Genomic DNA, 55,914 nt, shown 5'->3' on the forward strand with positions numbered 1-55,914 from the left:
GACTATTACAGCAAGACCGTATTCGAATGGGTCACCGACAAGCTCGGCGCCCAAGGCACCGTGTGTGCGGGCGGGCGCTACGACGGCCTGGTCGATGCCCGCCTGGCATGCTCGGCATCGGCATCGGCGGTACCGCCGAAAAGGCCGCGGTGATGGCCAAGGAAGTGTTGATGGAATCCATCGACATCCATGAACTGAAAGCCCGTGGCCCGCAGAACCGCATCGAAGAGATCCGCCTGGAGCTGTTCGAGAAGGTCAACCAGCTGGGCATCGGCGCCCAGGGCCTGGGCGGCCTGACCACCGTGCTCGACGTCAAGATCATGGACTACCCGACCCACGCCGCCTCGCTGCCGGTGTGCATGATCCCCAACTGCGCCGCTACCCGTCACGCCCACTTCGTGCTCGACGGTTCCGGCCCTGCCGAGCTGGAAGCGCCATCGCTGGACGCCTACCCGGAAATCGTCTGGGAAGCTGGCCCAAGCGCGCGCCGCGTCAACCTCGACGACATCACCCCGGAAGAAGTCGCCAGCTGGAAGCCGGGCGAGACCGTCCTGCTCAACGGCAAGATGCTCACCGGCCGCGACGCCGCGCACAAGCGCATGGTCGAGATGCTCAACCGTGGCGAAGAGCTGCCGGTCGACCTCAAAGGCCGCTTCATCTACTACGTCGGCCCGGTCGACCCGGTCGGTGACGAAGTGGTAGGCCCAGCCGGCCCGACCACCGCAACCCGCATGGACAAGTTCACCCGCCAGATCCTCGAGCAGACTGGCCTGCTGGGCGCGATCGAGCAAGTCCGAGCGTGGCCCGACCGCCATCGAGGCGATCAAGGACAACAAGGCCGTGTACCTGATGGCCGTCGGCGGCGCTGCCTACCTGGTGGCCCAGGCGATTCGCAAGTCCAAGGTGCTGGCCTTCGCCGAGCTGGGCATGGAAGCGATCTACGAGTTCGAGGTCAAGGACATGCCGGTGACCGTTGCGGTCGACAGCCAAGGTGAGTCGGTGCACATCACAGGTCCCGCGCTGTGGCAGAGCAAGATTGCTGAAAGCCTGGCTGTTGAAGTGAAGTAAGACTGTAACTACAGCGGTGCCTCCCTTGCGGGGCGCCGCTGTTTTCAGTCCAGTCGTTCGAACTGCTCCGGCCAGTCCCGCCGGGTGAACACCTGCCCTTCCCGCCTCACGTTAATCACCGCCTGCAGATCCAGCTCCGCCACCAGCCACTGGCTGCGCAGCGGGCTCAACTGCGCACTCAACGCCAGCACCCCATCCCCCGGCATGCCGTGATCCGGCGGCACGAACAGCCCTGCCCGGCCGGTATTCTCGTCCAGCGCCTGCGACCAAGGTGCAAGCCCCACCGTCGGGCTCTGCAACACCGCCACCTGGTTCTCCAGCGCGCGCGCCTGGACGCCGATGCGCACCCGGTGATAGCCCGCTTCGGTGTCGGTACAACTGGGCGCGAGAATCAGGTCGGCCCCCTGCTCGGCCAGACGCCGAGCGAGCATCGGGAACTCATTGTCGTAGCAAATCAGAATGCCCAGGCGCCCCAGGGACGTGTCGAACACCTTCAGCCCCTGGCCCGCCGCAATACCCCACTGCTCACGCTCGAAGCGGGTCATCATCAGTTTGTCCTGGTACCCCAACAGGCCTTGCGGGCCGAACAGCCAAGCGCGATTTCGATACAGCCCATCGGGGTCGAGCACCGGTACGCTGCCGGGTTGCAAGTACACGCCCAGGCGCCGGGCAATGCCTTCGCACAGCGCCAGCCAAGGTGCCAACAGGGGCTGGATACCGGCAATAGAGCCTTTCAGGTCGCTACGTTGCGCCGCCGGTAACTGGCCGCTGAGCACCAACCCGGCATATTCAGGCAACAGCAGCAACTGCGCCCCGGCCTCTGCGGCCTCGACACACAAGCCCTCCAGATGCGTGGCATAGGCCTCCCAGCTTTCATGCAATTCTATGGCGTACTGGCAGGCAGCGAGGCGGATCATGGCAGCAGCTCCTTGAGCCAGAACGACAGCGTCTTGGGTGACGCCTGCTGCTCGTCCAGGTCGCGCCAGCTGTAGGAAGTACGCAGCGAAGGCTGGTGCATGAAGCCACGGTTGCGCCAGAAACCGTGCAACGGCTTGTAGTCCACCGGCCTGCGGGGATGACCGCTGGGCCGCTCCACCGCGCAGAACGCACAGTAGTGAAACGCGCCCAGCGTGTGCGCATAGGCCTCGCGCTCGATGAAGAAGCGCACGCCAAGCCCCTGCCCTCGGTAGGCCGGCAACAGCACCGACTCGCCGAAGTAGTAGACCTTGCGCGGGTTGCGGCCCTGATCGAGGAAGGGTTGCTGGAACTCGGCGGTTTCATCGGCCAGCGGCAAGCCAGTGGAAGCGCCGACCACCTGGCCGTCATCCAGGGCCAGCACCACCAGGCTACGCTCGGCGCGCACATAGGTGGACAAGTAGTCGGCTTCGTACTCTGCCGTGCCGTCGTAAAGGTAGGGAAACTCGCGAAACACCGTCAGGCGCAGGCGAGCGAGGTCATCGATGTAAGGCGCGATGGCAGCGCCGTGCAGCAGGCGTATTTCCATGCGGGGCGGTCGTTTTGTCGATGTGGATGACGCCCTCGGCTAAGTCGGGCTCCTGGGGAAACCCTATCATCCGGCCATCGCCACGCCCTTTCCCGTACACGACAGGAACATTGCCATGACCGCTACCGAACTGGTGCACGCCTACTACGCCGCTTTCAATGCAGGCGACATGCCGACCTTTCTTGCCCTGCTCAGCGAAGACGTGATCCACGACATCAACCAGGGCGAGCGGCAGATGGGCAAGGCAGCGTTCGCCGGCTTCATGGACAAGATGAACCGCTGCTACCGCGAGCGTTTGGCGGATATCGTGGTGATGCAGAATGCCGATGGCAGCCGGGCGGCGGCAGAATTCACCGTGCACGGCGCGTACCTGGCCGACGACGAAGGCCTGCCGCCGGCCCAGGGGCAGACCTATGTGTTGTCGGCTGGGGCGTTCTTCTATATCCACTGTGGGAAAATCGCCCGGGTGACCAACTACTACAACCTCAATGACTGGGTCGAGCAGGTGGGCTGAGGCTACCCGCGCCACATCAGGCAATCCTCGTCCCCAGCACCTTCAAAAACGCCGCCAACCACGCCGGATGCGCCGGCCAGGCCGGAGCCGTGACCAGGTTGCCATCCACATGGGCCTGGTCGATGGCGATATCCACGAAGGTACCGCCAGCCAGCTTCACCTCCGGCGCACACGCCGGGTAGGCACTGCACTCACGCCCCTCCAACACCCCCGCCGCCGCCAGCAACTGCGCCCCATGGCACACTGCCGCAATCGGTTTGCCGGCCATGTTGAATGCACAGACCAGTTCCAACACCCGCTCATCCAGACGCAGGTATTCAGGCGCCCGCCCGCCAGGAATCAGCAGCGCGTCATAGCTCTCGGCACGTACCCGGGCGAAGTCGTAGTTCAGGGCGAAGTTATGACCCGGCTTTTCGCTGTAGGTCTGCTCGCCCTCGAAGTCGTGGATGGCGGTGCGCACCGTCTGCCCTGCTACTTTCTCGGGGCACACCGCATGCACCGTGTGGCCGACCATACCCAGCGCCTGAAACGGCACCATGGCTTCGTAGTCTTCGACGAAATCACCCACCAGCATGAGAATCTTCTTGGCCGTCATCGCATCCACTCCTTCGTTTGCAGGGAAACAAACCTGCACGATAGTTCGCTTTGACGATGTGCGCCGCGCCCTCAGTCGCGCCGGTCGAGCAGGTTCACCACCAGGCGGTCGAGCCAGCCCCACACCCGCTGTTTGACCCGCCGCCACAGCGGGCGCGCGTGCCAGTGGTCGAGGTCGACTTCTTCGCTGAGGGCGAAATCACGCTCGAAACTGGCCCGCACGGCGGCGGTCAAGGGCGGGTCGATGGCCTCGACATTGGCCTCGAGGTTGAAGCGCAAGTTCCAGTGGTCGAAGTTGCACGAGCCGATGCTGACCCAGTCGTCCACCAGCGCCATTTTCAGGTGCAGGAAACACGGCTGGTATTCGAAGATCCGCACCCCTGCGCGCAGCAGCCGGGGGTAGTAGCGATGCCCGGCGTAGCGCACTGACGGGTGGTCGGTGCGTGGGCCGGTGAGCAACAGGCGCACGTCCAGGCCCTTCTGTGCGGCGCGGCGCAGCGAGCGGCGTACGCTCCAGGTCGGTAGGAAGTACGGCGTGGCCAGCCAGATACGCTGTTGCCCGCTGTTCAAGGCACGCACCAGCGCGTGCAGGATGTCGCGGTGCTGGCGCGCATCGGCATAGGCCACCCGGCCCAGGCCCTGCCCTGGCACGGGCACCCTGGGCAGGCGTGGCAGGCCAAAGCCCTCCGGCGGGCGCCAGGCGGTACGTCGATGGTTGGCGTGCCATTGGCGGTCGAACAGCAATTGCCAGTCGGTAACGACCGGCCCCTCCATGCGCACCATCACTTCATGCCACTCGCTGCTGGCCTCGCCCGGCGTCCAGAATTCGTCGGTCACCCCGGTGCCGCCCACCGCCGCCCAGCGCTCATCCACCAGCAGCAGCTTGCGGTGGTCGCGGTACAGGTTGCGCAAGCCGCACCGCCAGCGCAGGCGGTTGTACCAGCGCAACTGTACGCCAGCGGCCTGCAAGCGTTGGCGCAGGGGGCTGGTAAAGGCCAGCGAGCCATAGTCATCGAACAGGCAGCGCACCCGCACACCACGCCGCGCCGCCGACTCCAGCGCCTCGACCACCGCCTCGGCACAGGCCCCGGCCTCCACCAGGTACAGTTCGAGGTCGACCTGGTACTCGGCGCGCACGATCGCCAGCAGCATGCGTGGGAAAAACTCGGGGCCATCGACCATCAGCTCGAACTGGTTGCCATCCCGCCAGGGGAAGACCGGCCCCGGCATGTCAGCGGGCGGTGAAGATCAGCACCGCGCTTACCGGCACCGACGGGTTGATCGACTTGAGCCCGGCAAATTTGCGCAGGCTTTCCAACCCCGGCAGCAGGCCGTAGTCCTCGGCGCGCAGCAGCAGGGGCTCGAGGGTCACCACCTGGAAGCGGCGCTCGTCCAGGCGCGTGGCCAGCAGCAGCGCATTGAAGTTGTGCGATTGGCCATGCAGGGTCAGGGTCAACGGCAGGCGCAACTCCAGCTGGGCGCCATTGGCCAGGTCATTGATCGGCCGCAGGTCGAGCTGGGCCTGCACCGTGGCATTGGGAAAGCGCGACACCTCGAACAGGTCTTCGCGCATGCGCTCGTCACGCAGGGGAATACCGCTGCTGATCGACTCCATCTCGATGCTCAGGCTGGCCGCGCCCTTGCGGTCGACCTTGCCGTGCAGCACCAGGAAACGGTGCAACTCGGCGGTGTCGCCGTTCTTGCCGGTAATGAACGACAAGCGTGAAGACTCGCCATCGAGGTGCCAGTTGGCATGAGCAGGTAGGCACAGGGCCAGCAGCAGGGCGGGGAGCAAACGCAACAGCATGGGTGGGAAACCTCGACAAACAAGGCCGTCAACCTTACCCCTCGCGCCTTCACGGCAGCAAGCGACAGCCCTCGCGCTGGCCCTGCCAGGCCGCCTGGCTGCGCTGCCCCAGGCCTTCGGCCAGCACTGTACGCGCGGCGCTGTCCTCTTCCAGCAAGCTCAGCGGCAGGTACTGGCGCACGTAGCTTCGGCAGTAAGCCACATCGAAGCCCATGACGAAGCGGCACGAGCAATACTCCTTGGCCGAGTAGGCCGGGAGAATGCCTGGGAAGTCGCCCAAGGCCTGGCGTTCTTGCCAGGCCCAAGCCAGCAGTACTACCAGCAACACCAGCAATGCACGCTTCATGCGCCCTCCTTGTCCAGCACCGCCAGCACGCGCTTGAGCAGTTCGTCGTGACGGTAGCTGCCATCGCGGTCATCGCCGTAGCGCACGATCACCAGCTTGCGGGAAGGTACGACGTACAGCGCCTGGCCCCAGTGGCCGAGCGCAGCGAAGGTGTCGGTAGGCGCGCTCGGCCAAGGCGTTGCCTGGCCTGGCAATGGCTGGTTGAGCCACCAATGGCCACCGGGGTTGGCCTCGCCCAGCATACCCTTGGCGGCAGTGAACAAGGTGCGGTTGAAGCGCACCCAGTCTGGCGTCAGCAGCTGGCGCTCGCGCCAGCGCCCGTCGCGCGCCATCAACAGGCCAATGCGCGCCAGGTCGCGGGCGCTCAGGTAGAGGTAGGAAGAGCCGACATAGGTGCCCGCGCCGTCGCGCTCCCAGGTTGCACTTCCGATGCCCAGCGGCTCGAACAGGGCCTGCCAGGGGTAGTCGGCATAGCGGCCAGGCTCGAGCATGCCGCGCAGGGCGGCGGCCAGCAGGTTGCTGTCGCCGCTGGAATAGGCGAAGCGACTGCCCGGTGCCGCCTCGGCAGGCATGGCGGCGGTGAACGCGGCCATGTCCTGGCGGCCACGGGTATAGAGCATCGCCACCACCGACGACTTCAGCGGCGCGTATTCGTAGTCTTCCTGCCAGGCCAGGCCGCTGGCCCAATTCAGCAGGTCCAGCAGGGTGAGCCGCGGGTGCGCCTGCAAGGGCGGGTAGTAGCGTGCTGCCGCATCCATCGGCTGGAAGCGACCCTCGGCCTGGGCCACGCCCAGCAGCGTGGCCAGCACGCTCTTGCTGATCGACCAGGTCAGGTGCGGGGTGTCGGCGCGGGTCGGGGCGGTGTAGCGCTCATGCACGATGCGCCCGTCGCGCACGATCAGCAGCGCATCGCTGCGCACGCCATGGCGCTCGGCTTCGTCACGCGCCGGGAAGGCGTAGTCGTCGACGGCCTGCCAGTCATAATGGGCCGGGTCGTGCTGCCAGTCAGGCACAGGCCAGTCCTCGGCGAATGCCGAGCACGCCACCAGCCCCAGGATGCCCAACAGCCCCACCCGCAGCTTACCCATTGCCACCCCTCGCCTTGCGAATCGGCCGAGCCTGCCAGGGTTTCATGACAATCCAGCGGCAGCCCAGGCCTTGGCCAGGCGCTTTTCCCGCGCGACGGTGGCCAATGCAAGCAGGCCTTGGTCACGCTGCCACAAGCTTGCCCAGGGCTCTGGGCCATTGGCCAGGGCGCTGTCGATATCACCACGCAGGCTATCGAACTGGGCGAACAGGCCGCCCAGCAGCAGGTGGCAGGCCACGCTGTCGGCGCACTGCCGGCTGCCTTCAGCGCACCCGGCGAGCAGTCCGACCAGGCGCAGTTGCAGCGCCTGCGGCCAGGCGCATGCCTGGCCTACGCCGTACAGCCAGGCCGCCAGGGCGGCGAGCACGTACAGGTCTTCGAGGGAGCGGAACGGTTTGACGTAGGCATCCCAGCCATCGCCAGCCAGCAGTTCGCAGGCCGCGTTGTGCAACGCCAGGCGGGCATGGCCGACCTCGGGCATCAGCGGCAGGGTCGGCAGCGCCTCCAGGGTGACACCAGGCTCGCCGGGGTAGACCACCGCCAGGCTCAGGCGTGGGGGTTCGCCGGGCGCTTCGCAGCGCGCCGCCACCAGCAGCCACTCAGCTTCAAGGCCCGCCGTGACGAAGCCCTTGCTGCCGGTCAGGCGCAAACCATCGAGGCGGGTTTGCATATCGGCCGGGCGCACGCTCCGCCGCTCGGTGGCGCACAGCGCCCCCAGGCCCGCTGGCGCGCTGGGCCAGAGCACGCGCAAGGCCGCCTGGTAACCGACCAGGAAGGCCAGCCCGGGCGTTGCCATGGCTCGCCCGCCCAGCACCGCCAGTTCGAACGGGTTGACCACGCCCAGGTGCTCGAGCACGGCGGCGTGGGTTTGCCCAAGGCTGGCCGCCAGCGGCAGGCGCAATGGGTCGTTGAGTCGTTGCAACCAGGGCATCGAAAACTCCTCGCAGGGGGTGTCACGCAAGCATCACCAAAGATTCATGGAGGTGACACCGGGGCTACCTAGGCTGACTTTGCACAACAAAGCCGACCGGCCGCAACCCTCATATGGCTGGCTTATGGAGACTCGTAATGACTCGGATCGCTCGCTCTGGCGACAACAGCACTGAACGCCGTCTGCAAGCCGAACGCCTGGTCGGCGCTGCGGCCCTGCAGGAAGCACAGGCCCTGCGCTACAAAGTGTTCAGCGCAGAATTCAAGGCCAAGCTCAAAGGCGCCGAACTGGGCCTGGACATGGATGACTACGACGTACACTGCCGCCACATTGGCGTACGCGACCTGAACACCGGCGAGCTGGTAGCCACCACCCGCCTGCTCGACCACCAGGCTGCCAGCAGCCTGGGCCGTTTCTACAGCGAAGAAGAATTCAGCCTGCACGGGCTGCTGCAACTCGAAGGCCCGATCCTGGAACTGGGCCGCACCTGCGTAGCCCCGGCCTACCGCAATGGCGGCACCATCGCCGTGCTGTGGGGCGAGCTTGCCGAAGTGCTCAACGAAGGCCGCTACAGCTACCTGATGGGCTGCGCCAGCATCCCCATGCAGGACGGCGGGGTACAGGCCCACGCCATCATGCATCGCTTGCGCGATCGCTACCTGTGCACCGAGCACCTGCGCGCCGAACCGAAGAACCCGCTGCCGAGCATGCCATTGCCAGGCAACGTCATCGCCGAAATGCCACCGCTGCTCAAGGCCTACATGCGCCTGGGCGCGAAGATCTGCGGTGAGCCATGCTGGGACGAAGACTTCCAGGTGGCCGACGTGTTCATCCTGCTCAAGCGCGACGACCTCTGCCCGCGCTACGCCCGCCACTTCAAGGCGGCGGTCTGATGCTGCGGCTGCGGGCCAGCGCCCGCCTCCTGCGCCTGCTGCTGGTGCTGTGCCTGGGCCTGGCGATGGCCAGCTTTATCGCCCTCGGTGAACGTGTCGGCCTGCGCACCTCCAGCGAACGCCGCCAGCGTTGGACCTGCCTGTTCATGAAGCGCCTGGTCGCCGCCCTGCCCTTCGAGGTGCAGGTGGTGGGTGAACTGCCGCGCCAACCGATGCTGTGGGTCAGCAACCATGTGTCGTGGACCGACATTCCGCTGCTGGGCATGCTCACCCCGCTGTCGTTCCTGTCCAAGGCCGAAGTGCGCCAGTGGCCGGTGGCCGGCTGGCTGGCGGAAAAGGCCGGCACGCTGTTCATCCGCCGGGGCGGTGGCGACAGCCAGCGCCTGCGCGAGCAGATCAGCACGCAGCTCGGCCAGCAACGGCCGCTGCTGATCTTCCCGGAAGGCACCACCACCGATGGCCGCAGCCTGCGCACCTTCCATGGTCGCCTGCTGGCAGGTGCCATCGACCAGGGCATCGCGGTGCAACCGGTGGCGATCGAATACCTGCGCGATGGGCAACACGACCCGATCGCTCCCTTCATCGGCGATGACGACCTGGTGTCGCACCTGATGCGCCTGTTCGCCCATCCGCGTGGCCAGGTGCGCCTGCACCTGCTGTCGCCCATCGCCAGCCAAGGCAAGGAGCGCGCGGTGCTGGCCCTGCAGGCGCAGCAAGCCGTTCATCTGACACTGTTCGGCGAAATACAACCGACTGCTGTCACACGTATTCACGCCAAAGCCGCCTAGTAAACGCGTCGCAGCCAGCGCTGCGACGCCCGGCGATTCTGCCAAAAGTTGTACAAGAAACTTTGTGTGTAGAACTTTTGTATAGCCGCTCCAGTCCGAGCTTCAAACGCAGAACTGGAGCTGCCATGAATGACGCTGTCATCCGTGTCGCTGAAATAGGGCCTGGCCGCGACGCGCGCCATCCACTCGCGACACGCTTCAACGACCTCACCGCCCTGCTGCTGCAACCGGCCTTCGACGCCGTGTTGCTCGAGGCGAGCCCCGAGGAAAACCGTCGGCTGCTGCATGCGCTGCGCAGCCATCCTCACTACGGGCTCAGCCTGATCCACTGCCGCGACCCGCAGGACGCAGAGATCCAGGCGTTGTCCGATGGCCCCGCCGAGGATTGGCAGACCCTCGAACGCCAATGCCTGCTGCACCGCGAACGCCTGGCAGTGTTCAACAACGGCCGCGCGCCGCAAACCCCGCAGGCCCACCTGCTGGCCTATTTGTGGTTGCGCGGTCCCGGCCGCCTGCGCGCCCTGCGCCACCCGACGCACCCACAGCACTACGACTTCCCGCTGGTGCGCTGCCTGGCTGGCGAAGCCACCAACAGCCTGGCACTGGTGCGCGACCTGGCCCAGCGCGGGCTTCTGGAAAGCACCGCGCTCATCGACCGCATTCGCCTGTGCCGCCGCTGCGGCAGCGGCCAGCTCAACTACGTCGACGTGTGCACCGAATGCAACAGCCTGGACATCCGCCGCCAGGCCTCGCTGCACTGCTTCACCTGCGGACACATCGGCCGCCAGGCGCAATTTCTCAAGGACGGCGCGCTGGTCTGCCCCAACTGCGTGACCCGCTTGCGGCACATCGGCAGCGACTACGACCGGCCACTGGAAAACTACACCTGCAACCAGTGCCAGGCGTTCTTCATCGACGCCGACATCGAGGCGCGCTGCCTGGATTGCGGCGAAGCGCACAGCCCCGAGCAACTGCACGTGCGCGAAATTCGCGACTACCAGCTCTCCGAAGCCGGCATGCTCGCCGCGCGCCAGGGCCTTGAGCGCGACAGCGAGCCGCTGTTCGGCGCCCTGGCGATGGTCGGCGCCACCACCTTCCGCACCTTGCTCGACTGGCAGCTTGAGCTGATCGAGCGCCACAAGGCGCCGCGCTTCGCCCTGCTCGGCCTGCGCTTCCACAACCTCGGCGAAGTGCTCGAGCGCCTCGGCCCGCAACGCGGCCACGCCTTGCTCGACGCGCTGATCGAACGCATCCAGGTGGCCATCCGCGACACCGACCGCTGCACCCGCACCAGCGAAGAACAGCTGTGGCTGCTGCTGATGTACACCGACGGCCAGGGCCTGGAGCGAGTGGTCGAGCGCCTGAACCGCATCAGCGAACTGTTCGTCGGCGAGGAGCTGAAGGACATCCGCCTGGCCACCGTGGGCTGCGTCGCCCCCGAAGGGTTGTTCGAGAAAGAAACCGCCGAGCTGTTGATGGCACGCCTGGCGGGGGAACTGCAATGAATGCACTGATCGAACACTGGATGACCTGGATAGCGGAAATCCAGGGCCCGAACGGCCATTGGCGGCTGTTCCTGATGGTCTTCCCGTACTTCCTGCTGCTGGAAGTACCGCTGAACCTGCTGGTACTGCTGGGCACCTTGCGCTGGTTCGCGCGCAAACGCACAGAGGTGCCACAGCATCAGCCCTGGGCGCCACGGGTGTCGTGCATCATCACCTGCTACAGCGAAGGGCGCGATGTCGAGCTGACCCTGCGCAGCCTGGCCGAGCAGACTTACCCCGGCATGCTCGAGATCATCCCGATCATCGATGGCGCCAGCGGCAACCGCGCCACCCTCGAGGCGGTTCGCCGCTTCCAGGCCAGCCACCCGCTGCCGGCCAACCGCGTGATCCGCCCGCTGGCCAAGTGGCAGCGCGGTGGCCGGGTGTCGTCGTTGAACGCAGGGCTTGCCTTCAGCACGGGTGAAATCCTGATCAACGTCGATGGCGACACCTCGTTCGACAACGACATGGTCGGCAACATGGTGCGCCACTTCAATGACCCCAAGGTGCCCGCCGTGGCGGGCAGCCTGCGGGTGCGCAACGTGCGCCAGTCGCTGGTGACACGCATCCAGGCGCTGGAATACCTGCTGTCGATCCACATGAGCAAGATCGGCCTGGCCGAGTGGAACCTGGTGAACAACGTGTCCGGCGCGTTCGGCGCCTTCCGCCGCAGCTTCCTGGTGCAGATCGGCGGCTGGGACACCCACACCGCCGAAGACCTCGACCTGACCCTACGGATCAAGAGCTACTTCCGCCGCTACCGCCTGCGCATTCCTTTCGAACCCCGGGCCATCGGCCATACCGACGCACCGGCGACCTGGCGCGGCTTCCTGCAACAGCGCCTGCGCTGGGATGGCGACTTGTTCTTCGTCTATGCACGCAAGCACCGACACACCTTCAACCCGCGCCTGGTGGGCTGGCCGAACTTCATCATGCTGCTGGTCAGCGGGTTGTTCTTCCAGCTGGTACTGCCGCTGATCATCGTCGGCTACACCCTGGTGGGGCTGGTGGTGCTGCCGACCGCGGCGTTCGTGTTCTTCTCGCTGCTGATCTATGCGTTGTACCTGGCCATGACCGTGCTGCTGTACGTGGGCATGATGCTGATGGTCAGCGAGCGCCCGCGCCAGGACCTGCGCCTGGCCTGGATACTGCCGATCTACCCCTTGGCGATGTATGCCCTGCGCTGCTGGAACGTGTGCGCGCTGCTCAACGAGCTGCTGCGTCGAGGCCATGAAGAATCGAGCATGGCGCCCTGGTGGGTGCTCAAGCGCGCCAATCGCTTCTAAGGGGCCAACCATGAAATACACATCGAGCACCTGGCTGCTGCCAGTACTGTGCTGCCTGCCGACCCTGGCCGCAGCCGCGCCGCTGCCCCTGGAAACGGTCCTGGAGCGTGCCAGCGAGCACCCTTCCAATGAGGCAGCCAACCAACGTTTGCAGGCGCGTTATGCGGCCCGCGATCAACGCCAGTCGGAAGCTGGCTGGGAAATGTTCGGCAACGCCGAAGTCGGCCGCTACCACGAACTGGTCACCGACGACTTGCGCAACGACTACTACGGCCGCTCGTTCGCCGTGGGCGTGCGCTACCCGCTGCTCGGCAGCCTGCGCCGGCGCCTCGACGCGGTGGGCGACAGCGAGCGTGACGTACGCCTGGCGCAGATCGAACAAGGCTACCAACGTGCCCAGCAGCGCCTGGCCGTGCGCAGCGCCTATGCCGACTGGTGGCGCGCAAGCGAAGAACAGCGCCTGTGCCAAGGCGTGGAGCAGGCCGCCAGCGCTGCTGAAACGCAGCTGCAACAACGCCTGAACGACCGCTGGGTACTGCCCTCCGATGCGCAGTTGCTGCGCAGCGAGTGGCAGGCCGTGAGCAACCGCTGCGCCTTGCAACAGGACTTGCTCGGCGATATCCGCGCAAGCCTGGCCAGCCTTGGCGTGAACCTCACGCCTGGCGACACCCCGGTGGCCGCCAGCCTCGCCCGTCACCCACGACCGCTCGAAGCCTGGCGCCCGCTGCTGCAAGGCAACCCGCGCCTGGCCGGGCGCGATGCTGAGCTGTCACACGCCGAGCAGCAGCGCGACAAGCCCTGGTACACCGCCATCGACGCCTACTTCAACGTCGCCCAGACCATCGAGGAGCGCAGCGGCGCCGGTGATCGTGGCCGTGGGCTGTCTGCCGGGCTGACCCTGTCGGCACCGGTGGACCTGCTCGACTACGGCAGCGCCCGAGGCCGTGAGGGCGAGGCGCGCTACCAGGCCGCCGTGCAGGCCCGCGAGCAGGAACAGGGCGAGCTGTTGCGCGAGCTGGGCAAGGTCATCGCCCAGCAGCGCCGTGGCGTCAACGAGTACCAGCGCCTGAGCGAACGCCGCGACGGGCTGCGCCAACTGCTCGAGGAACGCCGCCAGCGCGGTGACCTGGACGCCGGCGAAGCCAGCCTGCGCCAGCAGCAGGCGCTGATCGACGACTACAACGCAGGTTTCGCGCAAATCGCTGCCTGGCACCGGGTGTGGCTGCAAGACGCCGCCTTGCGGGTGTTCGGCGATGACAGCGCGTCGTTCGAACAGCTGTTGGGTAGCGAACGCCTGCATTGGTCCAAGTCGTCCCCAGACAACCATCCCCCACAGGCCAGCGCTTGGCGCCAGGGGGTGTACATCTGGGACAGCCAGGCCTTTCTCGACCCCGCACGACGCGCCGAGGAGTTGGCACAATTGCGCCGCGCCGGCATCAGTGAACTGCACCTGGGCCTGAACGGCCAGCAGGTGCGCGCCCGCGACGCCACGCACACCCAGCTGCAAGCCTTGTTGCAGCAAGCCCATGCCCAGGGCATGCGGGTCAACCTGCTGCTGGGCGACCCGCACTGGATCGAACCCGCTGGCCGCCCACAGTTGCTGAGCCTGATCGAGCGCTTCGCCACCCTGCCCTTCGACGGCCTGCACCTGGACCTGGAAGTGGAGCAACTGGGTTGGCCGGTACCCGAACAGCGCCTGCACGACTGGCTGCAAACGCTGCGCGAGGCCAAGCGCAGCAGCCCCTGGCCGCTGGCGCTGTCGAGCCACCCGCGCTGGTTCGAGGCCGACGCCAACGCCAAGCCCTGCGTGCCCTGCGAGTTGCAGAACATGGGCATCACCCAGGTCAGCCTGATGATCTACCAGCGCGATGCCGATAAAAGCGCCCAGCGCGCCCGCGCCATTGCCCAGCGCTGGCCACGCCTGAACCTGCGCCTGGCGCAGAGCATCGAAACCGACCAACCCCGTGAACTGGGCTGGTCCGACAGTTCGCCAACGCACCTGCGCCAACTCGTCGATGGCTGGCAGCGGAGCCTGCAACCTGCCGGGTTGCAAGGCATCGACTGGCAATCCTGGACCGACTACCCGAGAAGCCGATGAAGATCAATTTCCGCAGCCCCAAGGAACAAAACCCCACCCAGGACAGCGGCATGCAGGTGCTGTACGCGCCGAGCAAGCGCCTGGCGTTTCGCCTGCGCTGGTACCTGATTTTGCTGTTGATCCTGATTCCCCCGGCCTGGCTGGCGGGGCGCTATGGCCTAGCCATGCTGCGCGTCGAGGCCCCGGCCCTGGTGCGCCTGCCCAGCCTTGAGGTGCGCGCCTTGCAACCGGGCCAGGTGGCCGCCGTGAACGTCCAGCCGGGCGATCATGTGCAGCTCGGCAGCCCTTTGCTTGAAGTGGACAACCCGGAATGGCGGCTGCGCCTGAACCTGTTGCAAGGTGCCGCCAGCCCTAGCCCGGCCATGCCGGCCAACCTGCTCGAACATAACCGCCAGGTGCTGCAGGCGCTGGTCGACCGCGCTGCCGCACGGGTGCGCGATGTGCGCGCCCTGGTGCAACGCCAGGCCGCCACCCGTGGCGAGCTGATCGAGGCGCAGAATGCGCTGGACAGCCGCGAAGCCGAACGCCTGGCCTGGGAGCGCAGCCTGGGTGGTGGCAACGAAGCCGAGCGCTACCAGCGCGAGCGTGAGCTGGAGGCCCGCTGGCTGACCGACCGCCTGCAACAGATGCGCATCGCTGCACCTGAGGCCGGGCGCGTCTCCGAGGTGATCACGGCGCCCGGCGAGAACGTCGGCCCCGGCACCTTGCTGATGCGCCTGGAGCGCAACGGCCCAGCGCAATTGTGGGTATACCTGGACCCCAAGGACGTCGAGCACGCAACGCCCGGCTCGCCGCTTGAAGTGCGCCTGCCGGACGGCAGCCTGGCCCAGGCCACAGTGATCAACCCGGCAGAAAGCGCCAACCCGCTGCCAAGCGATCTGCGCAAGCCGTTCAGCAGCCCGACCCGCGGGCTGATGGTCCCGGCCGCCTTCGACGAGCCCCTGGCCGACGCCTGGCGGGTGGATTCGCTGCCGGTGAGCGTGCGTTTCCCGCGCAGTGGTTGGCAGTGGTTGGGGTTGGATAACTGAGTTGAATCGGGGCCGCGCCAGCAGCCCCGAACTTCAGCGCGACGCTGCGGCGAACGCCTGCAACTGCGGGTAGAACTCTCGAAAATCCGCGAGCAACGGCTCATACAGCTTATCCAGCTCGTCCATCACCCCGCTCATTCCCTCAGGCTTGGACAAGCGCCTGGCGATCCCGCCGAACACGTGTTCGAGCGTGGCGAAATCGCCATAGGCCCCCAGCCAATCGTCCGCCGCAATGAACGGCGCGATCCGCGCCAACCGCCCCGGCAGTTCGGGCTCAGCCAGCAACACCCGGTAGAACTCACCGGTGAATTGCTCGAGCGGCTGCTCGGCATAGTCGCCCCAGTGCCGCGCCAGGCAGTGGTCGAAGAACACATCCAGCACGATCCCGGCAAAACGCCGCCGCTCCCGAGGGAAACGCGCCAGCGCCGCCAGCACCAGCGGGTGGCTGTCGGTATAGCTGTCGATATGCCGGTGCAGCCGGATGGCCGCTTCGAGCTGGGGCGGGAAGCGCCCTTCGAGGCTGCCCTTGACGAAGTCGCCATACAGGCTGCCAAGCAGCTGCTGCGGCGCCTGGCCGCCCAGATGAAGGTGTGCGAGGTAGTTCATGGCGGCAGTCTAGCATCGGCCAACCTCATATCGTTATAACGCGATATAGCAATTGTTGCTTAGCTAAGAACCCTTTCATATTTGTATATCGCGATGCAGCGATCTATATTTCGCCCCATCGCGATATACCGCTACACACCACGAGCCCATCCATGCCTCTCGATCTCGACGAAATAATAAAAGCCCTGGCCCACCCGGTCCGGCGAGACATCCTCAACTGGCTGAAGGACCCCGCGGCGCAATTCCCCGACCAGCACCACAGCACCGAGCACGGTGTCTGTGCCGGGCAGATCGACCAACGCTGCGGCCTGTCGCAGTCGACCGTCTCCGCCCACCTGGCCACCTTGCAGCGCGCAGGCCTGGTAACCAGCCAGAAGATAGGCCAGTGGCATTTCTTCAGACGCAACGAGGCGACCATCCAGGCCTTCCTCGCGCAAATGAGCCAAGAGCTCTGACAAGGACCTTGCAATGCCCCTTTCCCTGATGATCCTGGCGCTCAGCGCCTTCGCCATCGGCACCACCGAGTTCGTCATCATGGGCCTGCTGCCCGAGGTGGCGCAGGACCTGGGCGTGACCATTCCCGGCGCGGGCTGGCTGGTGACCGGCTACGCCCTGGGCGTGGCCATCGGCGCGCCGTTCATGGCCCTGGCCACCGCCCGCCTGCCACGCAAGGCCGCGCTGGTGGTGCTGATGGGCGTGTTCATCGTCGGCAACCTGCTGTGTGCCGTGGCCAGCGACTACAACCTGCTGATGTTCGCCCGCGTGGTCACGGCGCTGTGCCATGGCGCGTTCTTCGGCATCGGCTCGGTGGTGGCCGCAAGCCTGGTACCGGCCAACCGCCGCGCCTCGGCGGTGGCCCTGATGTTCACCGGCCTGACCCTGGCCAACGTGCTCGGCGTGCCGCTGGGTACCGCCTTGGGCCAGGCCATGGGCTGGCGCTCGACCTTCTGGGCGGTGACCGCCATCGGCGTAGTGGCGCTGATCGGGCTGATCCGCTACCTGCCCCTGCAACGCGACGCCGAAGCGGTCGACATGCGTGCGGAACTGGCCGCACTCAAGGGTGCCGGTATCTGGTTGTCGCTGAGCATGACCGTGATGTTCTCGGCATCGGTATTCGCCCTGTTCACCTACGTCGCGCCGCTGCTGGGCGAGGTTACCGGCGTGTCGCCACGCGGTATCACCTGGACCCTGATGCTGATCGGCATCGGCCTGACCCTGGGCAACATCCTCGGCGGCAAGCTGGCCGACCGCCGCCTGGGCGCCACCCTGGTAGGTGTGTTCGTTGCCATGGCGCTGGTGTCCAGCGTGCTCAGCTGGACCGCCAGCGCGCTGATACCCGCCGAAATCACCCTGTTCCTCTGGGCGGTCGCCGCATTCGCCGCAGTGCCTGCCCTGCAGGTCAACGTGGTGCTCTACGGCAAGGCCGCACCGAACCTGGTGTCGACCCTGAACATCGGCGCCTTCAACCTGGGCAACGCCCTGGGCGCCTGGGTCGGTGGCGTGGTCATCGCCCAGGGCCTGGGCCTGACCCGCGTGCCCCTGGCAGCTGCGGCCCTGGCGGTACTGGCACTGCTCGTCACCCTTATCACCTTCAGCCAGCGCAGTCGCGAGACCGAACTGGCCGCTGCATCCAACTGACCCACGCGAGGCTTACAGCATGACTACGCTTTTCGACCCGATCACCCTGGGCGACCTCGAGCTGCCCAACCGCATCATCATGGCCCCGCTGACCCGCTGCCGCGCCGATGAAGGCCGCGTGCCCAATGCGCTGATGGCCGAGTACTACGTACAACGCGCCAGCGCCGGGCTGATCCTCAGCGAGGCGACTTCGGTGACGCCAATGGGCGTCGGCTACCCCGATACCCCCGGCATCTGGTCCAACGACCAGGTGCGTGGCTGGCTCAACGTGACCCAGGCGGTGCATGGCGCGGGCGGGCGGATCTTCCTGCAACTGTGGCACGTGGGGCGTATTTCCCATTCGATGTACCTGAACGGTGAAGCGCCGGTCGCCCCTAGCGCGATCCAGCCCAAGGGCCATGTCAGCCTGGTGCGTCCGCTGAGCGACTACCCCACCCCGCGCGCCCTGGAAACCGAGGAAATCGCCGACATCGTCGAGGCCTACCGAGTAGGCGCGGAAAATGCCAAGGCTGCCGGTTTCGATGGCGTGGAGATCCACGGTGCCAACGGCTACCTGCTCGACCAGTTCCTGCAAAGCAGCACCAACCAGCGCACCGACCAATACGGCGGCTCGCTGGAGAACCGTGCGCGCCTGCTACTGGAAGTGACCGATGCGGCCATCGAGGTGTGGGGGGCGCAACGCGTGGGCGTGCACCTGTCGCCACGCGCCGACCTTCACGACATGGGCGATGGCAACCTTGCCGAGACCTTCATCTACGTTGCCCGCGAGCTGGGCAAGCGTGGCGTCGCGTTCATCTGCTCGCGGGAAAAGGAAGGCGACGACAGTATCGGTGCGCAGATCAAGCAAGCCTTCGGCGGCCCCTACATCGTCAACGAGCGTTTCACCAAGGCCAGCGCCAACGCCGCGCTGAGCAATGGCACGGCCGATGCGGTGGCTTTCGGTGTGCCCTTCATCGCCAACCCGGACCTGCCGGCACGCCTGGCTGCCGATGCGCCGCTGAACGAAGCGCACCCGGAAACCTTCTATAGCAAGGGGCCGGTGGGATACATCGATTACCCGCAGCTGTAAGGTGGGTCGCTGAGGGCCGCGTGGAGGCCCTCAGCGACACGATCAAGGCCGGGCGTTGATCTGCTGTTGCAGGTTCTGGATCTGGCTTTGCAGGGTATTGATGTTGCGCGTGGTCTGCCCACGGAAGGCATCGAACTCTTGCACCGAGGCACCGCTCGCGGCAGGCGTCGCCGGGCGGTTGTCGACCTGGCTCTTGAGCACCAGCACGTCCTGCTCGAGGCTTTCGATCGCAGCCTTGGGGTTGCCCTGGCGCTTCAGCGCAGCCACCTCGTCGTTCAGGCTCTTGATCTGGCCATCGAGCTTGCTGCCATCGACCTGGCCCGACTTGAGCGCGGCCAACTCGCCGTTCACCGCCTTGAGCTGCGCCTGCAACTGGCTTTGCAGGTCGGTCACCACCTTCTGCTGCGCCCGGGTATCGGCCAGCACCTGCTCCAGACGCTTGCCCAGGTCACCTGCCTGCCCCGCCACGCCTTCCTGCTGCTTGCCCTGCTCGGCCAGACGCGCCTGCAACTGGGTGATCTGCAACTTCAGCGCTTCGCTGCCGGTGCTGGCCGTGGACTCGCTGGCCGCCACCTTGCCGCTGATCGCCTGCAAGCGCCCGGCCGCTTCCTCGCTGATGCGCGCGAAGCTTTCCTGGGTGGCCACCAGTTGCTGCTCCATCAGCGAGATCTGCTGGAAGCTCCACCAGCCAAGCCCGGCCAAGGCAATGAAAGAGGCACCGAGCAGCGCCCACAGTGGCGCGGTGGTAGCAGGCCGCGCGGCTTTCTGACGGGTGCGCGCGACATGCGCCGGCAGCAATTCGTCATCGTCCGGGGTGCCGGCGCGCAGGGGAGGTACATCATCGAAGTCGTCGTGGGCGTCGTTACGCATGGCTCGTTCAACCGCAGTAGTAGCAAATGGGCATGAGTATAAACCGCAAGGGGCGCACTGATGACCATCACGCGCCAGGTAGGTTCTTCCACCAGGCGCAGAATTCATCCAGTGCGGTGTACAGGCTCACCTTGGGTCGGTAGTCGAGATACTGCCGCGCGCGGCTGATGTCCAGGGTGAAATCCTGGCTCATCACCTGCATCGCGGTGCGCGACAGGGTCGGTTGCGGGCGCCCCGGCCAGAGCATGCAGGCCGCCTCGTTGACCGCCGCCGCGCTGTAGGCCAGGCCGTAGGAGCGGTAGCGGGTGACCTGCGGCAGGTTCATCTGGCGCATCACGTAGTTCACCACATCCCACAACGGCAGCGGCTGGCCGTTACTGATGTTGTAGGCCTGGCCCAGTGCCTGTTCCTCGGCGAACAGCGCGCTGAGCAAGGCATCGTTGAGGTTGTGCACGCTGGTGAAGTCGACCTTGTTCAGGCCATTGCCGATGATTGCCACGCGCCCTTTGGCCTGCATGCGCATCAGCCGCGGGAAGATGCTGGTGTCGCCCGCGCCGGTGACGAAGCGCGGTCGCAGGGCAAGCACTTCGAGGCCGAACTCCTGGGCGCCGAACACCTTCTGCTCGGCCAGGTGCTTGGTCAGCGCATAGTGGTCGTGGAAGCGGCGCGGCACCTGGTCTTCGCGAATATCCAGGCGCGAGCGGCCAGTGAAATAAATAGACGGCGACGACAGGTGCACCAGGCGCCGCACGTGCTCCTTGAGGCAACCTTCGACGATGTTTTCGGTGACCACCACATTGCCCTGGTGGAAGTCCTGGTAACGCCCCCAGGTGCCCACCGCACCCGCGCAATGCACCACCGCATCCACGCCCTGGCACAGCCGCCGAGCGACCTCGGCATCGCCCAGGTCACCCGGCATGAACTGCGCACCGCGCTTGACCAGGTGCTCCATGCCCTCGGCGCGTCGGCCGCTGACCCGCACCTGAAGGCCCTGCTCCAGGGCGAAGCGTGCAAAGCGCCCGCCAATGAAGCCGCTCGCGCCGGTGACCAGAATTAACATGTAGGAAGACTCCGCCTTACCAAATTACACAGGGATGCAACTGACGCCGCTCATGCCGGGAACGGCACCAACCAGTCCGGCGCCGCCTGGCGCAGGTGCTCGGTCAGTTGCGCGAGCAGTTGCCCGCCATTGCGCCAATGATGCCAGTACAGCGGCACGTCGATGGGCGTATCGCTACAGATTTCCACCAGACGCCCGCTGGCCAGTTGCTCACGGGCCTGTAGCTCGGGCACCAGTCCCCAGCCCAGACCCGCTTCGGTCATGCGCAAAAAGCCCTCGGACGATGGACATAAATGATGCAGGAAACCTTCATCGATCCCCAGTGAAGACAGGTAGCGGTGTTGCAGGAAATCGTCCGGCCCGTACACCACCGCCGGGGTGCGAGCCAGCCGCGCCACCTCGAACCCCTGCGGGAAATGCCGCGTCATGAACGCGGGGCTGGCCAGCGCCCGGTAGCGCATGCCCCCCAGCGGCAGGTTACGCGCCCCAGCCACCGGGCGCTCGCTGGCGCACAGGCAGGCCGCCACTTCGCCCGCACGCATGCGCTTGAGGCCCACTTCCTGGTCTTCCACCACCAGGTCCAGCAGCACCCGCTGCCCGGCGCAGAAATCACCCACCGCGCTGGCCCACCAGGTCGCCAGGCTGTCGGCATTGAGTGCCACCCGCAGACGCTCCGGCGCGCCCTCCTCATCCAGTGCCGGCACCTGGCGCTGCAAGTCACGTTCGAGCAGGCGCACCTGCTGCACATGGTTGAGCAACTGCCGCCCCACCTCGGTGGGGCCAGGCGGTGCGCTGCGCACCAGCACCGGCTGGCCGACCCGCGCCTCCAGCAGCTTGATGCGCTGGGACACTGCCGACTGCGACAGGCCCAGCACCTGCGCTGCACGCTCGAAACCGCCTTGCTCGATCACAGCGGCAAGGGCGGCGAGCAATTTATAGTCGAACATCGATTTTCCTAATGCAGGATCAGCGTTATTGGTTTTTCTTATACAGGCCACCTCGCCATAATGGCCAGCATCTTCTTCGATCATCTGCGCAGCCTGCCTGGCCTGCGCCAGTGGAGTGTCCCCGCGATGTGGCAAAGCTATATGAACGGCCTGCTGGTGGCCTTCGGCCTGATCATGGCCATCGGTACCCAGAATGCATTCGTCCTGGCGCAGAGCCTGCGCCGCGAGCACCACCTGCCAGTGGCGCTGTTGTGCGTGGTGTGCGACGCCATCCTGGTGGCGGCCGGGGTGTTCGGCCTGGCCACGGTGCTGGCGCACAACCCGACCCTGCTCGCCGTCGCCCGTTGGGGGGGCGCGGTGTTCCTGATATGGTACGGCGCCAAGGCACTGCAACGGGCGTGCTCGAAACAGAGCCTGGCGCAGCCGCAAGGCCAGGGCTTGCGCTCGCGCCGTGCGGTGCTGCTCAGCGCCCTGGCGGTGACCCTGCTCAACCCCCATGTGTACCTGGATACGGTGCTGCTGATCGGCTCGCTCGGCGCCCAGCAAAGCGTGCCCGGCGCCTATGTGGCCGGTGCCGCCAGCGCATCCCTGGTGTGGTTCTTCACCTTGGCGCTTGGCGCGGCCTGGCTAGCCCCATGGCTGGCACGCCCCAGCACCTGGCGGCTGCTCGACCTGATGGTGGCGGTGATGATGTTCGCGGTGGCAGCGCAGCTGATCTTTGCCTGAGAGCGCGCTGCACACCTTCGGTAACCGCTCTGGAACCTTTATTCCCTACGGTTGTTGCGTGGTTATGCGCAGGGGCTGGTGCTATGATCCAGCCCCTGCGTCGCAAAGAGTACAAACTCGCCGACGCTCATAGGGCCGCCCGTGATCGGCCTTGCGCAAACCGCGAACTAGACCTGAATCAGGAGATTCCACCATGGCTTTTGAATTGCCGCCGCTGCCGTACGCCCATGACGCCCTGCAGCCGCACATCTCCAAGGAAACCCTGGAGTTCCACCACGACAAGCACCACAACACCTACGTCGTGAACCTGAACAACCTGGTCCCAGGCACCGAATTCGAAGGCAAGACCCTGGAAGAGATCGTCAAGACCTCCTCCGGCGGCATCTTCAACAACGCCGCCCAGATCTGGAACCACTCCTTCTACTGGGAATGCCTGTCGCCAAACGGTGGCGGCCAGCCTAGCGGTGCCCTGGCCGATGCCATCAGCAAGGCCTTCGGTTCCTTCGACAAGTTCAAGGAAGAGTTCACCAAGACCTCCGTCGGCACCTTCGGCTCCGGCTGGGGCTGGCTGGTGAAGAAGGCTGACGGTTCCCTGGCCCTGGCCAGCACCATCGGCGCCGGCTGCCCGCTGACCAGCGGCGACACCCCGCTGCTGACCTGCGACGTCTGGGAGCACGCCTACTACATCGACTACCGCAACGTCCGCCCGAAATACGTCGAGGCGTTCTGGAACCTGGTGAACTGGGAATTCGTCTCCCAGCAATTCGAAGGCAAGACCTTCAAGGCCTGATTTTTCTCAGACCTGTAAAAACCCGGCCTTGGCCGGGTTTTTTTATGGCTTTTGGCTAGCATGCCTCACCCAACCCTCTTGCTCGCAGCCGATAGCGCGCTAACATCAATCTTCTGGAAAGTTGACGCAGCGCACTCAAGTCTCAGGACCGAACAACCGATACAGTGCCGAGGGGCAGATCCATCGACGTAGCGTCGAATGCCGCGGCAACCGGTCAATAGTGTATTGCCAGCATTTGATGGCAAAATAATGGCACGCGCATGGATTAAGGAAACCCCATTGAAGCTGGAATTTCGGAACAGCTTATCCGTCAAGTTGCTCAGGGTGGTGCTGCTTTCGGCGCTGGCGGTCGGTGTCGTCCTCAGTTGCGCACAGATCGTCTACGACGCCTACAAGACGCGCCAGGCCGTCAACCATGACGCCCAACGTATCCTCGATATGTTCCGCGACCCGTCCACCCAGGCGGTGTACAGCCTCGACCGGGAAATGGGCATGCAGGTCATGGAAGGGTTGTTCCAGGACCAGGCCGTGCGCATGGCGGCCATCGGGCACCCCAACGAAACCATGCTGGCGGAAAAATCCCGTCCATTGCAGGACGCGTCGTTGCGCTGGCTGACCGACCTGATCCTCGGCCAGGAACGCACCTTCACCACCCAGCTGGTCGGTCGCGGTCCCTACAGCGAGTACTACGGCGACCTGAGCATCACCCTGGATACCGCAGGCTACGGCCAGGGTTTCCTGATCAACGCCGTGATCATCTTCATTTCCGGAGTGCTGCGGGCCATGGCCATGGGCCTGGTGCTGTACCTGGTCTACCACTGGCTGCTGACCAAGCCGCTGTCGAAGATCATCGAGCACCTCACCCAGATCAACCCCGACCGTCCCAGCCAGCACCAGATTCCCCTGCTCAAGGGCCACGAGCGAAATGAACTGGGTATTTGGGTCAACACCGCCAACCAGTTGCTGGCTTCGATCGAGCGCAACACGCACCTGCGCCACGAGGCGGAAAACAGCCTGCAACGCATGGCCCAGTACGACTTCCTCACAGGCTTGCCCAACCGCCAGCAGTTGCAACACCAGTTGGACAAGATCCTCACTGACGGCGGCCGCCTGCAACACCGTGTAGCAGTTTTGTGCGTGGGGCTGGACGATTTCAAAGGCATCAACGAACAGTTCAGCTACCAGGTAGGCGATCAGCTGCTGCTGGCCCTGGCCGACCGCCTGCGTGCCCACAGCGGCCGCCTCGGCGCCCTGGCGCGCCTGGGGGGCGACCAGTTCGCCATGGTCCAGGCCAATATCGAGCAGCCCTATGAGGCCGCCGAGCTTGCCCAGAGCATCCTCGACGACCTGGAAGTGCCGTTCGCCCTCGACCTGCAGGAAATCCGCCTGCGCGCCACCATCGGCATCACGCTGTTCCCCGAGGACGGCGACAGCACCGAGAAGCTGCTGCAAAAAGCCGAGCAGACCATGACCCTGGCCAAGGCCCGCTCGCGCAACCGCTACCAGTTCTACATCGCCAGCGTCGACAGCGAGATGCGCCGGCGCCGCGAACTCGAGAAAGACCTGCGCGAAGCCCTGCCCCGCAACCAGCTGTACCTGGTGTACCAGCCACAGGTCAGCTACCGCGACCACCGCGTGGTCGGGGTCGAGGCGTTGCTGCGCTGGCAGCACCCGGACCTGGGCATGGTGCCGCCCGACCAGTTCATTCCCCTGGCCGAGCAGAACGGCAACATCATCAGCATCGGCGAGTGGGTGCTCGACCAGGCCTGCCGCCAGCTGCGCGAATGGCACGACCTGGGCTTCGGCGAGCTGCGCATGGCGGTCAACCTGTCCACCGTGCAGTTGCACCACAACGAGCTGCCGCGGGTGGTCAACAACCTGTTGCAGATCTACCGCCTGCCGCCACGCAGCCTGGAGCTGGAGGTTACCGAAACCGGCCTGATGGAAGACATCAGCACCGCCGCCCAGCACCTGCTGAGCCTGCGTCGCTCCGGCGCGTTGATCGCCATCGATGACTTCGGCACCGGGTATTCCTCGCTCAGCTACCTGAAGTCGCTGCCGCTGGACAAGATCAAGATCGACAAGAGCTTCGTGCAGGACCTGCTCGACGACGACGACGATGCCACCATCGTGCGTGCCATCATTCAGCTGGGCAAGAGCCTGGGCATGCAGGTGATCGCCGAAGGCGTGGAAACGGCCGAGCAGGAGAGCTACATCATTGCCCAGGGCTGTCACGAGGGGCAGGGTTATCACTACAGCAAACCCCTGCCATCCCGCGAGCTGACGGCGTTCCTCAGGCAAGCGCAGCGCAACCAGGTCTCGGTCCTCTAGCCTGGCACCGACAATGCCCGCACGCGGGCATTTGATGAAATCCGTGGCAAACCCTTTACACCAAATGCAAATCTTTCGCATTATGTTGCGGTTTGGCGTGCCACTACGCACGGTTCACCCACTCGACGCAGGAAGACCACAATGATTCGAATGCCTCTGGCCTCCGCCAGTCTGCTGGCCATCGCCATCGCTCTCGCCGGTTGTGGCGAAGGCAAGGATGACAAGGCCGCCGCGCCGCAAGCCCAGGCACCTGCTGCCGCCAGCACCGCCGCCGCGACGCCGGGCGCTGTCGATGAAGCCGCCGCCAAGGCCGTGGTCAAGCACTACGCCGAAATGGTCCACGCCGTGTACAGCGACTCGCTGAGCACCGCCAAGCAGCTGCAAACCGCCATCGATGCATTCCTGGCCAAGCCCAACGACGACACCCTGAAGGCCGCCAAGGATGCCTGGGTTGCCGCCCGCGTGCCTTACCTGCAAAGCGAAGTATTCCGCTTCGGCAACACCATCATCGACGACTGGGAAGGCCAGCTGAACGCCTGGCCGCTGGACGAAGGCCTGATCGACTACGTCGACAAGAGCTACGAGCACGCCCTGGGCAACCCGGCCGCCAGCGCCAACATCATCGCCAACACCGAGATCCAGGTGGGCGAAGAGAAGGTCGACGTCAAGGACATCACCCCTGAGAAGCTGGCCAGCCTGAACGAGCTGGGTGGCTCCGAGGCCAACGTCGCCACCGGCTACCACGCGATCGAATTCCTGCTGTGGGGCCAGGACCTCAACGGCACCGGCCCAGGCGCGGGCAACCGCCCGGCTTCCGACTACCTCGAAGGCCAAGGTGCCACTGGCGGCCACAACGACCGTCGCCGCACCTACCTGAAGGCGGTCACCGACCTGCTGGTCAAGGACCTCGAGGAAATGGTCGGCAACTGGGCGCCGAACGTCGCCGACAACTACCGCGCAAGCCTCGAGGCAGAGCCTGCCAACGATGGCCTGCGCAAGATGCTGTTCGGCATGGGCAGCCTGTCGCTGGGCGAACTGGCCGGCGAGCGCATGAAGGTTTCCCTGGAGGCCAACTCGCCTGAAGACGAGCACGACTGCTTCAGCGACAACACCCACTACTCGCACTTCTACGACGCCAAGGGTATCCGCAACGTCTACCTGGGCGAGTACACCCGTGCCGACGGCAGCAAGCTGACCGGCCCGAGCCTGTCGTCGCTGGTGGCCAAGGTCGACCCGGCCACCGACGCTACCCTGAAGGCGGACCTGGAAAGCACCGAGGCGAAGATCCAGGTGATCGTCGACCACGCGCTCAAGGGCGAGCATTACGACCAGCTGATCGCCGCCGACAACGCCGCCGGCAACCAGATCGTGCGCGACGCCATCGCCGCGCTGGTCAAGCAGACCGGTGCCATCGAGCAGGCCGCAGGCAAGCTGGGTATCGACAACCTGAACCCGGATACCGCCGATCACGAGTTCTGATCGCAGTTGGGCAGGTGACAGAGGCGGCCTTCGGGCCGCCTTTTTTGTTCAGTGCCGGTCGGTTAGATGACAGCCTTTTCATGCAGCAATTGCAAATTGCTCTTATTCCGCTTCCCCCAGTTTGCTAAGCTTGCACGCCGGTTTTGCCCCCACACCCAGGATCATCGATGTCCCTGCTTCGCCCAAGCCTCCTGCTGCTGGCCCTCGCCCTGGCCGCCTGTGACGACGCTCCGCGTTTCACCCAGGCCGAGCCCGGCGAAGCGCTGTCGGGTGGCCAGGCGACCGTGCTGCGCAGCGACCGCAACGCGTTCGCGATGCCCTCGGCCAACCTCACGCCCGAGCGGCGCCTGGATTTCAGCGTCGGCAACAGCTTCTTTCGCAGCCCCTGGGTGATCGCCCCGTCCACCACCACCGCGCGCGACGGCCTGGGCCCGCTGTTCAATACCAACGCCTGCCAGAACTGCCATGTGCGCGATGGCCGCGGCCACCCACCCGAGCCTGACGCCAACAATGCGGTGTCGATGCTGGTGCGCCTTTCTCTGCCCGACCAGCCCGCCTATGCCAAGGAAATCGAGCGCCTGGGCGTAGTACCCGAACCCACCTACGGCACTCAGTTGCAGGACATGGCCATTCCCGGCGTGAAGCCCGAGGCCAAGGTGCGCGTCACCTACGACACCCATAACGTGGCCTTCGCCGACGGCCACCAGATCGAGCTACGCCGCCCGACCTTGCAGATCACCCAACTCGGCTACGGCCCAATGCACCCCGACACGCGGTTTTCCGCGCGCATCGCCCCGCCGATGATCGGCCTGGGCCTGCTCGAAGCCATTCCCGAGGCGGCGATCCTGGCCAACGAAGACCCGCACGATCGCAATGGCGACGGCATTCGTGGTCGCGCCAACCGAGTGTGGGACGACGCCGTGGGCAAGACCGTGGTCGGCCGCTTTGGCTGGAAGGCCGGGCAGCCCAACGTCAACCAGCAGAACGTGCACGCCTTCGCCGGCGACATGGGCCTGACCAGCACCCTCAAGCCCGAGGACGACTGCACGCAGGCACAAACCGAGTGCCTGGCCGCCCCCAACGGCGACGGCGCCGATGGTGAGAAGGAAGTCAGCGACAACATCCTGCGCCTGGTGACCTTCTACACCCGCAACCTCGGCGTACCCGCGCGGCGCAATGTCGATACACCCCAGGTACTGGCCGGCAAGAACCTGTTCTTCCAGGCCGGCTGCCAAGGCTGCCACACCCCGCAGTTCACCACCGGTGCCAACCCCGAAGAACCCGAGTTGGCCAACCAGCTGATCCGCCCCTACAGCGACCTGCTGCTGCACGACATGGGCCCCGGCCTTGCCGATAACCGCAGCGAATTCGCCGCCGGTGGCCAAGACTGGCGCACGCCGCCGCTGTGGGGCATCGGCCTGACCGAAACGGTCAGCGGCCATACCCAGTTCCTGCATGACGGGCGCGCCCGCAACCTGCTCGAAGCGGTGCTCTGGCACGGCGGCGAGGCCGAGGCGGCACGCCGTCAGGTACTGACCTTCAATGCCGAGCAGCGCGCCGCGCTGCTGGCGTTCCTGAATTCACTTTAAAACGCGCAAGGAGCCGGGCATGTTCCGACCCAAACTGTTGTTCACCAGCCTCGCCGCCATCGCCCTCGGTGCCTGCTCGCCGCAGGACCCACAGGCCGTGACCTCCGCCGCCATCGCCAAGCAGGTGATCCTGCCGACCTACAGCCGCTGGGTCGACGCCGACCGCATGCTGGCCGCCAGCGCCCTGGCCTACTGTGAAGGCAAGGAATCCCTGGACAAGGCCCGCGCCGACTTCCTCGCCGCGCAAAAAGCCTGGGCCGAATTGCAGCCGCTGCTGGTCGGCCCGCTGGCCGAGGGCAACCGCGCCTGGCAAGTACAGTTCTGGCCCGACAAGAAGAACCTGGTCGGTCGCCAGGTCGAGCAGCTGGTCGCAGGCGACACGCCGGTCGATGCCGCTGCCCTGGGCAAGGCCAGCGTCGTGGTACGCGGCCTGTCGGCCTACGAGTACATCCTGTTCGACAGCAAGCCAGACATGGCCAGCGCCGAGCAAAGAGCACGCTACTGCCCGCTGCTGGTGGCCATCGGCGAGCACCAGAAGACCCTGGCCGAGGAAATCCTCAAGGGCTGGAACAGCACCGACGGCATGCTGTCGCAGATGACCAAGTTCCCCAACCAGCGCTACGCGGACTCCCACGAGGCCATCGCCGACCTGCTGCGTGCCCAGGTCACCGCCCTGGACACCCTGAAGAAGAAACTCGGCGCGCCCATGGGCCGGCTGAGCAAGGGCATCCCCCAGCCCTACCAAGCCGAAGCCTGGCGTAGCCAGTCCTCGCTCAAGAGCCTTGAGGCCTCACTCAAGGCGGCCCAGACTGTCTGGACCGGGGTCGACAACAAAGGCCTGCGCGGCCTGTTGGGCAAGGACCAGGACGCCCTGGCGCAAAAGATCGACGATGCCTACGCGACCTCTGCCAAACTGCTGGCCGACAACCAGAAGACGCTGACCGAGCTGCTCCAGGACGACGCTGGCAAGCAGGCGCTCAACCAGATCTACGACAGCCTCAACGTCGTCCACCGCCTGCACGAAGGCGAGCTGGCCAAGGCGTTGAACATCCAGCTGGGCTTCAATGCCAACGACGGTGACTGATCATGCTGCGACGCCAGGCCCTCAAACTCGGTAGCGTTCTGCTCAGCGCCCTGACCCTCGGCGGGTGGAGCCTGTTCCGTAACAAGGGCAGCGAACCGCTGCTGTTGTCGGCGCGCGACGATGCCGATGGCGGGCACTACGCCGTGGGCTACCGCCTGGACGGCACCCAGGTGTTCGCCACCCAGGTGGCCCAGCGTTGCCATGCGATCATCCATCACCCCGAGCAGCCCATCGCGCTGTTCGTCGCGCGCCGCCCCGGTACCGAAAGCTACCTGGTCGACCTGCGCGATGGTCGTCTGTTGCAGACCGTGACCTCACAGCCGAACCGGCATTTCTACGGCCACGCGGTGATCCACAAGGGCGGCGAATGGCTGTACGCCACCGAGAACGACACCACCGACCCAGGCCGTGGCGTGCTTGGGGTGTACCGTTTCGAGGGCGAGCGCCTGGTGCACACGGGTGAAATTTCCACCCATGGCATCGGCCCTCACGAGGTGTCCTGGCTACCGGATGGCGAAACCCTGGTGGTGGCCAACGGCGGTATCCGCACCGAGGCCGAAAGCCGCGTGGAGATGAACCTCGACGCCATGCAGCCGAGCCTGGTACTGATGCAACGCGATGGCACCCTGCTGAGCAAGGAAACCCTGGCCCAGCAGATGAACAGCGTGCGTCACCTGGCGGTCGGCAACGATGGCACCATCGTCGCCTGCCAGCAGTTCATGGGCGGTTCGGATGTGACGGCCGAGCTGCTGGCGATCAAGCGTCCGGGCGAGCCGTTCAATGCCTTCCCAGTGCCGGAGCAACAGTTGCAATCGATGGCCCAGTACACCGCCAGCGTGGCGATCCACAGCGACCTGCGCCTGGTGGCACTGACCGCGCCACGGGCGAATCGATTGTTCATCTGGGACATGGACAGCGGCGCGGTGAAGCTCGATGCGCCGATGCCTGATTGTGCCGGGGTCGGGGCCGTGAAGGATGGCTTCGTGGTGACCTCCGGGCAAGGGCGTTGCCGGTTCTATGACTGCCGAAAGGCGGAGTTGGTCGGGCAACCAATGAACTTGCCGTCCGGGTTGTGGGACAACCATCTGCATCTGGTCTGACATGTTCGGTGCCTACACGGGCCTCTTCGCGGGCAAGCCCGCTCCTACAAGGGCTGTGGTGATCCTGTAGGAGCGGGCTTGTCGGGGCGCCGAACCGCCGCGAATAGGCCGGCACAGGCAACAATTTCCCCCCGCCCCTCCCCACTTCCCGCAAATCAGGCAATACTTCCCCTCAGTGCACATGGGCAGGATCGCCCGCCGTCGTGCCATACCCATAACAACGATTTCCAAGGAACCGGACCCATGCTTCGTCGCCGCATGCTGATCATGCTGGCTGTCGTCTTGCTGATCGTGCTCGCCCTGGCGGGTATCAAGGCATTCTCCATCTATCGGCAGATCCAGATGTTCTCCGCCCCCAAGCCGCCCATCAGCGTGGCGGCGGCCAAGGCCGAACAACGCACCTGGCAGGAGCGCCTGCCGGCGGTCGGCAGCCTCAAGGCCTTGCAAGGCGTCGAACTCAGCCTGGAAGTGGCCGGGACAGTCCGTTCGCTGCACTTCGACTCCGGCCAGCAGGTCAAGGCCGGCCAGCTGCTGCTCGAACTCGACAGCGAACAGGAAACCGCGCTGCTGGGCACCGCCCAGGCCGACTTGGGCCTGGCCAAGGTCGACTACAACCGTGGTAGCCAGCTAGTCGGCGACGCGGCCATCTCACGGGGCGAGTTCGACCGGCTTACCGCCCAGTACCGACGCAACCAGGCCGTGGTCGATCAACTCAAGGCTTCACTGGCCAAGAAAAGCATGCGTGCACCGTTCACCGGCACCATCGGCATCCGCCAGGTGGACATCGGTGCCTATCTCGCCAGCGGCACAGTGATCGCGACATTGCAGGACCTCTCCAGCCTGTACGTCGACTTCAACGTGCCCGAACAGGCCCTGCCGCAGCTCGCCCTCGGCCAGCAAGTGCAAGTGCAAGTGGCGGCCTTCCCCGGCCAGACCTTCAGCGCCGCCATCAGCGCCCTCAACCCCAAAGTCGAGGAAAGCACGCGCAACCTGCTGGTACGCGCCACCCTGCCCAACCCCGATGGCAAGTTGCTGCCCGGGATGTTCGCCAGCCTGCTGGTGCTGCTGCCCGATCCACGGCCACAGGTGGTGGTGCCTGAGAGCGCGATCACCTACACCCTGTATGGCAACTCGGTGTACGTGGCCACCGAGAAGAAGGCCGATGACGGCCAGGTGCAGTTGGTCGCGGAACAACGCTCGGTACAGACCGGCGAGCGACGTGATGGCGTGGTGGTGGTGAGCAAGGGCCTTGAAGCGGGCGAGCAGGTGGTCACCGCCGGGCAGCTGAAGCTCAGCCCAGGTGCTGCGATCCGCATCAGCCAGGACCCGCCCGCACAACCGCCCAGCGGCAAGCCCTGAAGGAGGTTGGCATGGCATTCACCGACCCCTTCATCCGCCGCCCGGTGCTGGCCAGCGTGGTCAGCCTGCTGATCTTGCTGTTGGGTTTCCAGGCCTGGAGCAAGCTGCAGATTCGCCAGTACCCGCAAATGGAAAACGCCCTGATCACGGTGACCACCGCCTACCCCGGTGCCAACGCCGAGACCATCCAGGGCTATATCACCCAGCCACTGCAACAGAGCCTGGCCAGCGCCGACGGCATCGACTACATGACCTCGGTAAGCCGCCAGAACTTCTCGGTGATCTCGGTCTACGCGCGTATCGGCGCCGACAGCGACCGCCTGTTCACCCAACTGCTGGCCAAGGCCAACGAGGTGCGTAACGAACTGCCGCAGGACTCCGAAGACCCGGTGCTGAGCAAGGAAGCCGCCGACGCCTCGGCGCTGATGTACATCAGCTTCTATTCCAGCGAGATGAGCAACCCGCAGATAACCGACTACCTCTCGCGGGTGATCCAGCCCAAGCTCGCCACCCTGCCGGGCATGGCCGAGGCGGAGATTCTCGGCAACCAGGTGTTCGCCATGCGCATCTGGGTCGACCCGGTCAAGCTGGCCGGTTTTGGCTTGTCGGCCAGCGATGTGACCAGTGCGGTGCGTCGCTATAACTTCCTCGCTGCGGCAGGCGAGGTGAAGGGCGAGTACGTGGTCACCAGCATCAACGCCGCCACCGAGCTGAAGTCGGCCGAGGCGTTCGCCGCGCTGCCGGTCAAGACCGAGGGCGACAGCCGCGTGCTGCTGGGCGATGTGGCGCGGGTGGAGATGGGCGCGGAGAACTACGACACGGTCAGCTCGTTCGATGGCACCCCCTCGGTGTACATCGGCGTCAAGGCCACGCCGGCGGCCAACCCGCTGGAGGTGATCAAGGAGGTGCGGGGCATCATGCCGCAGCTCGAAGCCCAGCTGCCGCCGGCGCTCAAGGTGTCCATCGCCTATGACGCCACGCTGTTCATCCAGGCGTCCATCGACGAGGTCATCAAGACCCTCGCCGAGGCGGTGCTGATCGTCATCGTCGTGGTGTTCCTGTTCCTCGGCGCGCTGCGCTCGGTGCTGATCCCGGTGGTGACCATTCCGCTGTCGATGATCGGCGTGCTGTTCTTCATGCAGATGATGGGCTACTCGCTGAACCTGCTGACGCTGCTGGCGATGGTGCTGGCCATCGGCCTGGTGGTGGACGATGCCATCGTCGTGGTGGAGAACATCCACCGCCACATCGAGGAGGGCAAGACGCCCACCGACGCGGCCCTTGAGGGCGCGCGGGAAATCGCCATGCCGGTGGTGTCGATGACCATCACCCTGGCGGCGGTGTACGCGCCGATCGGCTTCCTCGAAGGCCTGACCGGCGCGCTGTTCAAGGAGTTCGCCCTGACCCTGGCCGGCGCCGTGGTGATCTCCGGCATCGTCGCCCTGACCCTGTCGCCGATGATGTGCGCCCTGCTGCTTCGCCCCGAGCAGAACGACAGCGGCCTGGCCCACCGCCTGGATGTGATCTTCGAGCGCCTGAAGGTGCGCTACCAGCGCCTGCTGCATGGCACCCTGGACAGCCGCCCGGTGGTGCTGGTGTTCGCGGCCATCGTCCTGTGCCTGATCCCGCTGCTGCTGATGTTCACCCACAACGAGCTGGCGCCGGAGGAAGACCAGGGCGTGATCTTCATGATGAGCAGCTCGCCGCAACCGGCCAACCTCGATTACCTGAACGCCTACACGGACCAGTTCACACCGCTGTTCAAGACCTTCCCCGAGTATTACTCGTCGTTCCAGATCAACGGCTTCAATGGCGTGCAAAGCGGTATCGGCGGTTTCCTGCTCAAGCCCTGGAACGAGCGCGATCGCACACAAATGGAGCTACTGCCGCTGGTGCAGGCCAAGCTCGAGGGCATCGCTGGCTTGCAGATCTTCGGCTTCAACCTGCCCTCGCTGCCCGGTACCGGTGAAGGCCTGCCGTTCCAGTTCGTGATCAATACCGCTGGCGACTACCCGGCGCTGCTCGAGGTGGCCCAGCGGGTGAAGGACCGCGCCCAGGCCTCGGGCAAGTTCGCCTTCCTGGATATCGACCTGGCCTTCGACAAGCCCGAGGTGGTGGTGTCCATCGACCGCGCCAAGGCGGCGCAGATGGGCGTGTCGATGGATGCCCTGGGCGGCACCCTGGCGACCTTGCTGGGCGAGGCTGAGATCAACCGCTTCACCCTGGAAGGCCGCAGCTACAAGGTGATCGCCCAGGTCGAACGGCCCTACCGCGACAACCCCGGTTGGCTGAACAACTACTATGTGAAGAACGACCAGGGCCAATTGCTGCCTTTGTCGACGCTGATCACCCTCAGCGACCGCGCAAGGCCGCGCCAGCTCAACCAGTTCCAACAGTTGAACTCGGCGATCATCCAGGGTGTGCCGATGGTGAGCATCGGCGAGGCACTCCAGACCGTACGCGACATCGCCCGCGAGGAGGCCCCGGAAGGCTTCTCGTTCGACTACGCAGGTGCCGCGCGCCAGTTCGTGCAGGAAGGCAGCGCGCTGTGGGTCACCTTCGGCCTGGCCCTGGCGATCATCTTCCTGGTGCTGGCGGCGCAATTCGAGAGCTTCCGCGACCCGTTGGTGATCCTGGTGACGGTGCCGTTGTCGATCTGCGGGGCGCTGCTGCCGCTGTTCCTCGGGGTGTCGAGCATGAACATCTATACCCAGGTGGGGCTGGTGACGCTGATCGGGCTGATCAGCAAGCACGGCATCCTGATCGTCGAGTTCGCCAACCAGCTGCGTGTGGAGAAGGGCCTAGGGGTGCGCGAGGCGATCGAGGAAGCGGCGGCGATTCGCCTGCGGCCGGTGCTGATGACCACGGCGGCCATGGTATTCGGCATGGTGCCGTTGATTCTGGCTACCGGTGCGGGGGCGGTGAGCCGCTTCGACATCGGTATCGTGATTGCCACGGGGATGTCGATTGGAACCTTGTTCACCCTGTTCGTGTTGCCGTGTATCTACAGTTTGCTGGCGCATCGGGCTACAGAGCCTCGGGCTGCGGTGCCCCAACAACACGAACCTCAAGGCTAGAAACACCAAGGCCCCGCATCAGCGGGGCCTTGGTCAGTCGCTTGAGCAGCGGTCAGCCAAACGGCCGCAACCCCTGGCGCATGCCGAACAGGAACAACAGCAGGTCCTGGTCGGGCTTGGCGCTGCTCGCCTCGTCGTGCTTCGCCACACGCGGCGACGCACACTGGCTGAGCAACTCGCCCTTGCTGAACACCGTCGGACGCGGCTCTTCCCAAGCAGCGACCGCCACGGTGGTCACCGCCAGCGCACCCAACAGAAAAAAAGCTCGAGCTATTTCTAGTTTCATTACCCTAACCCTTTGACAGCGCTGCCAAACGCCATCTGGTAAAAATAGAGCAGGGTTTGCCATTCTGCAGGCTCGAGTGACGAATGGCGCCTCAACTGACGCAGGTCGTTGTAGGCCGCACGCTGGCAGCTGATACGCCGACGGCATTTCTCCAGGTCCAGCAGGGCCACTTCGGCGCGGGCCTGTTCCCCTTCGCCCAGCACCTTGACGAAGACATGCTTGCCATACAGGCAGCCATGCTGCCAGTGGCCCAGGTGCATACGCGCCAGGTTGTCGGCCAAGTCCTTGAGCATGCGTTCGTGCAGCGCCTGCGGGTAATGCTCGCGCGCACCGCTGGCATGCCAGGTATCCAGGTCGACGAAGCCATCGAGCGCCTCGCTTACCAGCAAGGCCCGCCACTGGTGTTCGGCATCGCGCTCGGCACCACAGAAGACGATGCGCGGTACCCGCACACCCAGTTGTTCCACACTCTGCAAGGCATCGACCTCGCGCAGCACCGTCGGGCGGCCGAACGGGTGCAGCAGGCTGCGGTAGATGTGGCCGACCTGGCGCTTGGCGTAGAGCAACTGGCCATTGCCGTCGTCCAGGCGCTGCACGCCGCTTTCACCACCCCGACGCTGGTTGGGCGCTTCCACCCACTCGCCCTGCTGCTGCCAGTAGTAGTCGAACCGCGACGCCTGCCCTTGAGCTGTAGCCTTCAAACCCTCACCCCTTGCGCAATACATAGACACGCCACATGGCGTAGAACGGCAGGAAGTCCAGGCGCTCTTGAACCCTGAAGCCGGCAGCAAGGAATTCCTGCTCAACCGTATCTGCAGGTAACACGAAGCGGTTCTGGTAACTGTCCTGCATCGTTTTGGCGCGACGACGTTCTTCCAGCTTCTTGCGCCGCCAGGCTTTGAAATTGCCATCTACCCACAACGAAAGGATCACGCTATCGCGGCTAACCCTTTGAAATTCATTGAGAATTTGTTTTCTGTGCGCAGCATCGCCGATATGGTGGAACAAGCGCATGCAGAAGATGCTGTCCACGGCGTTGTCTGGCAGGTCGATGGCAAAGGCTGAAGTTTGCAAGGGGCGTACCCGGGCCACCACTTCCGGCGCTTGTGACGCACAGGCTGTCTCGATCATCGCCTCCGAGTTGTCGGCGCCGATGATCACGCGGTTGGGCTTTTCCGCCAGCAGCGGCCAGAAACGGCCTGCGCCGCATGGCAGGTCGAGCACAAGGCCCGGCTCGCCAGCCAGAGCGAGGGCACGGCGGGCCAGTTGCTCGTCACGCTGGTGGGAAAGACGACGGGCCAGGCCGTCCTGGTGCTTGAGGAAGTAGTCCTGAGCGTGTTGCTGGTCGTACTTGTCGGAAAACTCAAGCTTGGTGGGGCTACGCATACGGCATCTCCTGATTCCAATGCCGCTACCTTAGGCGGTAGAGCGTTGGCGCCAGGTCATGCCGATGTGAAAAATCCATTACATCAAACAGTAAAGTCTTACAAAAATTTACTCTCGGTCTGACACCTGATCCTCAGTATCCGCCTCTCCTTGCAGGCCCGTACCCTGGCTCAAATCGACCTGGAACCGGCAGCCATGGGGTGCACTGGCGGTCAGTGTCACGCGCCAGCCCTGGTCGTCGCAGATCCGCTGCACCAGCGACAAGCCCAGGCCAAGGCCCTCGCCGCGTCGCTCGTCGCCGCGCACGAAGGGACGGAACATTGCCTCGCGCTGCTCTTCCGGAATACCCACGCCGCTGTCCTCGACGCTGAAACCGTAAGGTTCCAGACTGAGGCGGATATAACCGCTGTCGGTGTAGTGGGCCGCGTTGCGCAGCAGGTTGCCCATGACCGACTGCAGGAAGGTGGCGTTGTACAGCACAGGGCTCGCACTGACCCGGCCGTCGTAGTAAAGGGTCAAGCCTTTCTGCTCGATGGTGTCGCGCCATACGCCGGTCAGGTCGTCGGCGACCTCGCGCAGGCTCAGGCGCGAGGCCACGGCACCTTCGTCGCGCTGGGCACGGGCGAGCATCAGGAAGGTCTTGACCAGTTCACGCATTTCTTCGGTGGCCCGGGCGATCCGCTCCACCTGGTTGCGCGAGCGGCTATCCAGGCCTGGGTTTTCCATCAACAGCTCGCACGAGGTGGCCAGCACCATCAGCGGCGTGCGCAACTCGTGGCTGACGTCGCTGGTGAACAGACGCTCGCGGGTCAGCGCATCGCGCAGGCGCCCGAGGGTATCGTCGAAGGCCGCCGCCAGCTGGCCGACCTCGTCCGCCGCGTAGTCCGGCGCCAGAGGCGGCGCCAGGCCCAGCAACTGGTCACGGTGGCGCACCTGGCGCGCCAGGCGAATCACCGGCGCCATCACCCGGCGCGCCAGCAACCAGCCAAGCACCGCAGCCAACACCAGGCTGAGCAGGAAGCCCACCACCACCACCGCGAACAGCACGCGCTCGCGCTCTTCGAAATCGCTCTGGTCCTGCAGCAATACATAGTGGCGACCATCGACCACCTCGACCATGGCGTGGTACGACAGCTGGTCGCGGAACACTTCGTGGAAGCCTGGTTGCAGGTGGCGCAGGTCCTTGGGCAGCTCGAAATCATCACGCCCGCCGCTGAAGTAGAACAGCTGGTCCGGACGTGGGCGGTGGCTCCAGTCGCTGACACTGTCCATGCGCAGCAGGCGTTGCAGGTCGCCGCCCAGCACCGAGGAGATCAAGCGCTCCTCGACCAGGTGCACGGTGGCGACGATACCGAAGGCGAAGGCCCCCGCCACCAGGGCGCTCATCAGCGCGAAGGCGATGATGATGCGCTGGGCAAGGCTTTGCTTAAACTCCATCGCGACCCTCGGCGAGGCGATAGCCGACGCCATGGACGGTATGCAGCAGGGGTTTGTCGAACGGCTTGTCGATCACTTGGCGAAGCTGGTGGACGTGGCTGCGCAGGCTGTCGCTGTCAGGGCAGTCGTCGCCCCACAAGGCTTCTTCGAGCACCTCGCGGCGCAGCACGTGGGGGCTCTTCTGCATCAGTACGGCGAGCAGCTTGAGGCCTACCGGGTTGAGCTTGAGCAAGCGGCCCTGGCGGGTCACTTCGAGGGTGTCCAGGTCGTAGTTCAGGTCGGCCACCTGCAAGGCCCGTCGGCCACCACCCTGGGCACGGCGCAGCACGGCCTCAATGCGCGCGGCCAGCTCCGACAGGGCGAACGGCTTCAGCAAGTAGTCGTCGGCACCTGAGCGGAAGCCTTGCAGGCGGTCGTCCAGCTGGTCGCGGGCGGTCAGCATGATCACCGGGGTATCGCGGCGGGCGTCTTCGCGCAGGCGCTTGCACAGGGTGTAGCCATCGATACCGGGCAGCATGATGTCCAGCACGATCAGGTCGTAGTGTTCGGTGGCAGCCAGGTGCAGGCCCGACAGGCCGTCCTGGGCGCAGTCGACGGTGTAGCCTTTCATGCCCAGGTAATCGGCCAGGTTAGCGAGGATATCGCGGTTGTCTTCAACCAAAAGAATACGCATCGGGGTCTCCTGTGCGGCGCTTTCGCTCTGCGCGGCAGGGCGCAGCTTACGGTCATCGGTCACGCTTCGCCAGCCTTGGGCGAAATTCACTACAACTGACGGTTTTTTCACTGATCCTTCACGGACAAAGCATAGTGCCACGTCGAGAATGGCCGATCCTTTACCCCTGGAGCTGCCATGCCTGTTGCCCGCCCTCGCCCGCTCAACCTGTGGTTGTGCCTGGGTATTCCCCTGGCCACCGTGGTGGCGCTGCTACTGCTGGAAAGCACTTCCCTGGACATGGACCTGGCCACGCTGATGTTCGATCCGGCAGCCGGACAGTTCATCGGCCGCCACAGCTACTGGCTGGAAAATATCCTGCATGACCGGGTCAAGCAGGGTGTGATCGTGCTCGGCCTGCTGGCCCTGCTGGCGTTCGGCATCAGCCTGCTCTGGTCGAAGCTGGGCAGCTGGCGCCGCGAACTGGGCTGCCTGGTGCTGGCGCTGGGGCTGTCCACGGCGTTCGTCACCCCGCTCAAGGAACTCACCCAGGTGCAGTGCCCATGGAGCCTGAGCCAGTTCGGCGGCAAGCAAACCTACAGCAAGCTGCTGGAGGCCCGCCCGGTCACCGACAAGCCAGGGCTGTGCTGGCCAGGTGGGCATGCCGCCACCGGGTTCTGCCTGTTCGCGCTGTTCTTCGCCTTGCGCGACCGCAAGCCACGGCTGGCGCGTGTGGCCTTGGGGGTGGCGCTTGCGGCGGGGTCGCTGCTGTCGTTCGGGCGCATGCTGCAAGGGGCGCACTTCTTGTCGCACAACCTGTGGACAGCGGTGTTCTGCTGGTTGATCGGGCTGGGTTGTTATTATCTGGTGCTGTATCGCCGAGGCATGGCGGTGGCGCCCGTGGCGCAGGGCAGCGTTGCCTGAAACGGGCGTTGCCGAGACGAAAAAAGCCCCGACTCTCACGAGCCGGGGCTTTTTCATACAGCTTAAGCGGGTAAGGCTGGCTTACATCATGCCGCCCATGCCACCCATGCCGCCCATGTCAGGCATGCCAGCAGCTGGCTTGTCTTCCGGCAGGTCAGCAACCATGGCTTCGGTGGTGATCATCAGGCCACCGATGGAAGCTGCGGCTTGCAGGGCCGAACGGGTGACCTTGGCTGGGTCCAGGATACCCATCTCGATCATGTCGCCGTATTCGCCGGTAGCGGCGTTGTAACCGAAGTTACCCGAACCTTGCTTGACCTTGTCGGCAACAACGCTTGGCTCGTCGCCGGCGTTGGCGGTGATCTGACGCAGCGGGGCTTCTACCGCGCGGCGCAGCAGGGCGATACCGACGTTCTGGTCTTCGTTGTCGCCTTTGAGCTCGGTGATGGCAGCCAGGGCGCGAACCAGGGCAACACCACCGCCAGGCACCACGCCTTCTTCGACGGCTGCGCGGGTAGCGTGCAGGGCGTCTTCAACGCGGGCTTTCTTCTCTTTCATCTCGACTTCGGTGCCAGCACCGACCTTGATCACGGCAACACCGCCAGCCAGCTTGGCCAGGCGCTCTTGCAGCTTCTCACGGTCGTAGTCCGAGGAAGTCTCTTCGATCTGGGCGCGGATCTGCTTGACGCGCGACTCGATGTCGCCGTCAGCGCCAGCGCCGTCGATGATGGTGGTGTTTTCCTTGGACAGGATCACGCGCTTGGCGTTACCCAGGTGCTCCAGGGTGGCAGTTTCCAGGGTCAGGCCGATTTCCTCGGAGATGACCTGGCCGCCGGTCAGGGTGGCGATGTCTTGCAGCATGGCCTTGCGGCGGTCGCCGAAGCCAGGTGCCTTGACCGCAGCAACCTTGACGATGCCGCGCATGTTGTTGACCACCAGGGTGGCCAGCGCTTCACCTTCGACGTCCTCGGCAACGATCAGCAGCGGGCGACCGGCCTTGGCAACGGCTTCCAGTACTGGCAGCAGTTCGCGGATGTTGGAGATCTTCTTGTCGACCAGCAGCAGCAGCGGGCCTTCCAGCTCGGCGACCATGGTGTCTGGCTTGTTGACGAAGTACGGCGACAGGTAGCCACGGTCGAACTGCATGCCTTCTACGACGGACAGTTCGTTTTCCAGGCCCGAGCCTTCTTCAACGGTGATCACGCCTTCTTTACCGACTTTTTCCATGGCTTCGGCGATGATTTCACCGATGGAGGTATCGGAGTTGGCGGAGATGGTACCTACCTGGGCGATGGCCTTGGAGTCGGCGCATGGCTTGGACAGGTTCTTCAGCTCGGCGACGACGGCAGCGGTGGCCTTGTCGATACCGCGCTTCAGGTCCATTGGGTTCATGCCGGCGGCAACGGCCTTCAGGCCTTCGTTGACGATGGCCTGGGCCAGGACGGTAGCGGTGGTGGTGCCGTCACCGGCAGCGTCGTTGGCCTTGGAAGCGACTTCCTTGACCAGCTGGGCGCCCATGTTCTCGAAGGCGTCTTTCAGTTCGATTTCCTTGGCGACCGAAACACCGTCTTTGGTGATGGTCGGCGCGCCGAAGCTCTTGGCCAGGACAACGTTGCGGCCTTTCGGGCCGAGGGTGGCTTTTACAGCGTCAGCCAGAACGTTGACACCAACGAGCATTTTCTTACGGGCGGAATCGCCGAATTTTACGTCTTTAGCAGCCATGATCGTTTAATCCTTGGAATTCTTTGAGCAGGGAGTCTGGGAACTTATTTTTCGACAACAGCGAGAATTTCGTTCTCAGCCATTACCAGGAACTCTTCGTCTCCATCTTTCACGGTGTTGCTGCCCGAATAAGGACCGAAGACCACCTCGTCACCGACCTTCACGGCCATTGCACGGACTTCGCCGTTATCCAGAACACGACCGGTGCCCACGGCAACGACTACGCCACGGTTTGGCGTTTCGGAAGCCGAAGCCGACAGGATGAGGCCGCTCTTGGTGGTGGTTTCTTTATCACTGCGACGGATGACGACGCGGTCATGCAGAGGACGAAGCTTCATTGCGATCTCCCAAATTGTGGTTTTCATCGGCCGGTATCGAGACCGGCAGGTTGAGGCTATCCGGCGTTGCCGGTCAGGGCCCGCATGGGGCGAACCCTCTGTGTCATGTCTGGTGTTGCCACCAGAAACCTTGCGGTGACCCTTACATAGGGTCGCCAGAATCGATTACAAGGTTTGTCCGGGGATTTTTTTTCAAACGCTGATCGCATCAGCGATTATTTATCGCGACGCTCGTACTCGCCTTCGATGACATCGGGGCGATGGCCGGAAGGGTTCGGGCGAGCCTGCAGCGGATCGTCCTGGAAAGCACGCTGGCGCATGCTCTGCTCCTCGGCACGCTGGCGCAACTTGCGCGCCACCAGGCTGCGGGTGAAGGGCAACAGGCACAGCAGGCCCAGCACATCGCTGATGAAGCCCGGCAGCAACAGCAAGCCACCACCCACGGCCAGCATCAGGCCCTGGAACATGTCCTCGGCGGGCAGCTCGCCACGTTGCAGGCTCTCACGGGCACGCAATGCCGTGGCAAGGCCTGCCACGCGCATCACCAGCACACCCAGGGCGGAGCCGGCAATGATCAGCAGCAGCGCGGGGAAGAAACCGATGGCGGCGCTGACCTTGACGAAAACGAACAGCTCCAGCACCGGAAAAATTAGAAACAGCAGTAGGAAAACACGCATCAAGCGACCCTCAACGGAAGACAACCTTCCAATAAGACCCCAGATGGATGCGCGTGCTCGCTATTTCAACCCTCGGCCGCTACCACGTCGGGCCATTGGTCGGCGCGAGCCAGCAGTACCAAGGCTTCGCGGACTTGTGTCGGCGTATTGCAGGTGCTGGGGAACGGCAGCCAGTGAACCGCCTGGCCGATCCTCAGGTGCATGCCTTCACTGTCGATGCCGACCAGCTCTGCCGGAACGCTGCGCGGCAAGTCGGTCAGCGCTACGTAGTGGGCAATGGCATTGGCGTGATCGCTGTTCATGTGCTCGATCATGCTGGTTTCGGCCTTGCCGGCAAAAGGGTTGGCCAGGGTGACCTGGTCGAGCCAGTGGATCGCGCCGAAACCGCCGATATAGCGATGGCGCACCGGCTCCAGCACCCAGAAGTCGAAATCGTGGGCCTTGTGGTAGTTGCTGGCATCGGGGAAATAGCGGTAGTAGCGCTCGGCCGCGGCCTCGATGGCCTGTTCGTCGACCAGCTTGCGCGCCTCGGCCATCACCGTCAGGCGCCCCACGGCCTGTACATCCTCGGCATCGCGCTCGTTGACCAGCAACGAGCACTTGGCGTCCTTTTGCAGGTTATGAGTGTGCTGGGCGATACGGCTGATAAGGATCAGCGGGTGGCCCTCGGCGTCGAGGCAATAGGGCACCACCGAGCCGAAGGGGAAGCCCGGCATCGACTTGGATAAGGTGGACAGCACCCCGCGATACTCCTTGAGCAGCAGTTCGCGGGCGGGGCGGATGGCATTCGAGCTCACAATCGAGATCCTCGGCGAATGAAAATCAATTGCGAGCTATTAAGCTACAAGCGGCGAGAAAAGCAAGTTTGGCCTACCACTTGTAGCTGGACTTACCAGGCCACGCCGAACCCTGCGGTGTAGCGGGTCTTGTCCAGGTCGCCGTCGCTGCTGCCCTCGATGATGTCCTTTTCCGCCTTGAGGTTGAGTGAAGCCCACTCGGTGACCTTGTAGCGCAGCCCCACCTCGGCATCCAGCGAGTAGTCGGCCACGCCGCCCAGCGGCTTGCCCAGCTCGCCATTGGTGAAGAACTCCACGGTCTTGCCGATGAGGTAACGGTTGTAGTCCCACTTCACCGCCGCAGCATAGAAGTTGTCCTTGCCGCCGTCGCGGTACTCGAAGTCGGTGCGGTTGATCAAGCCACCCAGCGAGAACGCCCCCAGTTCGTCGTCCCAGAACTGGTAGCCCGGGCCAGTACCCACCGTGCGCTGGCGGGCCAGGTCTTCGATCTGGTCGCGCTTGTACTCCACGCGCCCCTGCCAGAACCACTTCTCGGTGATGAAGCGGTCCAGGGCGTACTCGGCGCTCCAGTTGTTGGTGGTGGTGATGTCGTCCTTGGTCTCGCGGTTGTACTCGCCTTCGGCGTTGTGCCGCCAGCGGCCGTGGCGCGCGGTGGTCTTGAAGCTGACGTCGTAGTCGTCGGTGTCGTTCTCGGCGCGCTTGTAGTCCATCGCCAGGTCGACGTTGCCCTTCCACAGGAAGTCTTCCACCAGTGGGCGCGGCTTCATGATCTGCTCGATGCTGCCGAGTTCGACGGTCTTGGGCGTGTCGCCATTGGCCAGGGTGACCTTGCCGTCCTCGGCGGCCTTGAGCGACTTGGCGCGCTCGCCGCTGTAGGCATCTTGCTTGACCAGCAGTTCCTGGTCGCTTTCCAAGGTCTGGACCTGTTTCCAGTCCAGGGCGATATTGCCGCCGTAGGGGGTCTCCAGCAGCAGCTTGCCACCATCGAACACCTTGATCTTGCCGGTAAGCCTGTCACCGTTCTTCATCCATACGGTGTCGGCCAGGGCGGGGGCGCTAAGCGAGGCAGCGAGGATGCACAACAAGGCTCTAGAATACATAAGCAGATACGGGCTCGGTTTGAGGTAAAAAGCCGGGCATTATCCAGCTATCGAAGGTCAGAACAACGACAGACCCAGCCTATGCCAACGAGTTCCCTTCTCATTTACCTACACGGCCACGGCTCATTTGCCGTGTGCCCCGTCATCCGCTGATGTTCGGCGTATCAGGCAGCGCGTCGGAAGATGCCCAGGCCCGACGAACGGCGCTGTATTCCGTGCTCGGGCAAGTGCCTGCTGGCAAGGTGGTGAGCTATGGCCAGCTCGCCGAACTGGCCGGGCTGGGCCGCGCCGCACGCTGGGTAGGACGCACTTTGGGGCAGTTGCCAGCCGACACGCGCCTGCCCTGGCACCGGGTACTCGGCGCGGGCGGCCGGTTGAGCCTGGCGCTTGGCACACCCTCAGGCGACGAACAACGAGCAAGGTTGCGCGCAGAAGGTGTGAATATGGCCAATAATCGTGTGGATATGTCGCGCCATGGCTGGCGCCCAATGGAGCACAGCGGTTAGAGTGCGCGCTTTGTGTTAGCAAATTTGAGGCAGATGTTGGCCCATGCCCCGTAAAACCTGGCGCGCTGCGCTCGCTGCCTATGCCAGCCCGTCGACCCTGGTGCTTCTGCTGCTCGGCTTTGCCGCCGGCCTGCCCTACATGCTGGTGTTTTCCACCCTTTCCGTATGGCTGCGCGAAGCTGGCGTAGCCCGCGAAACCATTGGCTATGCCAGCCTGATCGGCCTGGCCTACGCGTTCAAATGGGTCTGGTCGCCGCTGCTCGACCAGTGGCGCTTGCCGTTGCTCGGCAAAATGGGCCGTCGTCGCTCGTGGCTGTTGCTGTCGCAAGTGCTGGTGGTGGTTGGCCTGGTCGGCATGGGCCTGTGCGACCCGCAGAAGCATCTTTCCTGGTTGATCGCCCTGGCGGTGCTGGTGGCATTCGCCTCGGCCACCCAGGACATCGCCGTTGACGCCTATCGCCTGGAAATTGCCGACGACCAGCGCCAGGCCGCCCTCGCTGCCAGCTACATGGCCGGTTACCGGGTTGCCGCGCTGCTTGCCACCGCGGGTGCGCTGTTCTTTGCCGAATGGTTCGGCTCCACCGGTTTCAGCTACCTGCACAAGGCCTGGACCGGCACTTATGTGCTGTTCGGCGTGCTGATGCTGCCCGCGCTGTTCACCACCCTGGTGATGCGCGAGCCGCCCGTGCCGCTGCGCACGCAGCTCTCCGCCGCGCGTTATGGCCTGATGCACCAACTGGTGTCGGTGTTCGTGCTGATCATCCTGCTGGTATCGGTGCCGGCCAGTTTCACCCAGATGTTCAATACCGACTGGTCCAGCGTGGTGTTCGGCGATGCGACGGTGCTTGACCTGCTGCTCGAAGACCGCGCCTTCCTGCGCCTGATTCTCTACGCACTGCTGACCTGGGCCTGCCTGTCGTCCATGGGCCGACGCGGCCTGGCGCCGGTGCTCACGCCAGTCAACGACTTCATCGTGCGCTACCGCTGGCAGGCCTTGCTGCTGCTGGGGCTGATCGCCACCTATCGCATGTCGGACACCGTCATGGGGGTGATGGCCAACGTCTTCTACATCGACATGGGCTTCACCAAGGACCAGATCGCCAGCGTCAGCAAGATCTTCGGCCTGATCATGACCCTGGTCGGTGCAGGTATCGGCGGGCTACTGATCGTACGCTTCGGCATCCTGCCCATCCTGTTCATCGGCGGCGTAGCCTCGGCCGGCACCAACATCATGTTCGTGATGCTGGCCGACATGGGGCCGAACCTGGAAATGCTGGTGGTGACCATTTCCCTGGACAACTTCAGCTCGGGCATGGCCACTTCGGCGTTCGTCGCCTACCTGTCGAGCCTGACCAACCTGAAGTTCTCCGCCACCCAGTACGCACTGCTGAGCTCGATCATGCTGCTGTTGCCGCGGCTGATCGGTGGCTATTCCGGGGTGATGGTGGAGAAGTTCGGGTATCACGACTTCTTCCTGATTACCGCATTGCTGGGTGTACCGACCTTGATCCTGATCGCCCTGCACTGGCGCCAGGAGGCCGGCAAGGGCAAGCCTGCGCCGGTGGAAAACCAGACGGCCGAGCAGCAGCCCTGAGTTTGCCGTTACGCTGTACCGGCCCTGTCAGGGGCCGGTGCAGCTAAACCACCTACTGCGCCACCGCCCCTTCCCCAGGCCGCCCGCCGACCACATACCGCAATGGCCATAGCGCCAGCACCCCGGCCACACCTGCGAGCAGCGCGAAATGCAGCAGGCTCGCGCCACCGCCGAGCATCGCCAGCAGCACGCCGCCCAGGCCCAGCAAAGCGATGGTGATCATCCCCAACATCGCCGACACCAACCCCTTGCTCTGTGTGCTGGAGAACAGCGTCATGCGGTACAGCACCGCATTGGCCACGCCCAGGCCCAGGGCGTACAGCGCCATACCCGCCACCACGCTCGGCACCGTCGGCCACAGCCAGGTCGCCAGCACCATCAGGCACAGGCCAGCGAGATACGGCCACAGCGCACCGCGTACCAGGCTCGGCAACGGGTAGCGGTCGGCAATGCGGTTGATGATCAGGTTGCCGAGAATCAAGCCCGCGAACACCGGCAGCTGCCACAGCGCGTAGGCCATGGTGCTCAGGCCCTCATCGTGGATCAACAGCACTGGCGACAGGCCGATCCAGCCGATCAACGGCAGGCTGACCAGGCCCAGCGCCGCACTACCGGCAACGAAACTGCGGTTGCGCAGCAGTTGCCCATAGGCGGCGAGCAATGGCAGCAGGTGGATCGGCGTGAACGGCAGTGTCGAGCCGTCGCGACGCTCCACGCCGAGGGTCTCGGGCATCAGCCGATGCAGCAGCACGAAGCACAGCACAGCGCCCACCGCGAAGGCCACGAACAGCCAGCGCCAGTCCAGCCATTGCAGCATCAGGGTGCCGACCAAAGGCCCGAGCAGCGGCGACAACAGCGCGATATTGGCCAATAGCGCCATCATGCGTACCGCGTCGGCCTCGCTGAAGGCCTCGTTCAAGGCCGGGTAGCTGACTGTCACCACGAAGCCCAGGCCGATGCCCTGCAACAGCCGCAGCAGGTTGAACAGGCCGATGTCGTGCACCCAGAAGGTCGCCAGGCACGCCAGGCCGAAGAACGCGCAGCCCACCAGCAACAGCGGGCGACGGCCATAGCGGTCGGCCAGTGGGCCGATCAGCCACTGCAACACCACACCGCCAAGCAGGTAAAGGTTCAGGGCGTGGGGGATGTATTCGGGGCTGGCGTTCAGGTCATCGACCACTACCGGCATGGCCGGCATGACCGCGTCGCTGGCCAGGTAGGTGAGCAGCTCGAACAGGGCCAGGGTCAGGCCGAACAGCAAGGCCCTGAGGGGAGTGATGTACAGCAGTGGTTTCATGTTTAGGCAGGAATCGATTTGTATGCCAAAAATACTGGGGCCGCTGCGTGGCTCTTCGCGGGCAAGCCCGCTCCTACAGAATCTGCGTAGAACCTGTAGGAGCGGGCTTGCCCGCGAAGAGCCGCGCAGCGGCCCCAACGATATCAGCGAGATATTACTGCGCCGCTGGCTCCTGCACCACGCGAATCACTCGCTGCGGAAAGGGAATGTCGATGCCCTCGGCACGCAAGCGATCGCGGGCCTGCTCGTTGAGCATGAACATCACGTCCCAGTAGTCGGCAGTCTTGGTCCACAGGCGCAGGGACACGGTGATCGAGCTGTCGCCCAGGGTCGCCACCACCGCCTGCGGCGCAGGGTCCGGCAGCACGCGAGGGTCCTGGGCCAGCTCCAGCAGCACGTTGCGCGCCTTCTGCAGGTCGGCCTCATAGTCCACGCCTACATCGAACACCACCTTGCGGGTCGGCTGGCGGTTGGTGTTGGTGATGATGCCGTTGGACAGCGCGCCGTTGGGCATGATGACGGTCTTGTTGTCGCCGGTGCGCAGCACGGTATGGAAGATCTGGATGCTGTCCACGGTGCCGCTCACGCCCTGGGCCTCGATCCAGTCACCGATGCGGAACGGGCGGAACATCAGGATCAACACCCCGCCGGCGAAGTTCGCCAGGCTGCCTTGCAAAGCCAGGCCGACCGCCAAGCTCGCCGCACCGATGGCCGCAACGAACGAGGTGGTCTCGATGCCGATCATCGAAGCCACGCTGATGAACAGCAGCACCTTCATCACGATGTTGGCCAGGGTGCTGATAAAGCCCTGCAACGCGGCGTCGGCACGCATACCCACCAGCTTGCCGAGGCGGTCGCTGAGCTTGTTGACGACCCACCAGCCAATGGCCAGGGTCAGCAGCGCGAGCATGACGCGGCTACCGTATTGCATGATGAGCGGTATCCAGGTCTGCGACTCGCGCATCAACTGGTCGACTTCGGCGTTCAAATCCATATTCATCTCCTCATGCCGAGCGGCATGTCCAGCGGTCAATCCGGCCGCAAGAAATTCCACGGCCACAGGAACCGATGGACATCACTGCGCCATCCAAGGTTCCTGGCAGAGCCCGGTCAGTCGCGGAAGTTGTTGAACTGCAGCGGCATGTCGAATTCCTTGGCGCGCAGGGCGGCGATAGCCTCCTGCAGGTCGTCGCGCTTCTTGCCGGTGACCCGCACCTGCTCGCCCTGGATGGCGGCCTGGACCTTGAGCTTGGCGTCCTTGATATGGGCGACGATCTTCTTCGCCAGCTCCTTGTCGATACCTTCGCGGAACTTGGCTTCCTGCTTCATTTCCTTGCCGGATGGATAGGCGTCCTTGACCTCCAGGCACTTGACGTCGATCTTGCGCTTGACCAGGGCCAGGCGCAGGATCTCGACCATCGCCTCGAGCTGGAACTCGGCCTCTGCGGTGAGCAGCACGGTCTGTTCCTTGTCCTTGAACTCGAAGCTGCCCTTGCCCTTCAGGTCGTAGCGACGGTCCAGTTCCTTCACCGCATTGTCCACGGCGTTGGTGACTTCGTGCTTGTCCAGTTCCGATACCACGTCGAACGAAGGCATTGGTTTTTCTCCATACATGAAAACCGCGCTCGGTGAGGACTCTGCCCAAAGCAGGCCTGACGATGGAGCGCGTCGGTTTTGAGGGTTAAAATGCGGGCTCATTATAACGGGTTGCGAAACGCAGATGAGCAGCACCTGGCATATTCTCGGCGCCGGTAGCCTCGGCAGCCTCTGGGCCTGCCGCCTGGCGCGGGCGGGCAAGGCGGTGCGCCTGATCCTGCGCGATACGCAGCGCCTGGCCGCCTACCAGGCCGCCGGCGGCCTGACCCTGGTCGAGCAGGAGCGCGTCTGCCGCTACGCCATTCCCGCGCAAACCGACGATGCCCCAGGGCCCATCCACCGCTTGCTGCTGGCCTGCAAGGCCTACGACGCTGCACCGGCCGTGGCACGGCTGGCGCCTCGACTGGCCCACGGCGCCGAGATCGTGCTGCTGCAAAATGGCCTGGGCAGCCAGGACGAGGTGGCCGAGCAGGCGCCCCATGCGCGCTGCATCTTCGCCTCGAGCACCGAAGGTGCATTCCGCGAGCAGGACTGGCGGGTGAATTTCGCCGGTCACGGCTTCAACTGGTTGGGCGACCCGGCCAAGCCAACGCCGCCCGAGTGGTTCGCCGACCTGCATGAGGCCGGGATCCCGGCACAGTGGACACCGGACATCCTCAGCCGACTGTGGCGCAAGCTGGCACTGAACTGCGCGATCAACCCACTGACCGTGCTGCACGACTGCCAGAATGGCGGGCTGCTCGGGCACCTCACCGAAGTCTGCGGGCTGTGCGAGGAACTCGCCGTGCTGCTGCAACGCTGCGGCCAGCCCCTGGCGGCCGAAAACCTCGACGAGGAAGTACAGCGAGTGATCCTCGCCACCGCCGCCAACTACTCTTCCATGTACCAGGACGTGCACCATGGCCGGCGCACCGAGGTGCACTACCTGCTCGGCCACGCGTGCCGCAGCGCTGCGCGTCACGGCGTTGCTATCGACCGGCTGGAACAGTTGCACCGGCGCCTGGTCGATAACCTGCGTGCGCGCGGACTGCCCAGCGCCTGAACCGGCACCCGAAACCAGAGAAGGACTAAACCCTGCCCATGACACTGCGCCAACGCCTGGAAAACCTCCCGGTCGGACAGAAGCTGCTGGCGGCCCTGCTGGTGCTGCTGGTGACCATCCTGCTGGTGGCCAACCTGGCGTTCATCAGTGCCGCCTACTGGATCACCCAGGAAAGCATGGCACCCCAGGCGCTGCAGACCATCGGAAAACTGGTGTCGAACCCGCAGCTGTCGAGCCGTGCAGGCGACTCGGAGGAAGGCGCCAACGCCCTGCTCAAGGAGCTCGACAGCTACTCACCGCTACGTGCCGCCGCAGTCTATGCCAGCGATGGACGTCTGCTCGCGCAGTTGCAGCATGGCGAACCGCTGGCGCTGCCCAGGCACTACCGGCATGTCGACGGCTGGCGCCTGATGGAGTTTCGCAGCACCCAGCTGATCGCCCTGCCCCGCCCCGACAGCCCCCCTGCGCACCTGTTGCTGGTAGCCAGCAGCGAGCTGCCCACCGCGTTCTACACCGGTACGCTGTCGGCAAGCCTGGCGATCCTGGTGTTCAGCATATTGCTGTGGGTGGTGATTGCCCGGCAAATCAAGCGCCTGATCACCCAGCCGATCAACAGCCTGGAAGAGCTTACCCGCCAGGTCACCCGCGAAGAGAGCTATGCCCTGCGCGCCCAGCGCGGCAATGACGATGAAATCGGCAGCCTGGGCCAGGCCTTCAACACCATGCTGTCGCGCATCGAGGCGCGCGAGCAGCAACTCAAGCGCACCCGTGACGAGTTCCAGTCGGCCTACGACCAGGCCCAGGGCCTGGCCGAGGAAACCCGCTACACCAACCGCAAGCTGGAACTGGAAGTGCAGGTGCGAAGCAAGATCGAGAAGAAGCTCACCGGTTTCCAGAACTACCTCAACAGCATCATCGACTCCATGCCCTCGGCGCTGATCGCCCTCGACGAGCAGCTCTACGTCACCCAGTGGAACCACGAAGCCACCGTGCTTTCCGGCACGCCGCTTGATGAGGCGCTGAACCAGCCGATCTTCATCGCCTTCGAGCCGCTCAAGCCGTTCCTGGCGCAGCTCAAGGAAAGCGTCGAGAAGCACCGCGTGGCGAAGATCGAGCGGGTCACCTGGTCCAAGGGCGAGGACGTGCGCCACTACGCCCTGACCTTCTACCCACTGATGGGCGGTGGTGGCCGCGGCGTGGTGATCCGCATCGACGACATCACCCAGCGCCTGTCGCTGGAGGAAATGATGGTGCAGTCGGAGAAGATGCTTTCGGTAGGAGGCCTGGCGGCCGGCATGGCCCATGAGATCAACAACCCGCTGGGCGCCATCCTGCACAACGTGCAGAACATTCGTAGGCGCCTGTCGCCGGAGCTGGCCCGCAACCAGGAACAAGCCAGCGAGCAGGGCATCGACCTGGCCGACGTCAACCGCTACCTGCAAGGCCGCGAAGTGCCGCAGTTGCTCGATGGTATCCAGCAAGCCGGGGCGCGGGCGGCGAAGATCGTTACCCACATGCTCAGTTTCAGCCGCCGCAGCAACCGCCAACTGGCGCCGTGCGACCTGCCGGCCTTGATCGACCAGGCCGTGGAGATTGCCGGCAACGACTTCGACCTGACCATCGGTTTCGACTTCAAGGGCCAGGCCATCGTGCGCCAGTTCGACCCCGGCCTGGGCCCGGTGCCGTGCACCGCCAACGAGCTGGAGCAAGTGCTGCTGAACCTGCTGAAGAACGCCGCCCAGGCCATTCACCAACGCCCACGGCCCAGCGAGCCGGGGCGTATCACCTTGCGTACCCGGCTCAACCCGCCGTGGGCGGAGATCCAGGTCGAGGACAACGGCATCGGCATGCCGGAGGCGGTACGCAAGCGCACCTTCGAGCCGTTCTTCACCACCAAGGAGATCGGCCAGGGCACCGGGCTGGGCCTGTCAGTGTCGTATTTCATCATCACCAACAACCACAAGGGGCAGATGGAGGTGCACTCCACCCCGGGCCAGGGCACCTGCTTCACCCTGCGCCTGCCCCTGAGCCCGCCGGGGCAGGCAGTACCGGCCAACACGGAGGCATGACATGGGCTATCGCCTGTCGAAGATCTACACCCGCACCGGCGACAAGGGCGAAACCGGCCTGGGCGATGGCCGCCGGGTGCCCAAGGACCACCCGCGCATCGAAGCCATTGGCGAGGTGGATAGCCTCAACAGCCAACTGGGGTTGTTGCTGGCCGGGCTGGATGAGCAGGGCTTGACGGAGGTCAGCGAGGTGCTGGCGCCCTGTCAGCATCGCCTGTTCGACCTTGGCGGCGAGCTGGCGATGCCCAGCTACCAGGCCCTGGACCTTGTCGAAGTGGAACGCTTGGAGGCGGCCATCGACGTTTGGAACGAAGAGTTGGGGCCGTTGAAAAACTTCATCCTGCCCAGTGGCTCGGCACTGGTGGCCCAGGCCCATGTGTGCCGCAGCCAGGCGCGTGCGGCAGAGCGGCGCTGCCAGCAGCTCAATGCGCTCGAACCCTTGGAGGGGGTTGGCTTGGCGTATATCAACCGACTGTCCGACCTGTTGTTCGTGGCAGCGCGGATCATCGGGCGGCGCCAGGGGGTGGCTGAGGTGTTGTGGCAGGCGGCGGCCAAGCCTGGAGGTTGACTGATCGAGGGGCTGCGTTGCAGCCCTTCGCGGGCAAGCCCGCTCATACAGGTTCCGCGCGGTATCTGTAGGAGCGGGCTTGTCGGGGCGCCGAACCGCCGCGAAGGGCCGCATAGCGGCCCCTTTACTCAATTGTCAGGCCAGAACGCTCGAACCCCTGCTACACCTTGCGCCCCGGCAGCCCAAGCGCGCTCGCACTCAGCAGGGCCAACGCCCCCCAACAGAAACACCGGCTGGTTGAACCCGGCGATCAAGCGCTGAGCCTCATCCCAGCCCATGGGCACCGCCTCGGGGTGAGTCTGGGTGGCCTGCACCGGCGACAAGGTGACAAAATCCACCCCCATCTGCTCGGCCAACGCCAACTCCTCGGCGTTGTGGCACGACGCCGCCAACCAGCGCGCCGTCGGGAACGGCCGGCCATTGGCCGCATACTTGCGCAACTGCGCAGCGGTCAGGTGCCAACCCGCCGAGGGGAAATCGCCCAGCCACTCCAAGGGCCCTTTGAGCATCAGCTGGGCCTTGCCTGCGCACAGCCCGACCGCATCCACCGCAACATCGCGGTACTTGGGGTCGTACATGTCCGGCGCACGCAGCTGGACCAGACGAACACCGCTGGCAACAGCTTTCTGGATACCGCGCAACAGCTCCGGCGGCTCCAGGCCATCAGGCGTAATCAGGTACTGGTGCGGCAGGCGTGCAGCGGCCACGATCGGCTTGTTGGCCTCGGGGAACTCATACTGCCCAAGGTCCCTCGGCGCCACCCAGGCCAGCGGCTGGCCTTCCGCGCCATGAGGTTCACCGGTAAAGGCATCGACCTCACGCACGTCCAGCAGTATCTGTTTATCCGGATAATCGTGGCTGACCTTGATCAGCGGTCGCGAGTGGCTGACCTCGATACCCAGCTCTTCGCGCAGCTCACGGGCCAGCGCGACCTCGACGCTCTCGCCCTGCTCCACCTTGCCGCCAGGAAATTCCCACAGGCCGCCCTGGTGCTGGGTATCGGCACGGCGAGCGATGAGAATGCGTCCATCGCCGCCCCGAATGACGGCGGCTACCACATGAATACGCTTCACCCTTCACGCTCCGCCAAACCCGCTTTCTGCCAGGCCTGGAAGGCCGGCCAGTTGTAGATCGTCTCGATGTAGGCGGCCGCCTCGGCGGGCACCTCCACGCGGTAGGTGCGCAGACGCACGGCTACAGGTGCGAAGAAGGCATCGACCAGGCTTGGCTTGCCGAACAGGAACGAGCCGCTGTCCTTGGCCGCCAGGCGGCATTCGGCCCACAGTGCGACGATACGGTCGATATCCACCTGCACGTCCAGCGCCACGCTTTCCAGCGCCTCGTCACGTGACAGGTCGAACGGCATGGCGCCGCGCAGGGCGAAGAAGCCACTGTGCATCTGCGCGCAGGCCGAACGCGCCTGGGCGCGGGCCGTGATATCTGCGGGCCACAGCTGGGCTTCGGGGTGTTGTTCGTTGAGGTATTCGGCGATTGCCAGGGAGTCGGCGATGATTCCGTGCTCGGTCTTGAGCAACGGCACCTTGCCGGTGGCGGAGTAAGCCAGCAGGCGCGCGCGGGTGTCGGGCTGATTGAGTTTGATCAGGGTTTCTTCGTAGGGCGCACCAGCCAGCTCGAGGGCCAGGGCGCCACGCAGCGACCAGGAGGAATACAGCTTGTCGCCGATGATCAGGTGGTAGCTCATGGTTCGGCTCCATGGAATTGGAACACGGGGCCGCAAAGCGGCCCCGATGTATATCAAGTGCGGTATTCGGCGTTGATCTTCACGTATTCGTGGGACAGGTCGGTGGTCCAGATGGTTTCGCTGCACTGGCCGCGGCCCAGCTCGATGCGGATGGTGATCTCTTCCTGGGCCATCACTGCCGAACCCTGCGCCTCGGTGTAGCTCGGGCTACGCCCGCCCTTGCTGGCGATGCACACCTCACCCAGGAACACGTCGATCAGGCTGACATCCAGCTCGGGCACGCCGGCACGGCCGACGGCGGCGAGAATACGGCCCCAGTTGGGGTCGGAGGCGAACAGCGCGGTCTTGATCAGCGGCGAATGGGCCACGGCATAGCCGACATCAAGGCATTCCTGGTGGTTGCCGCCGCCGTTGACCTGCACGGTGACGAACTTGGTCGCGCCTTCGCCGTCACGCACGATGGCCTGGGCCACTTCCATGCACACCTCGAACACTGCCTGCTTCAGCGCCTCGAACAGCGGGCCGCTGGCCTCGGTTACTTCCGGCACATCAGCCTTGCCGGTGGCTATCAGCATGCAGCAGTCGTTGGTCGAGGTGTCGCCGTCGATGGTGATGCGGTTGAAAGACTTGTTGGCGCCGTCGAGCATCAGGTCCTTGAGCACGCTGGGCGCGACCTTGGCGTCGGTAGCGATGTAGCCGAGCATGGTGGCCATGTTCGGACGGATCATTCCAGCGCCCTTGCTGATACCGGTGACAGTGATGGTCTTGCCGTCGTACTGGAACTGGCGGCTGGCACCCTTGGGCAGGGTGTCGGTGGTCATGATGCCGGTGGCGGCTTCGGCCCAGTTGTGCTCGGACAGGTTGTCCAGGGCGGCTTGCAGCGCACCTTCGATCTTCTCGACAGGCAGCGGCTCGCCGATCACGCCCGTGGAGAACGGCAGCACCGACTCAGCCGGTACGCCGGTCAGTTCGGCCAGCTTGGCGCAGGTGCGCTCGGCAGCGGCCAGG

The 55,914-nt window shown here is 64.8% G+C and carries 53 protein-coding genes and 2 pseudogenes (1 of these 55 only partly in view); 27 read left to right on the plus strand and 28 right to left on the minus strand.

Annotated elements, in window-relative coordinates:
* Both ACQKPE_RS05830 and ACQKPE_RS05835 read left to right on the plus strand, forming a co-directional pair.
* A pseudogene (locus tag ACQKPE_RS05830) lies at positions 1-93 on the plus strand (hypothetical protein); the annotation flags it as partial.
* Positions 90-1,068: pseudogene (locus ACQKPE_RS05835) on the plus strand (FumA C-terminus/TtdB family hydratase beta subunit); the annotation flags it as partial. The pseudogenes ACQKPE_RS05830 and ACQKPE_RS05835, both read left to right, overlap by 4 nt.
* Positions 1,069-1,112: 44 nt before the next feature.
* Here the strand turns inward: ACQKPE_RS05835 and ACQKPE_RS05840 are convergent.
* Both ACQKPE_RS05840 and ACQKPE_RS05845 read right to left on the minus strand, forming a co-directional pair.
* Entirely contained in the window at positions 1,113-1,985 is an 873-nt protein-coding gene (locus ACQKPE_RS05840; protein ID WP_427664007.1) for a carbon-nitrogen hydrolase family protein, read from the minus strand.
* On the minus strand, positions 1,982-2,572 hold the full coding sequence (locus ACQKPE_RS05845) for a GNAT family N-acetyltransferase (protein ID WP_427664008.1): 591 nt from the start codon (positions 2,570-2,572) through the stop codon (positions 1,982-1,984). Before ACQKPE_RS05845 ends, ACQKPE_RS05840 begins: the two co-directional genes overlap by 4 nt.
* A gap of 115 nt (positions 2,573-2,687) precedes the next feature.
* Here ACQKPE_RS05845 and ACQKPE_RS05850 point away from each other — a divergent pair, with 115 nt between their 5' ends.
* Positions 2,688-3,086, plus strand: coding sequence for a nuclear transport factor 2 family protein (locus ACQKPE_RS05850; protein WP_427664010.1), 399 nt, complete (start codon positions 2,688-2,690; stop codon positions 3,084-3,086).
* A 16-nt stretch (positions 3,087-3,102) separates the two neighbouring features.
* Here ACQKPE_RS05850 and ACQKPE_RS05855 read toward each other — a convergent pair whose 3' ends face one another.
* The 6 genes from ACQKPE_RS05855 to ACQKPE_RS05880 form a co-directional block, all read right to left on the minus strand.
* Positions 3,103-3,681, minus strand: a complete 579-nt coding sequence (locus ACQKPE_RS05855; protein WP_427664012.1) for a DJ-1/PfpI family protein — start codon at positions 3,679-3,681, stop codon at positions 3,103-3,105.
* Positions 3,682-3,752: 71 nt separating this feature from the next.
* Entirely contained in the window at positions 3,753-4,910 is a 1,158-nt protein-coding gene (locus tag ACQKPE_RS05860) for a phospholipase D-like domain-containing protein (RefSeq protein WP_427664014.1), read from the minus strand.
* A gap of 1 nt (position 4,911) precedes the next feature.
* A complete protein-coding gene (locus tag ACQKPE_RS05865) occupies positions 4,912-5,487 on the minus strand; it encodes a YceI family protein (RefSeq protein ID WP_427664016.1) in 576 nt (191 codons plus the stop codon).
* 49 nt (positions 5,488-5,536) lie between these two features.
* The gene (locus ACQKPE_RS05870) at positions 5,537-5,833 is read right to left on the minus strand and encodes an amidase (protein ID WP_427664018.1); all 297 of its coding nucleotides are present in this window, start codon (positions 5,831-5,833) and stop codon (positions 5,537-5,539) included.
* Positions 5,830-6,921, minus strand: a complete 1,092-nt coding sequence (locus tag ACQKPE_RS05875; protein ID WP_427664020.1) for a serine hydrolase domain-containing protein — start codon at positions 6,919-6,921, stop codon at positions 5,830-5,832. Before ACQKPE_RS05875 ends, ACQKPE_RS05870 begins: the two co-directional genes overlap by 4 nt.
* Positions 6,922-6,963: 42 nt before the next feature.
* Positions 6,964-7,851: an acyl-CoA dehydrogenase gene (locus ACQKPE_RS05880; protein WP_427664022.1), complete on the minus strand. Its 888-nt coding sequence runs from the start codon at positions 7,849-7,851 to the stop codon at positions 6,964-6,966.
* A 137-nt stretch (positions 7,852-7,988) separates the two neighbouring features.
* On the opposite strand from ACQKPE_RS05880, the gene olsB reads away from it, so the two are divergent.
* The 6 genes from olsB to ACQKPE_RS05910 all read left to right on the plus strand — a co-directional run bounded on the left by olsB (position 7,989) and on the right by ACQKPE_RS05910 (position 15,488).
* The gene (gene olsB / locus ACQKPE_RS05885; RefSeq protein ID WP_427664024.1) at positions 7,989-8,744 is read left to right on the plus strand and encodes an L-ornithine N(alpha)-acyltransferase; all 756 of its coding nucleotides are present in this window, start codon (positions 7,989-7,991) and stop codon (positions 8,742-8,744) included.
* Positions 8,744-9,532 carry a lysophospholipid acyltransferase family protein gene (locus ACQKPE_RS05890; protein ID WP_427664026.1) on the plus strand — a complete coding sequence of 263 codons (789 nt, stop codon included), beginning with the start codon at positions 8,744-8,746 and terminating at the stop codon, positions 9,530-9,532. Before olsB ends, ACQKPE_RS05890 begins: the two co-directional genes overlap by 1 nt.
* Positions 9,533-9,657: 125 nt before the next feature.
* Positions 9,658-11,037 (plus strand): diguanylate cyclase domain-containing protein, encoded by a 1,380-nt coding sequence (locus ACQKPE_RS05895; RefSeq protein WP_427664028.1) that lies wholly within the window; start codon positions 9,658-9,660, stop codon positions 11,035-11,037.
* Positions 11,034-12,362, plus strand: a complete 1,329-nt coding sequence (locus ACQKPE_RS05900; protein ID WP_427664030.1) for a glycosyltransferase — start codon at positions 11,034-11,036, stop codon at positions 12,360-12,362. Before ACQKPE_RS05895 ends, ACQKPE_RS05900 begins: the two co-directional genes overlap by 4 nt.
* A 10-nt stretch (positions 12,363-12,372) precedes the next feature.
* Positions 12,373-14,460, plus strand: coding sequence for a TolC family protein (locus ACQKPE_RS05905; RefSeq protein ID WP_427664032.1), 2,088 nt, complete (start codon positions 12,373-12,375; stop codon positions 14,458-14,460).
* The gene (locus ACQKPE_RS05910; protein ID WP_427664034.1) at positions 14,457-15,488 is read left to right on the plus strand and encodes an HlyD family secretion protein; all 1,032 of its coding nucleotides are present in this window, start codon (positions 14,457-14,459) and stop codon (positions 15,486-15,488) included. Before ACQKPE_RS05905 ends, ACQKPE_RS05910 begins: the two co-directional genes overlap by 4 nt.
* Before the next feature lie 33 nt (positions 15,489-15,521).
* On the opposite strand, the gene ACQKPE_RS05915 is transcribed toward ACQKPE_RS05910, so the two are convergent.
* Positions 15,522-16,094, minus strand: a complete 573-nt coding sequence (locus ACQKPE_RS05915) for an ACP phosphodiesterase (RefSeq protein WP_427664036.1) — start codon at positions 16,092-16,094, stop codon at positions 15,522-15,524.
* Positions 16,095-16,246: 152 nt separating this feature from the next.
* On the opposite strand from ACQKPE_RS05915, the gene ACQKPE_RS05920 reads away from it, so the two are divergent.
* From ACQKPE_RS05920 to ACQKPE_RS05930, 3 genes are read left to right on the plus strand one after another with little or no spacing between them, the layout of a single operon-like run.
* On the plus strand, positions 16,247-16,549 hold the full coding sequence (locus tag ACQKPE_RS05920; RefSeq protein ID WP_427664038.1) for an ArsR/SmtB family transcription factor: 303 nt from the start codon (positions 16,247-16,249) through the stop codon (positions 16,547-16,549).
* Positions 16,550-16,562: 13 nt separating this feature from the next.
* On the plus strand, positions 16,563-17,732 hold the full coding sequence (locus tag ACQKPE_RS05925) for an MFS transporter (protein WP_427664040.1): 1,170 nt from the start codon (positions 16,563-16,565) through the stop codon (positions 17,730-17,732).
* Between the two features lie 19 nt (positions 17,733-17,751).
* Positions 17,752-18,801, plus strand: coding sequence for an alkene reductase (locus ACQKPE_RS05930; RefSeq protein ID WP_427664042.1), 1,050 nt, complete (start codon positions 17,752-17,754; stop codon positions 18,799-18,801).
* A 42-nt stretch (positions 18,802-18,843) separates the two neighbouring features.
* Here ACQKPE_RS05930 and ACQKPE_RS05935 read toward each other — a convergent pair whose 3' ends face one another.
* From ACQKPE_RS05935 to ACQKPE_RS05945, 3 genes are all read right to left on the minus strand, one after another.
* Positions 18,844-19,671 carry an ATPase gene (locus tag ACQKPE_RS05935; protein ID WP_427664044.1) on the minus strand — a complete coding sequence of 276 codons (828 nt, stop codon included), beginning with the start codon at positions 19,669-19,671 and terminating at the stop codon, positions 18,844-18,846.
* Positions 19,672-19,738: 67 nt separating this feature from the next.
* Entirely contained in the window at positions 19,739-20,731 is a 993-nt protein-coding gene (locus tag ACQKPE_RS05940; protein ID WP_427664046.1) for an NAD-dependent epimerase/dehydratase family protein, read from the minus strand.
* 50 nt (positions 20,732-20,781) lie between these two features.
* Positions 20,782-21,678, minus strand: coding sequence for a LysR family transcriptional regulator ArgP (locus ACQKPE_RS05945; RefSeq protein WP_427664048.1), 897 nt, complete (start codon positions 21,676-21,678; stop codon positions 20,782-20,784).
* A 126-nt stretch (positions 21,679-21,804) separates the two neighbouring features.
* On the opposite strand from ACQKPE_RS05945, the gene ACQKPE_RS05950 reads away from it, so the two are divergent.
* The 9 genes from ACQKPE_RS05950 to ACQKPE_RS05990 all read left to right on the plus strand — a co-directional run bounded on the left by ACQKPE_RS05950 (position 21,805) and on the right by ACQKPE_RS05990 (position 35,213).
* A complete protein-coding gene (locus ACQKPE_RS05950; protein ID WP_427664151.1) occupies positions 21,805-22,404 on the plus strand; it encodes a LysE/ArgO family amino acid transporter in 600 nt (199 codons plus the stop codon).
* Positions 22,405-22,597: 193 nt separating this feature from the next.
* Positions 22,598-23,194, plus strand: a complete 597-nt coding sequence (locus ACQKPE_RS05955) for a superoxide dismutase (protein ID WP_427664050.1) — start codon at positions 22,598-22,600, stop codon at positions 23,192-23,194.
* A gap of 279 nt (positions 23,195-23,473) precedes the next feature.
* Positions 23,474-25,525, plus strand: a complete 2,052-nt coding sequence (locus ACQKPE_RS05960) for a putative bifunctional diguanylate cyclase/phosphodiesterase (protein WP_427664052.1) — start codon at positions 23,474-23,476, stop codon at positions 25,523-25,525.
* A gap of 141 nt (positions 25,526-25,666) precedes the next feature.
* Positions 25,667-27,004, plus strand: a complete 1,338-nt coding sequence (locus ACQKPE_RS05965; RefSeq protein WP_427664054.1) for an imelysin family protein — start codon at positions 25,667-25,669, stop codon at positions 27,002-27,004.
* A gap of 167 nt (positions 27,005-27,171) precedes the next feature.
* Positions 27,172-28,593, plus strand: coding sequence for a di-heme oxidoredictase family protein (locus ACQKPE_RS05970; RefSeq protein ID WP_427664056.1), 1,422 nt, complete (start codon positions 27,172-27,174; stop codon positions 28,591-28,593).
* 19 nt (positions 28,594-28,612) lie between these two features.
* Positions 28,613-29,677, plus strand: coding sequence for an imelysin family protein (locus ACQKPE_RS05975; RefSeq protein WP_427664058.1), 1,065 nt, complete (start codon positions 28,613-28,615; stop codon positions 29,675-29,677).
* Between the two features lie 2 nt (positions 29,678-29,679).
* A complete protein-coding gene (locus ACQKPE_RS05980) occupies positions 29,680-30,777 on the plus strand; it encodes a DUF1513 domain-containing protein (protein ID WP_427664060.1) in 1,098 nt (365 codons plus the stop codon).
* 243 nt (positions 30,778-31,020) lie between these two features.
* Positions 31,021-32,136 carry an efflux RND transporter periplasmic adaptor subunit gene (locus ACQKPE_RS05985; RefSeq protein WP_427664062.1) on the plus strand — a complete coding sequence of 372 codons (1,116 nt, stop codon included), beginning with the start codon at positions 31,021-31,023 and terminating at the stop codon, positions 32,134-32,136.
* Between the two features lie 11 nt (positions 32,137-32,147).
* Positions 32,148-35,213, plus strand: a complete 3,066-nt coding sequence (locus ACQKPE_RS05990) for a multidrug efflux RND transporter permease subunit (RefSeq protein ID WP_427664064.1) — start codon at positions 32,148-32,150, stop codon at positions 35,211-35,213.
* 52 nt (positions 35,214-35,265) lie between these two features.
* On the opposite strand, the gene ACQKPE_RS05995 is transcribed toward ACQKPE_RS05990, so the two are convergent.
* The 5 genes from ACQKPE_RS05995 to colR form a co-directional block, all read right to left on the minus strand.
* Positions 35,266-35,499 (minus strand): hypothetical protein, encoded by a 234-nt coding sequence (locus ACQKPE_RS05995; protein WP_427664066.1) that lies wholly within the window; start codon positions 35,497-35,499, stop codon positions 35,266-35,268.
* On the minus strand, positions 35,499-36,224 hold the full coding sequence (locus tag ACQKPE_RS06000; protein WP_427664068.1) for a lipopolysaccharide kinase InaA family protein: 726 nt from the start codon (positions 36,222-36,224) through the stop codon (positions 35,499-35,501). The genes ACQKPE_RS05995 and ACQKPE_RS06000 overlap by 1 nt, the downstream gene beginning before the upstream one ends.
* Entirely contained in the window at positions 36,205-36,885 is a 681-nt protein-coding gene (locus tag ACQKPE_RS06005) for a class I SAM-dependent methyltransferase (RefSeq protein WP_427664070.1), read from the minus strand. Before ACQKPE_RS06005 ends, ACQKPE_RS06000 begins: the two co-directional genes overlap by 20 nt.
* 108 nt (positions 36,886-36,993) lie before the next feature.
* On the minus strand, positions 36,994-38,322 hold the full coding sequence (locus tag ACQKPE_RS06010; RefSeq protein ID WP_427664072.1) for a sensor histidine kinase: 1,329 nt from the start codon (positions 38,320-38,322) through the stop codon (positions 36,994-36,996).
* Complete coding sequence (gene colR, locus ACQKPE_RS06015; RefSeq protein WP_427664074.1) at positions 38,312-38,995, minus strand: two-component system response regulator ColR; 684 nt, start codon at positions 38,993-38,995, stop codon at positions 38,312-38,314. The genes ACQKPE_RS06010 and colR overlap by 11 nt, the downstream gene beginning before the upstream one ends.
* 177 nt (positions 38,996-39,172) lie before the next feature.
* Here colR and ACQKPE_RS06020 point away from each other — a divergent pair, with 177 nt between their 5' ends.
* Entirely contained in the window at positions 39,173-39,898 is a 726-nt protein-coding gene (locus tag ACQKPE_RS06020; protein WP_427664076.1) for a phosphatase PAP2 family protein, read from the plus strand.
* Positions 39,899-39,979: 81 nt separating this feature from the next.
* On the opposite strand, the gene groL is transcribed toward ACQKPE_RS06020, so the two are convergent.
* From groL to ACQKPE_RS06045, 5 genes are all read right to left on the minus strand, one after another.
* Entirely contained in the window at positions 39,980-41,620 is a 1,641-nt protein-coding gene (gene groL, locus ACQKPE_RS06025) for a chaperonin GroEL (RefSeq protein ID WP_427664078.1), read from the minus strand.
* Between the two features lie 44 nt (positions 41,621-41,664).
* On the minus strand, positions 41,665-41,958 hold the full coding sequence (locus ACQKPE_RS06030; protein WP_427664153.1) for a co-chaperone GroES: 294 nt from the start codon (positions 41,956-41,958) through the stop codon (positions 41,665-41,667).
* A gap of 215 nt (positions 41,959-42,173) precedes the next feature.
* Entirely contained in the window at positions 42,174-42,635 is a 462-nt protein-coding gene (locus tag ACQKPE_RS06035) for an FxsA family protein (protein ID WP_427664080.1), read from the minus strand.
* Between the two features lie 65 nt (positions 42,636-42,700).
* Positions 42,701-43,432, minus strand: a complete 732-nt coding sequence (locus ACQKPE_RS06040; protein WP_427664082.1) for a HugZ family protein — start codon at positions 43,430-43,432, stop codon at positions 42,701-42,703.
* A 92-nt stretch (positions 43,433-43,524) separates the two neighbouring features.
* Positions 43,525-44,532 (minus strand): DUF481 domain-containing protein, encoded by a 1,008-nt coding sequence (locus ACQKPE_RS06045; RefSeq protein ID WP_427664084.1) that lies wholly within the window; start codon positions 44,530-44,532, stop codon positions 43,525-43,527.
* 152 nt (positions 44,533-44,684) lie between these two features.
* Here ACQKPE_RS06045 and ACQKPE_RS06050 point away from each other — a divergent pair, with 152 nt between their 5' ends.
* Both ACQKPE_RS06050 and ACQKPE_RS06055 read left to right on the plus strand, forming a co-directional pair.
* Positions 44,685-45,038, plus strand: coding sequence for an MGMT family protein (locus ACQKPE_RS06050; protein WP_427664086.1), 354 nt, complete (start codon positions 44,685-44,687; stop codon positions 45,036-45,038).
* Positions 45,039-45,081: 43 nt separating this feature from the next.
* Positions 45,082-46,632, plus strand: coding sequence for an AmpG family muropeptide MFS transporter (locus ACQKPE_RS06055; RefSeq protein ID WP_427664088.1), 1,551 nt, complete (start codon positions 45,082-45,084; stop codon positions 46,630-46,632).
* A gap of 52 nt (positions 46,633-46,684) precedes the next feature.
* Here the strand turns inward: ACQKPE_RS06055 and ACQKPE_RS06060 are convergent, their stop codons facing one another.
* From ACQKPE_RS06060 to ACQKPE_RS06070, 3 genes are all read right to left on the minus strand, one after another.
* Positions 46,685-47,929: an MFS transporter gene (locus tag ACQKPE_RS06060; RefSeq protein ID WP_427664090.1), complete on the minus strand. Its 1,245-nt coding sequence runs from the start codon at positions 47,927-47,929 to the stop codon at positions 46,685-46,687.
* 154 nt (positions 47,930-48,083) lie between these two features.
* Positions 48,084-48,923 (minus strand): mechanosensitive ion channel family protein, encoded by an 840-nt coding sequence (locus ACQKPE_RS06065; protein ID WP_427664092.1) that lies wholly within the window; start codon positions 48,921-48,923, stop codon positions 48,084-48,086.
* Between the two features lie 116 nt (positions 48,924-49,039).
* Positions 49,040-49,525: a YajQ family cyclic di-GMP-binding protein gene (locus ACQKPE_RS06070; protein ID WP_427664094.1), complete on the minus strand. Its 486-nt coding sequence runs from the start codon at positions 49,523-49,525 to the stop codon at positions 49,040-49,042.
* A 124-nt stretch (positions 49,526-49,649) separates the two neighbouring features.
* Between ACQKPE_RS06070 and ACQKPE_RS06075 the strand changes: the two genes are divergently transcribed.
* From ACQKPE_RS06075 to ACQKPE_RS06085, 3 genes are read left to right on the plus strand one after another with little or no spacing between them, the layout of a single operon-like run.
* Positions 49,650-50,567 (plus strand): putative 2-dehydropantoate 2-reductase, encoded by a 918-nt coding sequence (locus tag ACQKPE_RS06075; protein WP_427664096.1) that lies wholly within the window; start codon positions 49,650-49,652, stop codon positions 50,565-50,567.
* Positions 50,568-50,605: 38 nt separating this feature from the next.
* A complete protein-coding gene (locus ACQKPE_RS06080) occupies positions 50,606-52,636 on the plus strand; it encodes a sensor histidine kinase (protein ID WP_427664098.1) in 2,031 nt (676 codons plus the stop codon).
* Between the two features lies 1 nt (position 52,637).
* On the plus strand, positions 52,638-53,204 hold the full coding sequence (locus ACQKPE_RS06085) for a cob(I)yrinic acid a,c-diamide adenosyltransferase (protein WP_427664100.1): 567 nt from the start codon (positions 52,638-52,640) through the stop codon (positions 53,202-53,204).
* Positions 53,205-53,332: 128 nt separating this feature from the next.
* Here the strand turns inward: ACQKPE_RS06085 and ACQKPE_RS06090 are convergent, their stop codons facing one another.
* The 3 genes in view from ACQKPE_RS06090 to argJ are tightly spaced (at most 53 nt apart) and all read right to left on the minus strand, a layout consistent with a single transcriptional unit that may run on beyond the window.
* Positions 53,333-54,277, minus strand: a complete 945-nt coding sequence (locus tag ACQKPE_RS06090) for a Nudix family hydrolase (protein ID WP_427664102.1) — start codon at positions 54,275-54,277, stop codon at positions 53,333-53,335.
* On the minus strand, positions 54,274-54,906 hold the full coding sequence (locus tag ACQKPE_RS06095; RefSeq protein WP_427664104.1) for a glutathione S-transferase family protein: 633 nt from the start codon (positions 54,904-54,906) through the stop codon (positions 54,274-54,276). The genes ACQKPE_RS06090 and ACQKPE_RS06095 overlap by 4 nt, the downstream gene beginning before the upstream one ends.
* 53 nt (positions 54,907-54,959) lie before the next feature.
* A protein-coding gene (argJ, locus tag ACQKPE_RS06100) for a bifunctional glutamate N-acetyltransferase/amino-acid acetyltransferase ArgJ (RefSeq protein WP_427664106.1) crosses the window boundary here: on the minus strand, positions 54,960-55,914 show its 3' portion. 263 nt of this gene lie beyond the right edge of the window; 955 of the gene's 1,218 nt are visible here — the last part of the coding sequence; its start codon lies off the right edge, out of view; its stop codon occupies positions 54,960-54,962.

The organism is Pseudomonas sp. NPDC089554 (assembly GCF_050280645.1).
Lineage (GTDB): Bacteria > Pseudomonadota > Gammaproteobacteria > Pseudomonadales > Pseudomonadaceae > Aquipseudomonas.

Bases quoted from the DNA above. Each gene is read 5' to 3' on its own strand.
- ACQKPE_RS05840 (WP_427664007.1), bottom strand. From the start codon at position 1,985: ATGATCCGCCTCGCTGCCTGCCAGTACGCCATAGAATTGCATGAAAGC.
- ACQKPE_RS05845 (WP_427664008.1), bottom strand. From the start codon at position 2,572: ATGGAAATACGCCTGCTGCACGGCGCTGCCATCGCGCCTTACATCGAT.
- ACQKPE_RS05850 (WP_427664010.1), top strand. From the start codon at position 2,688: ATGACCGCTACCGAACTGGTGCACGCCTACTACGCCGCTTTCAATGCA.
- ACQKPE_RS05855 (WP_427664012.1), bottom strand. From the start codon at position 3,681: ATGACGGCCAAGAAGATTCTCATGCTGGTGGGTGATTTCGTCGAAGAC.
- ACQKPE_RS05860 (WP_427664014.1), bottom strand. From the start codon at position 4,910: ATGCCGGGGCCGGTCTTCCCCTGGCGGGATGGCAACCAGTTCGAGCTG.
- ACQKPE_RS05865 (WP_427664016.1), bottom strand. From the start codon at position 5,487: ATGCTGTTGCGTTTGCTCCCCGCCCTGCTGCTGGCCCTGTGCCTACCT.
- ACQKPE_RS05870 (WP_427664018.1), bottom strand. From the start codon at position 5,833: ATGAAGCGTGCATTGCTGGTGTTGCTGGTAGTACTGCTGGCTTGGGCC.
- ACQKPE_RS05875 (WP_427664020.1), bottom strand. From the start codon at position 6,921: ATGGGTAAGCTGCGGGTGGGGCTGTTGGGCATCCTGGGGCTGGTGGCG.
- ACQKPE_RS05880 (WP_427664022.1), bottom strand. From the start codon at position 7,851: ATGCCCTGGTTGCAACGACTCAACGACCCATTGCGCCTGCCGCTGGCG.
- olsB (WP_427664024.1), top strand. From the start codon at position 7,989: ATGACTCGGATCGCTCGCTCTGGCGACAACAGCACTGAACGCCGTCTG.
- ACQKPE_RS05890 (WP_427664026.1), top strand. From the start codon at position 8,744: ATGCTGCGGCTGCGGGCCAGCGCCCGCCTCCTGCGCCTGCTGCTGGTG.
- ACQKPE_RS05895 (WP_427664028.1), top strand. From the start codon at position 9,658: ATGAATGACGCTGTCATCCGTGTCGCTGAAATAGGGCCTGGCCGCGAC.
- ACQKPE_RS05900 (WP_427664030.1), top strand. From the start codon at position 11,034: ATGAATGCACTGATCGAACACTGGATGACCTGGATAGCGGAAATCCAG.
- ACQKPE_RS05905 (WP_427664032.1), top strand. From the start codon at position 12,373: ATGAAATACACATCGAGCACCTGGCTGCTGCCAGTACTGTGCTGCCTG.
- ACQKPE_RS05910 (WP_427664034.1), top strand. From the start codon at position 14,457: ATGAAGATCAATTTCCGCAGCCCCAAGGAACAAAACCCCACCCAGGAC.
- ACQKPE_RS05915 (WP_427664036.1), bottom strand. From the start codon at position 16,094: ATGAACTACCTCGCACACCTTCATCTGGGCGGCCAGGCGCCGCAGCAG.
- ACQKPE_RS05920 (WP_427664038.1), top strand. From the start codon at position 16,247: ATGCCTCTCGATCTCGACGAAATAATAAAAGCCCTGGCCCACCCGGTC.
- ACQKPE_RS05925 (WP_427664040.1), top strand. From the start codon at position 16,563: ATGCCCCTTTCCCTGATGATCCTGGCGCTCAGCGCCTTCGCCATCGGC.
- ACQKPE_RS05930 (WP_427664042.1), top strand. From the start codon at position 17,752: ATGACTACGCTTTTCGACCCGATCACCCTGGGCGACCTCGAGCTGCCC.
- ACQKPE_RS05935 (WP_427664044.1), bottom strand. From the start codon at position 19,671: ATGCGTAACGACGCCCACGACGACTTCGATGATGTACCTCCCCTGCGC.
- ACQKPE_RS05940 (WP_427664046.1), bottom strand. From the start codon at position 20,731: ATGTTAATTCTGGTCACCGGCGCGAGCGGCTTCATTGGCGGGCGCTTT.
- ACQKPE_RS05945 (WP_427664048.1), bottom strand. From the start codon at position 21,678: ATGTTCGACTATAAATTGCTCGCCGCCCTTGCCGCTGTGATCGAGCAA.
- ACQKPE_RS05950 (WP_427664151.1), top strand. From the start codon at position 21,805: ATGTGGCAAAGCTATATGAACGGCCTGCTGGTGGCCTTCGGCCTGATC.
- ACQKPE_RS05955 (WP_427664050.1), top strand. From the start codon at position 22,598: ATGGCTTTTGAATTGCCGCCGCTGCCGTACGCCCATGACGCCCTGCAG.
- ACQKPE_RS05965 (WP_427664054.1), top strand. From the start codon at position 25,667: ATGATTCGAATGCCTCTGGCCTCCGCCAGTCTGCTGGCCATCGCCATC.
- ACQKPE_RS05970 (WP_427664056.1), top strand. From the start codon at position 27,172: ATGTCCCTGCTTCGCCCAAGCCTCCTGCTGCTGGCCCTCGCCCTGGCC.
- ACQKPE_RS05975 (WP_427664058.1), top strand. From the start codon at position 28,613: ATGTTCCGACCCAAACTGTTGTTCACCAGCCTCGCCGCCATCGCCCTC.
- ACQKPE_RS05980 (WP_427664060.1), top strand. From the start codon at position 29,680: ATGCTGCGACGCCAGGCCCTCAAACTCGGTAGCGTTCTGCTCAGCGCC.
- ACQKPE_RS05985 (WP_427664062.1), top strand. From the start codon at position 31,021: ATGCTTCGTCGCCGCATGCTGATCATGCTGGCTGTCGTCTTGCTGATC.
- ACQKPE_RS05990 (WP_427664064.1), top strand. From the start codon at position 32,148: ATGGCATTCACCGACCCCTTCATCCGCCGCCCGGTGCTGGCCAGCGTG.
- ACQKPE_RS05995 (WP_427664066.1), bottom strand. From the start codon at position 35,499: ATGAAACTAGAAATAGCTCGAGCTTTTTTTCTGTTGGGTGCGCTGGCG.
- ACQKPE_RS06000 (WP_427664068.1), bottom strand. From the start codon at position 36,224: ATGTATTGCGCAAGGGGTGAGGGTTTGAAGGCTACAGCTCAAGGGCAG.
- ACQKPE_RS06005 (WP_427664070.1), bottom strand. From the start codon at position 36,885: ATGCGTAGCCCCACCAAGCTTGAGTTTTCCGACAAGTACGACCAGCAA.
- ACQKPE_RS06010 (WP_427664072.1), bottom strand. From the start codon at position 38,322: ATGGAGTTTAAGCAAAGCCTTGCCCAGCGCATCATCATCGCCTTCGCG.
- colR (WP_427664074.1), bottom strand. From the start codon at position 38,995: ATGCGTATTCTTTTGGTTGAAGACAACCGCGATATCCTCGCTAACCTG.
- ACQKPE_RS06020 (WP_427664076.1), top strand. From the start codon at position 39,173: ATGCCTGTTGCCCGCCCTCGCCCGCTCAACCTGTGGTTGTGCCTGGGT.
- groL (WP_427664078.1), bottom strand. From the start codon at position 41,620: ATGGCTGCTAAAGACGTAAAATTCGGCGATTCCGCCCGTAAGAAAATG.
- ACQKPE_RS06030 (WP_427664153.1), bottom strand. From the start codon at position 41,958: ATGAAGCTTCGTCCTCTGCATGACCGCGTCGTCATCCGTCGCAGTGAT.
- ACQKPE_RS06035 (WP_427664080.1), bottom strand. From the start codon at position 42,635: ATGCGTGTTTTCCTACTGCTGTTTCTAATTTTTCCGGTGCTGGAGCTG.
- ACQKPE_RS06045 (WP_427664084.1), bottom strand. From the start codon at position 44,532: ATGTATTCTAGAGCCTTGTTGTGCATCCTCGCTGCCTCGCTTAGCGCC.
- ACQKPE_RS06050 (WP_427664086.1), top strand. From the start codon at position 44,685: ATGTTCGGCGTATCAGGCAGCGCGTCGGAAGATGCCCAGGCCCGACGA.
- ACQKPE_RS06055 (WP_427664088.1), top strand. From the start codon at position 45,082: ATGCCCCGTAAAACCTGGCGCGCTGCGCTCGCTGCCTATGCCAGCCCG.
- ACQKPE_RS06060 (WP_427664090.1), bottom strand. From the start codon at position 47,929: ATGAAACCACTGCTGTACATCACTCCCCTCAGGGCCTTGCTGTTCGGC.
- ACQKPE_RS06065 (WP_427664092.1), bottom strand. From the start codon at position 48,923: ATGGATTTGAACGCCGAAGTCGACCAGTTGATGCGCGAGTCGCAGACC.
- ACQKPE_RS06070 (WP_427664094.1), bottom strand. From the start codon at position 49,525: ATGCCTTCGTTCGACGTGGTATCGGAACTGGACAAGCACGAAGTCACC.
- ACQKPE_RS06075 (WP_427664096.1), top strand. From the start codon at position 49,650: ATGAGCAGCACCTGGCATATTCTCGGCGCCGGTAGCCTCGGCAGCCTC.
- ACQKPE_RS06080 (WP_427664098.1), top strand. From the start codon at position 50,606: ATGACACTGCGCCAACGCCTGGAAAACCTCCCGGTCGGACAGAAGCTG.
- ACQKPE_RS06085 (WP_427664100.1), top strand. From the start codon at position 52,638: ATGGGCTATCGCCTGTCGAAGATCTACACCCGCACCGGCGACAAGGGC.
- ACQKPE_RS06095 (WP_427664104.1), bottom strand. From the start codon at position 54,906: ATGAGCTACCACCTGATCATCGGCGACAAGCTGTATTCCTCCTGGTCG.